General features: G+C 60.0%; 51 protein-coding genes and 1 tRNA gene (1 of these 52 running past the window's edge). 25 read left to right on the top strand and 27 right to left on the bottom strand.

The genetic code is table 11. The features are described 5' to 3' along the window. Positions 1-171 carry the 5' portion of a sigma-70 family RNA polymerase sigma factor gene (locus AKL25_RS10650; protein ID WP_050477640.1) on the bottom strand. It extends 414 nt beyond the left edge of the window, so 171 of the gene's 585 nt are visible here — the first part of the coding sequence; it begins with the start codon at positions 169-171; its stop codon lies off the left edge, out of view. A gap of 161 nt (positions 172-332) precedes the next feature. Here AKL25_RS10650 and AKL25_RS10645 point away from each other — a divergent pair, with 161 nt between their 5' ends. Then, on the top strand, positions 333-917 hold the full coding sequence (locus AKL25_RS10645) for a TetR/AcrR family transcriptional regulator (RefSeq protein WP_050477639.1): 585 nt from the start codon (positions 333-335) through the stop codon (positions 915-917). A 17-nt stretch (positions 918-934) separates the two neighbouring features. Here the strand turns inward: AKL25_RS10645 and AKL25_RS10640 are convergent, their stop codons facing one another. Next, positions 935-1,579 carry a DUF1109 domain-containing protein gene (locus AKL25_RS10640; protein ID WP_050477638.1) on the bottom strand — a complete coding sequence of 215 codons (645 nt, stop codon included), beginning with the start codon at positions 1,577-1,579 and terminating at the stop codon, positions 935-937. A gap of 249 nt (positions 1,580-1,828) precedes the next feature. Here AKL25_RS10640 and AKL25_RS10635 point away from each other — a divergent pair, with 249 nt between their 5' ends. The 5 genes from AKL25_RS10635 to AKL25_RS10615 are packed head-to-tail and all read left to right on the top strand — an operon-like array spanning position 1,829 to position 5,964. Beyond that, a complete protein-coding gene (locus AKL25_RS10635) occupies positions 1,829-2,107 on the top strand; it encodes a BufA1 family periplasmic bufferin-type metallophore (protein WP_050477637.1) in 279 nt (92 codons plus the stop codon). 25 nt (positions 2,108-2,132) lie between these two features. After that, a complete protein-coding gene (gene bufB / locus AKL25_RS10630) occupies positions 2,133-2,975 on the top strand; it encodes an MNIO family bufferin maturase (protein WP_050477636.1) in 843 nt (280 codons plus the stop codon). After that, positions 2,972-3,739: an HvfC/BufC N-terminal domain-containing protein gene (locus tag AKL25_RS10625; protein ID WP_050477635.1), complete on the top strand. Its 768-nt coding sequence runs from the start codon at positions 2,972-2,974 to the stop codon at positions 3,737-3,739. Before bufB ends, AKL25_RS10625 begins: the two co-directional genes overlap by 4 nt. A gap of 31 nt (positions 3,740-3,770) precedes the next feature. Continuing rightward, entirely contained in the window at positions 3,771-4,265 is a 495-nt protein-coding gene (locus AKL25_RS10620; protein ID WP_050477634.1) for a DoxX family protein, read from the top strand. A gap of 34 nt (positions 4,266-4,299) precedes the next feature. Further along, positions 4,300-5,964, top strand: a complete 1,665-nt coding sequence (locus AKL25_RS10615; RefSeq protein ID WP_050477632.1) for a methyl-accepting chemotaxis protein — start codon at positions 4,300-4,302, stop codon at positions 5,962-5,964. Here AKL25_RS10615 and AKL25_RS10610 read toward each other — a convergent pair. Continuing rightward, on the bottom strand, positions 5,961-7,148 hold the full coding sequence (locus AKL25_RS10610) for a winged helix-turn-helix domain-containing protein (protein ID WP_050477631.1): 1,188 nt from the start codon (positions 7,146-7,148) through the stop codon (positions 5,961-5,963). The genes AKL25_RS10615 and AKL25_RS10610 overlap by 4 nt on opposite strands. 233 nt (positions 7,149-7,381) lie before the next feature. On the opposite strand from AKL25_RS10610, the gene AKL25_RS10605 reads away from it, so the two are divergent. Beyond that, entirely contained in the window at positions 7,382-7,918 is a 537-nt protein-coding gene (locus AKL25_RS10605; protein ID WP_240475709.1) for a DoxX family protein, read from the top strand. A gap of 25 nt (positions 7,919-7,943) precedes the next feature. After that, positions 7,944-8,234, top strand: coding sequence for a YciI family protein (locus AKL25_RS10600; protein WP_050477630.1), 291 nt, complete (start codon positions 7,944-7,946; stop codon positions 8,232-8,234). 109 nt (positions 8,235-8,343) lie between these two features. On the opposite strand, the gene AKL25_RS10595 is transcribed toward AKL25_RS10600, so the two are convergent. Next, a complete protein-coding gene (locus tag AKL25_RS10595) occupies positions 8,344-10,005 on the bottom strand; it encodes a methyl-accepting chemotaxis protein (RefSeq protein ID WP_083444645.1) in 1,662 nt (553 codons plus the stop codon). Between the two features lie 337 nt (positions 10,006-10,342). On the opposite strand from AKL25_RS10595, the gene AKL25_RS10590 reads away from it, so the two are divergent. Both AKL25_RS10590 and AKL25_RS10585 read left to right on the top strand, forming a co-directional pair. Continuing rightward, entirely contained in the window at positions 10,343-11,512 is a 1,170-nt protein-coding gene (locus AKL25_RS10590) for an iron-containing alcohol dehydrogenase (protein WP_050477794.1), read from the top strand. A 65-nt stretch (positions 11,513-11,577) separates the two neighbouring features. After that, a complete protein-coding gene (locus AKL25_RS10585; RefSeq protein ID WP_083444644.1) occupies positions 11,578-12,999 on the top strand; it encodes an MmgE/PrpD family protein in 1,422 nt (473 codons plus the stop codon). A 26-nt stretch (positions 13,000-13,025) separates the two neighbouring features. Here AKL25_RS10585 and AKL25_RS10580 read toward each other — a convergent pair whose 3' ends face one another. The 4 genes from AKL25_RS10580 to AKL25_RS10565 form a co-directional block, all read right to left on the bottom strand. Further along, positions 13,026-13,952 carry a LysR family transcriptional regulator gene (locus AKL25_RS10580; RefSeq protein WP_050477629.1) on the bottom strand — a complete coding sequence of 309 codons (927 nt, stop codon included), beginning with the start codon at positions 13,950-13,952 and terminating at the stop codon, positions 13,026-13,028. 158 nt (positions 13,953-14,110) lie between these two features. Further along, positions 14,111-15,589 (bottom strand): aldehyde dehydrogenase, encoded by a 1,479-nt coding sequence (locus AKL25_RS10575; protein WP_050477628.1) that lies wholly within the window; start codon positions 15,587-15,589, stop codon positions 14,111-14,113. Between the two features lie 24 nt (positions 15,590-15,613). After that, a complete protein-coding gene (locus tag AKL25_RS10570; protein ID WP_050477627.1) occupies positions 15,614-16,543 on the bottom strand; it encodes an NAD(P)-dependent oxidoreductase in 930 nt (309 codons plus the stop codon). 73 nt (positions 16,544-16,616) lie between these two features. Beyond that, entirely contained in the window at positions 16,617-18,047 is a 1,431-nt protein-coding gene (locus AKL25_RS10565) for an aldehyde dehydrogenase family protein (RefSeq protein ID WP_050477626.1), read from the bottom strand. A gap of 403 nt (positions 18,048-18,450) precedes the next feature. Here AKL25_RS10565 and AKL25_RS10560 point away from each other — a divergent pair, with 403 nt between their 5' ends. Beyond that, entirely contained in the window at positions 18,451-19,599 is a 1,149-nt protein-coding gene (locus AKL25_RS10560) for an ABC transporter substrate-binding protein (RefSeq protein ID WP_240475708.1), read from the top strand. 130 nt (positions 19,600-19,729) lie between these two features. Here the strand turns inward: AKL25_RS10560 and AKL25_RS10555 are convergent, their stop codons facing one another. The 6 genes from AKL25_RS10555 to AKL25_RS10530 all read right to left on the bottom strand — a co-directional run bounded on the left by AKL25_RS10555 (position 19,730) and on the right by AKL25_RS10530 (position 24,946). After that, positions 19,730-20,326 carry a thiamine pyrophosphate-dependent enzyme gene (locus AKL25_RS10555; protein WP_050477624.1) on the bottom strand — a complete coding sequence of 199 codons (597 nt, stop codon included), beginning with the start codon at positions 20,324-20,326 and terminating at the stop codon, positions 19,730-19,732. Continuing rightward, positions 20,323-20,865, bottom strand: coding sequence for a phosphonopyruvate decarboxylase (locus AKL25_RS10550; protein WP_050477623.1), 543 nt, complete (start codon positions 20,863-20,865; stop codon positions 20,323-20,325). The genes AKL25_RS10555 and AKL25_RS10550 overlap by 4 nt, the downstream gene beginning before the upstream one ends. 131 nt (positions 20,866-20,996) lie before the next feature. Further along, the gene (locus tag AKL25_RS10545) at positions 20,997-21,929 is read right to left on the bottom strand and encodes a LysR family transcriptional regulator (protein WP_050477621.1); all 933 of its coding nucleotides are present in this window, start codon (positions 21,927-21,929) and stop codon (positions 20,997-20,999) included. A 65-nt stretch (positions 21,930-21,994) separates the two neighbouring features. Continuing rightward, positions 21,995-22,849 (bottom strand): Rossmann-like and DUF2520 domain-containing protein, encoded by an 855-nt coding sequence (locus AKL25_RS10540; protein WP_050477620.1) that lies wholly within the window; start codon positions 22,847-22,849, stop codon positions 21,995-21,997. Positions 22,850-22,949: 100 nt separating this feature from the next. Then, complete coding sequence (locus tag AKL25_RS10535) at positions 22,950-23,729, bottom strand: class II aldolase/adducin family protein (protein WP_083444643.1); 780 nt, start codon at positions 23,727-23,729, stop codon at positions 22,950-22,952. 194 nt (positions 23,730-23,923) lie between these two features. Beyond that, positions 23,924-24,946 carry an AraC family transcriptional regulator gene (locus tag AKL25_RS10530; protein WP_050477618.1) on the bottom strand — a complete coding sequence of 341 codons (1,023 nt, stop codon included), beginning with the start codon at positions 24,944-24,946 and terminating at the stop codon, positions 23,924-23,926. 300 nt (positions 24,947-25,246) lie between these two features. On the opposite strand from AKL25_RS10530, the gene kce reads away from it, so the two are divergent. The 4 genes from kce (at position 25,247) to AKL25_RS10510 (ending at position 29,293) form a co-directional block, all read left to right on the top strand. After that, complete coding sequence (kce, locus tag AKL25_RS10525) at positions 25,247-26,185, top strand: 3,5-dioxohexanoate:acetyl-CoA acetone transferase (protein WP_050477617.1); 939 nt, start codon at positions 25,247-25,249, stop codon at positions 26,183-26,185. A gap of 94 nt (positions 26,186-26,279) precedes the next feature. After that, the gene (locus tag AKL25_RS10520; protein ID WP_050477615.1) at positions 26,280-27,635 is read left to right on the top strand and encodes an MFS transporter; all 1,356 of its coding nucleotides are present in this window, start codon (positions 26,280-26,282) and stop codon (positions 27,633-27,635) included. A gap of 38 nt (positions 27,636-27,673) precedes the next feature. Next, positions 27,674-28,402, top strand: a complete 729-nt coding sequence (locus tag AKL25_RS10515; RefSeq protein WP_050477613.1) for a beta-ketoacyl-ACP reductase — start codon at positions 27,674-27,676, stop codon at positions 28,400-28,402. 99 nt (positions 28,403-28,501) lie between these two features. After that, a complete protein-coding gene (locus AKL25_RS10510) occupies positions 28,502-29,293 on the top strand; it encodes an SDR family oxidoreductase (RefSeq protein WP_050477612.1) in 792 nt (263 codons plus the stop codon). Between the two features lie 150 nt (positions 29,294-29,443). Here the strand turns inward: AKL25_RS10510 and AKL25_RS10505 are convergent, their stop codons facing one another. The 3 genes from AKL25_RS10505 to AKL25_RS10495 form a co-directional block, all read right to left on the bottom strand. Continuing rightward, positions 29,444-30,187: a carbonic anhydrase gene (locus tag AKL25_RS10505; protein WP_050477611.1), complete on the bottom strand. Its 744-nt coding sequence runs from the start codon at positions 30,185-30,187 to the stop codon at positions 29,444-29,446. Between the two features lie 652 nt (positions 30,188-30,839). Further along, positions 30,840-30,929, bottom strand: a tRNA-Ser gene (locus tag AKL25_RS10500). A 68-nt stretch (positions 30,930-30,997) separates the two neighbouring features. Further along, a complete protein-coding gene (locus tag AKL25_RS10495; protein ID WP_050477610.1) occupies positions 30,998-31,801 on the bottom strand; it encodes an SDR family oxidoreductase in 804 nt (267 codons plus the stop codon). 353 nt (positions 31,802-32,154) lie between these two features. Between AKL25_RS10495 and AKL25_RS10490 the strand changes: the two genes are divergently transcribed. Next, positions 32,155-32,919: a sulfite exporter TauE/SafE family protein gene (locus AKL25_RS10490; RefSeq protein WP_050477609.1), complete on the top strand. Its 765-nt coding sequence runs from the start codon at positions 32,155-32,157 to the stop codon at positions 32,917-32,919. A gap of 18 nt (positions 32,920-32,937) precedes the next feature. On the opposite strand, the gene AKL25_RS10485 is transcribed toward AKL25_RS10490, so the two are convergent. The 3 genes from AKL25_RS10485 to AKL25_RS10475 all read right to left on the bottom strand — a co-directional run bounded on the left by AKL25_RS10485 (position 32,938) and on the right by AKL25_RS10475 (position 35,941). Next, a complete protein-coding gene (locus AKL25_RS10485; RefSeq protein ID WP_050477608.1) occupies positions 32,938-33,864 on the bottom strand; it encodes a LysR family transcriptional regulator in 927 nt (308 codons plus the stop codon). Between the two features lie 98 nt (positions 33,865-33,962). After that, positions 33,963-35,435: a sensor domain-containing diguanylate cyclase gene (locus AKL25_RS10480; protein ID WP_050477791.1), complete on the bottom strand. Its 1,473-nt coding sequence runs from the start codon at positions 35,433-35,435 to the stop codon at positions 33,963-33,965. 143 nt (positions 35,436-35,578) lie between these two features. Next, the gene (locus tag AKL25_RS10475; protein ID WP_050477607.1) at positions 35,579-35,941 is read right to left on the bottom strand and encodes a VOC family protein; all 363 of its coding nucleotides are present in this window, start codon (positions 35,939-35,941) and stop codon (positions 35,579-35,581) included. Between the two features lie 282 nt (positions 35,942-36,223). Here AKL25_RS10475 and AKL25_RS10470 point away from each other — a divergent pair, with 282 nt between their 5' ends. The 6 genes from AKL25_RS10470 (at position 36,224) to AKL25_RS10445 (ending at position 42,710) form a co-directional block, all read left to right on the top strand. Beyond that, a complete protein-coding gene (locus tag AKL25_RS10470) occupies positions 36,224-37,084 on the top strand; it encodes an HTD2 family dehydratase (protein WP_050477605.1) in 861 nt (286 codons plus the stop codon). 58 nt (positions 37,085-37,142) lie between these two features. Beyond that, a complete protein-coding gene (locus AKL25_RS10465; protein WP_050477604.1) occupies positions 37,143-38,303 on the top strand; it encodes an acyl-CoA dehydrogenase family protein in 1,161 nt (386 codons plus the stop codon). 64 nt (positions 38,304-38,367) lie between these two features. After that, complete coding sequence (locus AKL25_RS10460) at positions 38,368-39,558, top strand: CaiB/BaiF CoA transferase family protein (RefSeq protein ID WP_050477603.1); 1,191 nt, start codon at positions 38,368-38,370, stop codon at positions 39,556-39,558. Then, the gene (locus tag AKL25_RS10455) at positions 39,558-40,421 is read left to right on the top strand and encodes an HpcH/HpaI aldolase/citrate lyase family protein (protein WP_050477601.1); all 864 of its coding nucleotides are present in this window, start codon (positions 39,558-39,560) and stop codon (positions 40,419-40,421) included. Before AKL25_RS10460 ends, AKL25_RS10455 begins: the two co-directional genes overlap by 1 nt. 126 nt (positions 40,422-40,547) lie before the next feature. Continuing rightward, positions 40,548-41,672, top strand: coding sequence for a zinc-dependent alcohol dehydrogenase family protein (locus tag AKL25_RS10450; RefSeq protein ID WP_050477600.1), 1,125 nt, complete (start codon positions 40,548-40,550; stop codon positions 41,670-41,672). Positions 41,673-41,693: 21 nt separating this feature from the next. Beyond that, positions 41,694-42,710 carry a TRAP transporter substrate-binding protein gene (locus tag AKL25_RS10445; protein WP_050477598.1) on the top strand — a complete coding sequence of 339 codons (1,017 nt, stop codon included), beginning with the start codon at positions 41,694-41,696 and terminating at the stop codon, positions 42,708-42,710. 78 nt (positions 42,711-42,788) lie between these two features. On the opposite strand, the gene AKL25_RS10440 is transcribed toward AKL25_RS10445, so the two are convergent. Further along, a complete protein-coding gene (locus tag AKL25_RS10440) occupies positions 42,789-43,838 on the bottom strand; it encodes an NADP(H)-dependent aldo-keto reductase (RefSeq protein ID WP_050477597.1) in 1,050 nt (349 codons plus the stop codon). Between the two features lie 120 nt (positions 43,839-43,958). On the opposite strand from AKL25_RS10440, the gene AKL25_RS10435 reads away from it, so the two are divergent. Then, the gene (locus AKL25_RS10435; protein ID WP_050477596.1) at positions 43,959-45,191 is read left to right on the top strand and encodes an MFS transporter; all 1,233 of its coding nucleotides are present in this window, start codon (positions 43,959-43,961) and stop codon (positions 45,189-45,191) included. 5 nt (positions 45,192-45,196) lie between these two features. On the opposite strand, the gene AKL25_RS10430 is transcribed toward AKL25_RS10435, so the two are convergent. From AKL25_RS10430 to AKL25_RS10420, 3 genes are all read right to left on the bottom strand, one after another. Then, a complete protein-coding gene (locus AKL25_RS10430; protein WP_205627232.1) occupies positions 45,197-45,769 on the bottom strand; it encodes a DUF7482 domain-containing protein in 573 nt (190 codons plus the stop codon). Positions 45,770-45,909: 140 nt separating this feature from the next. Further along, complete coding sequence (locus AKL25_RS10425) at positions 45,910-47,499, bottom strand: ABC transporter substrate-binding protein (RefSeq protein WP_050477595.1); 1,590 nt, start codon at positions 47,497-47,499, stop codon at positions 45,910-45,912. Between the two features lie 185 nt (positions 47,500-47,684). Then, the gene (locus tag AKL25_RS10420; protein ID WP_338034479.1) at positions 47,685-50,690 is read right to left on the bottom strand and encodes an EAL domain-containing protein; all 3,006 of its coding nucleotides are present in this window, start codon (positions 50,688-50,690) and stop codon (positions 47,685-47,687) included. 591 nt (positions 50,691-51,281) lie between these two features. On the opposite strand from AKL25_RS10420, the gene AKL25_RS10410 reads away from it, so the two are divergent. Continuing rightward, positions 51,282-52,388 carry an S-(hydroxymethyl)glutathione dehydrogenase/class III alcohol dehydrogenase gene (locus AKL25_RS10410; protein ID WP_050477591.1) on the top strand — a complete coding sequence of 369 codons (1,107 nt, stop codon included), beginning with the start codon at positions 51,282-51,284 and terminating at the stop codon, positions 52,386-52,388. A 1-nt stretch (position 52,389) separates the two neighbouring features. After that, the gene (gene fghA, locus AKL25_RS10405; protein WP_050477590.1) at positions 52,390-53,241 is read left to right on the top strand and encodes an S-formylglutathione hydrolase; all 852 of its coding nucleotides are present in this window, start codon (positions 52,390-52,392) and stop codon (positions 53,239-53,241) included. A gap of 156 nt (positions 53,242-53,397) precedes the next feature. On the opposite strand, the gene AKL25_RS10400 is transcribed toward fghA, so the two are convergent. From AKL25_RS10400 to AKL25_RS24755, 3 genes are all read right to left on the bottom strand, one after another. After that, positions 53,398-54,837, bottom strand: coding sequence for an HlyD family type I secretion periplasmic adaptor subunit (locus tag AKL25_RS10400; protein ID WP_050477589.1), 1,440 nt, complete (start codon positions 54,835-54,837; stop codon positions 53,398-53,400). A gap of 5 nt (positions 54,838-54,842) precedes the next feature. Further along, complete coding sequence (locus AKL25_RS10395) at positions 54,843-57,050, bottom strand: type I secretion system permease/ATPase (RefSeq protein ID WP_420840710.1); 2,208 nt, start codon at positions 57,048-57,050, stop codon at positions 54,843-54,845. A gap of 94 nt (positions 57,051-57,144) precedes the next feature. Further along, positions 57,145-57,671 (bottom strand): calcium-binding protein (locus tag AKL25_RS24755; RefSeq protein ID WP_276203010.1); only part of this gene is annotated, 527 nt, incomplete at its 5' end.

Here is a 57,671-nt window from a genome sequence, read left to right as displayed (position 1 = left end):
CAGATGGAACAGGCGCTTCCTGACATAGGCGCGCAGGCGGCCGCTGAGTTCGTTGAGGAAGGCGTGATAGGCAGTTTCATTGCCGTCCAGTCCGGCCAGAAGCAACGCCTTCAAGCGCTCCTCGACGGACATCCCCGGATCGGTTTCTGCTGTTGTTGTCAGTCGCTTCATCAGGCGGCCAGGCAATGGCGATGGCTTGGTTTTGGGCTAAAGCAATGATCGGTCGCAGACATCAATGGTGCTGCGGCGTGTTTTAGATCGGTTGTTTTAAAATGATATACTAGCCGCAATAACAGAGCAATCACGGCAATCAAGCCGATACGACACGTCTCATGGCACGACCACGCGAATTCGACGAAGCGGCAGCGCTTGACGCCGCCGTCCAATGTTTCTGGGCCCGCGGCTACGAAGCCACGTCGGTGCGCGACCTGGCCGACAGCATGGGCATCACCGGCGCCAGCCTCTACAACGCCTTCGGCGACAAGCGCGCCCTGTACCGGCGTGCGCTGGACCGTTACGTCGAGCAGAGTTTCCTTGACCGCGTCGGCCGTTTCGAAAACCACATGCCGCCGCGCGCCGCCATCGCCGCCTTCTTCAACGAAATCATCAAACGCTCGCTGGCGGACAAGGACCGCAAGGGTTGCATGCTGGTCAACTCGGCGCTGGAAGTCGCGCCGCACGATCCCGAATTCCAGCGAGTGGTTGCCGACGTGCTGGTGCAGGTGGAATCCTTCTTCCGCCGCTGCGTCGCCGCCGGCCAGCGCGACGGCAGCATTTCTTCCGGTCAATCGGCGGACGACATGGGGCGCGTCTTGCTGAGCACCTTGCTCGGTATCCGCGTGCTGGCGCGCACCCGTCCCGAGCGCGCCTTGCTCGAAGGACTGGTGCGGCCGGTTGCGGCCTTGCTCGATCCCTGAACAGATCACTACACCCTCTACCAGCGCAGCAAGCGCGGACCGAGCAGGGCGCCCACCGCCGTCGGCGCCAGCATGCCGATCACATACCAGACGCCCCAGAAGGGCATCGTCATTTCCGTGCAATATAAGGTGTAGACCACCACGCCCTGTGCGCCGGCCACCAGCCCGATGCTGGCGCCGGTCAGCATCAGCCGCGTCGGCGCCAGGCCGCGCATGGCCCAGAACATCGAAAAGAAAGTCGGCAGCGACAGCAGTGCAATATTCAATGAGCAGACCTGCCAGGTCGAACCCAGCACCAAGGCCAGCCGCAGCGACGGCGGCGCCAGCAGCAGAAAGCCGATACTCGCCAGCCAGATCGCCAGCACCGGCAAGCCCAGCAGGATCAGCCGCTGCAGTCCGAGCAAAGCCCCCGGACGCGCCAGCCGTGCGGTGATGCCCTGCGCCGACATCAGGATCGCCAGCGGAAACGATACCTTGATCCAGAACAAGGGCGTCGCCAGCAGTTCCGGCATGTCGCCGCGTATTCCGTAAGCCGCCACCAGCAGCGCAGACGCGCCGATCAGGCCGATCAGCAAGGCCAGTCCAAGTCGCTTGCCCAATATATCGGGATCGCTGCGTGTTGTTCCTGTAGCAAGCATGGACACCAGGTCAGGTGTTTTCATCAAATTCTCCATCCTCGCGTCTTCTGCCCCTGGACCGCCACCGGTCCGGCAAGACGCCTTGTCTATATGTTCGTTGGCATGACGGATCCGGTTACAGCGTTTGCAAAATAAATATTTTCAAATTTATTTTCAATTTGCTGTAACCGAACGCCATGGTGCGACGAACTAACGTTCAGATCATCTGCAAAAGAACGCTTCCGGCGGATATCTGCTTCTCTCAACAATCCATTCATCTTCAAGGAGTACCTCATGAACACCATCAAACTCGCAACTGCCGCTTTCACCCTGGCTGCTCTGACATCCGGTATCGCCATGGCGCAAAACACACCAGCCGCAGCCAAGACCGCCGTTGAAAAATGCTACGGCGTCTCGCTGGCCGGCCAGAACGATTGCAAGGCAGGCGAAGGCACGACTTGCGCCGGCACCGCCAAGATGGATTACCAGGGCAACGCCTGGAAGAACGTTCCTGCCGGCACCTGCACCAGCATCAAGACCCCGAAGGGCGCCGGTTCCCTGACTGCAATCTGATTGCACACAGGAGCAGGAGCCTGAAATGACAGCGACACTTGGCGCCGGACTGGGATTGAAGCCGCAACATTTCGATGAGGCGTTGCAATGCGCCGAAGCCGGGATGTGGTTCGAAGTCCATCCCGAGAATTACCTGATGGCGGGCGGTCCGCGGCTGGCATGGCTGGACGCCGTCCGCAGCCGCCATCCGGTGTCGCTGCACGGGGTGTCGCTGTCGCTGGCGGGAGAAGCTGCTCCCGACCGGCAACACCTGCAGCGCCTGAAAGAACTGATACGCCGGGTCGAGCCGGCGCTGATATCCGAACATCTGGCCTGGTCGACGTTGGACGGCCGCTATTATCCCGACTTGTTGCCGGTGCCGCGCACCAGCGACATCCTGGTGCGCGTCGCCGCCAACATCCAGCGCACGCAAGAGCAACTGCAACGCCGCATTGCCATTGAAAATCCATCGCACTACCTGCGCATGGACAACCACGACTGGAGCGAAACCGACTTCCTCGACGAGCTGGTGCGCCGCACCGGTTGCGGATTGCTGGTCGACGTCAACAACGTCTATGTCAGCGCGCACAACATCGGTTACGACGCACGCACCTATCTCGACAATCTGCCGGCCGGGGCGATCATGGAAATCCATCTGGCCGGACATAGCGAAGACGGCGACGAGAGTGCCGACACGCCGCTGCTGATCGACTCGCACGACGCCCCGGTGATCGAGCCGGTCTGGCGCTTGTACCGTCATCTGATCGAACGCATCGGCGAACGCCCGACACTGATCGAGCGCGACGACAAGATTCCCGCCTTCGCTGAATTGCTGAGCGAACGCGACAAGGCACAAGAAATTTTGTCCGCACAAGGAGTGCTGAAATGAATCACGCCTCCGACAGTTTTCAACACGAATTCATCCGCGCCATTTACGGCGTCGGCGACAGCGCATCGCCGCTGGCGCAGCTGACCGGCCAGCCGGGTTTCAAGGTATATCGCAACACCGTGCTCAAGGCCAGCGTCGATGCGCTGGCGGCCAATTACCCGACCATCGTGCGTCTGGTCGGCGAAGAATGGTTTCGCTCCGCGGCGCTGATCCATGCCTGCGCCGAGCCGCCCGAAAGCGTGTGCCTGATTGAATACGGCCGCGGTTTCACCGATTTTCTGTCGGCGTTCGGTCCGGCTGCCGAGTTGCCCTACCTGGGCGAGGTTGCGCGCCTGGATCGCTTGTGGACCGAATGCCATATCGCTGCCGACGAGGCGCCGCTGGAAGCAGCGATGCTGGCGGCGTTGGGCGAAGTGGATCTGCTGCAGAGCGCATTGCGGCCGCGCGCCAGCATACGTTGGCGCTGGTGCGCAGACCAGCCTGCTTATTCCATCTGGCAAGCCAATCGCGAGCAACGCGAGCTTGCCGACGAACTCAGCTGGGACGGCGAGGGCGCCTTGCTGAGCCGCATCGACGGCCAGGTCGTCTGGCAGGCGGCAGGTCCCGGCATGTGTGCATTTCTCGACGCCTGCGCCGCCGGCGAGAATTTGCAGACTGCCACGGCAAAGGCAGTCGACGCAGAACCTGCACTCGATGTTGCACGCCTGCTCGGCACGCTGATCCACGCCGAAGCATTTGCTTCGCCTTTCACGCCCACGCGCTGATATCCATTCATCTTTATTCACGGAGACCATCATGTCTGCCCATCCCACATCTGCGACACCAGCTACAACAAGCCCCGCAGCGAAGCCGAACTCCATCGCCGGCTGGTACAACTTCGCCGCCGCGCGCGCCACGCAACTGGTCGGCGATTCCTTGCTGGCGCTGGTGGCGCGGGTGGCCGTCGCGGCCGTGTTCTTTCTCTCCGGCCGCACCAAGGTCACCGGTTTCTTGAGCATCAAGGACAGCACCTACACGCTGTTCGAACAGGAATACAAACTGCCGCTGGTGCCGCCGGAAATCGCTGCGCATCTGGCCGCCTATGCAGAACATTTTTTCCCGCTGCTGCTGGTGTTGGGCTTGTTCACCCGCTCCGCAGCACTGGGCCTGCTGGGCATGACGGCGGTCATCGAAATCTTCGTCTATCCGGACGCCTGGCCGACGCACCTGACCTGGGCCGGTCTGCTGCTGTTCCTGGTCGGTCGCGGCGCCGGCGCCTGGTCGCTGGATCGTCTGTTCGGCATCAAATAATCCTCCTCCATCCGCCATCTACTGTGAGCCTGCCATGTTCGCCAAACTGAAAATCCGCACCAGCCTCTTGTTCGTCCTCGGCATCTTTTCGCTTGCATTGTGGACGGCGGTATTCATTGCCTGGACCGATGCGCGCCAGTCGGCCAGGGCCATGAACGAACTGATAGCGCTGTCGGACAAGCAGATCCAGCCGCTGCATGAAGTCGAGCGCCTGTTTCAGTCCACGCTGATCAACATGGACAACGCCTACATCAACCTGGTGCGCGGCGATCAGGTCAAGGCCAACGACTACACGCGCAAGGCATCGACGGCGTTACAGGAAGCGAAGAAGACGTTTGAAAACTACCGCAAGGGCGACCAGTCGGCATCCGGCCTGGCGGAGCGCTCGCAGCAGGTCGGCCAGGCCTACGACGCCTACACCAAGGTGCTGGAGGGGCGTGAAGTGGCGCTCTACGATGTTTCGCTGGATGCCTATGCTGCAGCAACCACCAGCGCGGAAGAAGCCGATCGCGTGTTCGCGTCGACCTTGCGCACCGTCATCCGTCACGCCGAATCGGTGCGCGATACCCTGAGCGCAGCATCCGAACAGCGCTATATGATCGCCGTCTATCTGGCGGGCGGCCTGTTCGTGTTTTCCCTGCTGCTGGTCGGCCTGTACTGGATGCTGTTCGACCGCGTGCTGCTGCGCCCGCTGGCCACGACCGGCATGCATTTCGACCGCATCGCCGGCGGCGATCTCAGCTCGCCGGTAGAAGGCGCATCCCGCAACGAGATCGGCGTCTTGCTCGGCGCTTTGCAGCGCATGCAGCAAGGCTTGGTGGAAACCGTCTCATCGATTCGCAACGGCACCGAAGACGTCAACCGCAGCGCGCGCGACATCGCCGAGGGCAACATCGATCTGGCGGCGCGCACCGAGCAGCAAGCATCGTCATTGGAAGAAACCGCCGCCACGCTGGAACAACTGTCGGCGGCCGTCAAGCAAAATGCCGAGAACACGCGCCATACCAACCAGCTGGCTGCAACCGCGGCAGGCGACGCCGTCAAAGGCGGCGAGCTGATGACCAGGATCGTCGGCACCATGGGCGAAGTCTCGGTCAGCGCCAACAAGATTTCCGAAATCGTCAGCGTGATCGACGGCATTGCATTCCAGACCAATATCCTGGCCTTGAACGCCGCGGTCGAAGCGGCGCGCGCCGGCACGCAGGGCAGGGGCTTTGCAGTGGTGGCGACGGAAGTGCGTTCGCTGGCCCTGCGCAGCGCCGAGGCGGCCAAGGAGGTCAAGGTATTGATCGGCGAATCCGCCGCCTGCATCGATCTGGCATCGGCCCAGGTGATCGAAACCGGCCGCGCCATGGAGCAGATCGTGACCTCGGTCAACACCGTCATGAACACCATGAATGAAATCTCGATTGCCACGCAAGAACAGGCGGAGGGCCTGGAGCAGGTCAGCCGCGTAGTGGTGGAAATGGACAAGTCCACCCAGGAAAACGCCGCGCTGGTCGATCAGACCGCCGAGGCCGCCAATGCGCTCACACGTCAGGCCGACAGCCTGGTGCAATCGGTGTCGGTGTTCAACATCGCCGCGTCGGAAACGGAGACAACGGCAGAAGCGGAACTGGCCGCGGCGGAAGACCGCAGCACCATGCGTCCGGCAACCGACGTCACGCCGCGCAACATGCTCGGTTACGCCAGTGTTTAGTCTTGGTCCTGAGGAAGAGCTGAGCGCATCGATTGTTTCTGGAATTGTTCGAAGCGGTGCAGTTCTTCCTCGATGAGATTTTTCAGCGGCGCTGATTTCTTCGCAATCCAGCTCCACTTTTGCATGCGCAACTTGCCGGCCTGGCGATCCATCTTGAGGTCGAGCGCTGCGACGATGCGGTCGCCCACCAGCACCGGCAGCGCGAAGTAGCCGAGCACGCGTTTCTCTGCCGGCACATAGGCTTCGAAGCGATGTTCGTAATCGAAGAACAACTCTAGCCGCTTGCGCTGGATCACCAGCGGGTCGAAGGGCGACAGGATGTGGACGCGCTCTCCTGAAACCGGCTCGGTGCTTGCAATGACCGTCTCCAGTTGTTCCGGCGTGATCCAGTGCTGGCTTTTCGGCGCGCCGTCGAGATGCACAGGCAGCAGTTGTTTGCGTCTGACGCCGGCCTCTATCAATTCCCTGACCATTGCCTTCATCGGCGCATTGCCGTAGCAGATCGAATCCAGGCTGACGACGCCCTGCGACTGCAGCGCGCGTTGCAGCAGGTATTGCGCGAATTGCTTTTCCTTTGACGCCGACGGCCGCCGCTGCCAGCCGAAATGGCGTCCTGCCAGCTCATAAGTCTTGATCATCCCGGTGCGTTTGCTGATCACAAGATCGCCGACGAAGAAGCCCCAGCGCAAGGCTTTCTTCGAGGGCTTGCGGCTGCCCCAGGGATGGGTCTTTTCCACCAGTACGTCGTCCTCGATATCGCGGATCGACAAGCCGCCTTCCTTGCGGATGCGCTTGAGCAGGGCGGCGTAGTCGGCTTCATCGACGCCATCAAACGAGCTGTGCGGATTGAGTCGCCGCTGTTCCATCGCCGGGATGAAATGACGAAACGCCGTCGTCGGCACATAGGCCAGCGCGTGAGTCCAGTATTCAAATACCGACTTGTCGACCGACTGCGCCTGTTCCAGGTCGCTCAGTTTGTAGCCGGGGATGCGCGTGTAGAGAATGTGGTGATGGCTGCGTTCGATGACGTTGATGGTGTCGATTTGCACATAGCCGAGATGTTCGGTCGCCAGCCTGACGGCCTCGGCGCCGTCGCCGAAAGGCGCGAGTTCGTCAAGACGTTGCGCGCGCAGCCAGATGGCCCGCGCCTGGGCGGGAGAGAGCGGGATCGAATGGAGGCTCATGATTTTGCGGGTGACGAGGCTGAATGCTTGTCCGTGAATTGATGTGGATGAGATTGTAGAGACTTTGGCAGATTCAGGTGCAGCGTGGGACTGTTTCGGCAGCACTCTTAGTCCATGCCGAATAGTCAATTCGGCTGCCGGCGGTTTATCTGCACGGCGGTAACCGGGATGATGGCGTGCATCGGCTTTCTCTCTGCCGTATGAACGCTTCCAACCCCGATATGGAGTCCATCGTGGACCAATCTCTTCCGCCAGAAAGTACGCCTGCGGGTACCGATGCCGGTCCGGGCCGCCAAGCATCGGCGTCTGCATCCGGGCGTTACGTATTTCCGGCATTGGGTCGTTTTTATGGGTGCATGGAAGGCGTCGGCTACGCGCTGCTCCGGTTCGGCTTCGGCGCCATCATCTTCACGCATGGTTTGCCCAAGGCGCTGGGAATCTCACATGGTTCCATGGCCGATCCGATGGCGGGTTCGATCAACATGATCGGCAAGGTCATGGGGCTGCCGTTTGCGCCGCAACTGGCTGTTCTGGTGATGCTGCTGGAAACCGCCGGCGCCGCGATGCTGGCGCTCGGCTTGCTGACGCGTCTGATTGCCGTATTGATGACGGTGGAGATGATCGCCATCAGTTATGCCATGGGGCCCACCTGGCCCTGGATCGACCGCGGTATCGAATACCCGGTGCTGCTCGGACTGGTCGCGCTGTACTTCGCCCTGCGCGGGGCAGGCGCCTACGCGCTGGACAGAAAACTGAAGCGAGAAATCTGACAACATCAACCAGACAAGGACAGTCATGAAATTCATCAACTACGTCGCCTACACCGACGACAAGGAAAAACTCGCCGCGCATGCGCCCGACCACAAAAACTATATGAAAAGCTTGCTCGACGCCGGCAAGCTGTCGCTGGGCGGCCCGTTTCCGGACGGCAGCGGCGGCCTGATGATTTACGAAGTTGCAACGAAGGAGGACGCCGAAGCCTTGCGCGACCAGGATCCATTCGCGATCAGCGGCGTCTTCGTGCGTTCGGAAATCAAGCCCTGGCTGTTGCTGGCGATCAATCCGGCGCTGGTGGTGCCGGATTGATGTCGGACTGATGGCGATTCAAATCTTGCAATGCGAAAACGGGCCCGTCGAGGCCCGTTTTTCGGTGAGATCCCCTCAGCCTGGTTCTCAATCGCCAGAAATGGCACGCCTATTTATCATTCTGGATCAAGAGGATAGGCGACGACCCTGCCTCAATGATTCTCTCGTCTGAGAGCATGCGTGTCGGTGGGATGGCGGTCGATGAAAAACCGATCTTGTTTCCATTATCGAGCCTGAAGATGCCCACGACCTCAGACAGTCTACTGGCCTGATCCTGCATGGATTGAGCCGCTGCGGCGGCTTCCTCCACCAGCGCGGCATTTTGCTGCGTGACTTCATCCATCTGCGTGATGGCCAGATTGACTTGTTCGATGCCATCGCTTTGTTCCCGGCTGGCGGAAGTGATTTCTCCGACGATATCGGTCACACGTTTGACGCTGTTGACGACATCGGTCATGGTGCTGCCGGCTTCTTCCACCAGCTTGCTGCCAATGTCGACCTGGGCAACGGAACTATCGATAAGTGATTTGATTTCCTTGGCTGCGGCGGCAGAGCGTTGCGCCAGACTGCGGACTTCGGACGCCACCACCGCAAAGCCCCGGCCTTGCTCGCCGGCACGCGCGGCTTCGACGGCAGCATTGAGCGCGAGGATATTGGTCTGGAAAGCAATGCCGTCGATGACGCCGATGATTTCGACAATTTTGCGGGAGGAGTTGTTGATGGACCGCATGGTGTCGACGACCCTGCTGACAACGTCGCCGCCGCTGAGGGCAACTTCAGAGGCAGAGACCGCCAGCTGATTGGCCTGACGCGCATTGTCTGCATTTTGCTTTACCGTCGACGTCAACTCTTCCATCGCAGATGCCGTTTCTTCCAATGAGCCGGCTTGCTGCTCCGTACGTGCAGAGAGATCCAGATTGCCGCTTGCGATCTGGCTCGATGCCGTCACCATGGTGTCGGTGCCGGAACGCACTTCCCTGACGATTCGCAATAAGCTGCCGTTCATCACCTTCAAGGCTTGCAGGAGTTGTCCGGTCTCATCCTTGCCGGTCGGCTGGATGTCGGCAGTCAGATCGCCTCCCGACACGCGTTGCGCTACTTGCACTGCTTCGGTCAGCGGGCGGGAAATCAGCCTGGCGATCCAGACCGCCAGGACGACTGCCGTGACGATGCAAAACAGCAATACGGCAATGATCCACAGGCGGGCACTGGCATAGGTGGTGTCTGAGGTCTGGTTGGCAACTGCTGCACCCGTGTCGTTGACCGTCGTCAATCTGTCCAGATGTTCGCGCAGCCGCGTGTAGGCGACGGTGGATTCTCCCTTGAGTAAGGCGACAGCTTCGTCATTCTTGTCGGCGCGCGATATCACCAGCATTTTTTGATGTTCCGCCAGGAAAGTATTGATCGAGGCGGCGACTTCCGGATAGATGGTTTTCTCTTCCGGTTCGCTGATTTGACCTGCGTAGTCTTTTTGCTGACTTGCCAACTGAGCGATCTGCTTGTTCATCTCTTGTTCAATGCGATCAAACTCGGCGGGCTGCGAGGCCAGGATGTGCTGAAATTCAAGACTGCGGATACGTGCCAGCGACAACTGGATTTGCGACAGTGTGCGGATGCTTGGAAGCCAGTTGGTGGAAATGTCGTTGGAGGCTTGATTGACTTTGTCCAGTTCGTGGATCGCAAAGATGCCCAGTCCCGATACCAGTACGATGAAGAGAGAAAACGTCGAAATCAGTTTTTTGAAGATTTTAAGATTGTAAAACCACTTCATTTTTGTGCTCCTTGGGGGCTGGCATTGGTTGATATTGGTTGAGATGGTATGCGTTATTTGTCTTTTGCGTTTACGGTTGGGCGGCCATTGATTTTTATTGCTTCCATTGCGATAGTCTTTTGGGAATATGACATACAGCGCAGCGCCGCTTTGCTCCGGGTGCGGGGAGATGCTGCAATGCCATAAGAAAATATCACGCTCCCGATGAAGTCGACTTCACCAAAACATAAGATCGTCTTCGGCAAACAAGAATGGTCCACGCTGGTGCGCTTTGGCATACTGCTTCGATACCTCGCGCCTGCATTTCTGGCGCTTCACCTATCGGGAAGCATTCCTCATGACACTGGCCGCCTTCAACTATCACAACCCGGTCGAACTCCAGTTCGGCGCAGGCAGCCTCGCCAGATTGCCGGCGATCGTGCAGTCGCTGGGCGGGCGGCGGGTGCTGGTGGTGGGCGATCCCGGCGTGCTGCAGGCCGGGCTGGTGGGGCGCGTCACGCAGGTGCTGTCGGCTGCGGATATTCCGCATGATGTGTTTACCGATATCAAGAGCGACCCCGAAGTACGTTCGGTGGATCTGGGCGTGGCCATGGCGAAGCAGAAGGGCGCCGACATGGTCGTCGGCATCGGCGGCGGCAGCGCGCTCGATGCGGCCAAGGCGATTGCGCTGATGATCACCAACGAAGGCAATATCCGGGACTTCTTCGGCATCGACAAGGTTAAGCGCGCCGGCGCGCCGGTGATCGCCATTCCGACCACGGGCGGCACCGGCAGCGAGGTGACGGTGTGGTCGGTGCTGTCGGATACCGAGAACGACCTCAAGGTCAATATCGGCAGTCCCTTCAACTACGCGCGCGTGGCGATACTCGATCCGGAACTGACCAGGAGTCTGCCGGCCCATGTGACCGCGGCCACCGGCATGGATGCGCTCACGCACGCCGTTGAATCCTACGTCAACAAGTCCTGCCATCCGATGGCTGAAGCCGTGGCGGAAAAAGCGATCCGGCTCATCGCCGACAACCTGCGGGTGGCGGTGGCGCAAGGCGACCACATGGAGGCGCGCGGCAACATGCTGATCGCCAGCTCGCTGGCCGGCATGTCCTTCAATCGCATCCGTCTCGGGCTGGTCCATGCTTTTGCGCTGCCGCTGGGCAATAAATTTCACATTCCGCACGGCCTGGTCAACGGCATCATGCTGCCGGCGGTGATGCGTTTCAACCTGCCGGGCAACCTGCAGAAATACGCCAAGATCGCCGAGCTGTTCGGCGAGCGCATCGAGGGACTGAGTCTGCGCGAAGCGGCCGAGCGCTCGGTGCATGCGGTGCAGCAGCTCAAGTTCGACATCGGGCTGACCCAGACGCTGGCCGACTTTGGCGTGACCGAAGCGGCGTTCGAAGCCGTCATCGATGAGACCCTGACCTCGGGCAACATCGCCATCAATCCGCGTCTGCCGACGCGCAACGATCTGGCCCACATGCTGCAATGTGGCATGCGCGGCACGGTGTAATCAGGTTGCCTGCGTACGCCGACAAACTGATCGAGACAAAACAGATTTATCGACAAGGAGCCCCCATGAGCAACGCACTCGCCCGCGCCCCGGAAAACAAGCCGGTTTCCGAGGCCCCATCGATCTCCGCAGTCGCTCCGTCGGCCAGCCGGCAGCTTGCCGATTTTGCGGCAAACCTGCGCTTCGCCGATATCCCGGCAGCGGTCATCCGAAAGACCGAAGACCTGTACCTTGACTGGCTGGGTTCGGCACTGGCGGGCAAGGGCTCGCGTCCGGTGGAATCGCTCACACGCTTTTCGATGATGATGGGCGCTGCAGACGGTCCCTCCGAAATCCTGATCAATCGCAAGCACAGCAGCCCGCTGGTGGCGGCCATGAGCAATGCGGCGGCATCGCATGTGGCGGAGCAGGACGACGTGCACAACGGCTCCGTATTTCATCCGGCGACGGTGGTGTTTTCACCGGCGTTGGCAGTGGCGCAGGCGCTCGGCAGCAGCGGCCGCGAATTCCTGGTGGCGTCGGTGGTTGGTTACGAAGTGGGCATCCGCATCGGCGAATATCTGGGGCGTTCGCATTACAAGATCTTTCACACCACCGGCACTGCCGGCACAATCGCCGCTGCAGTGGCGGTTGGGTCGCTGCTCAAACTCACGCCGGAACAGATGCTCAACGCCATCGGCTCGGCCGGTACGCAAGCAACCGGCTTGTGGGAATTTTTGCGCGATGCGGCCGATTCCAAACAGTTGCACACTGCGCACGCAGCGGGCGCTGGATTGACGGCGGCTTACCTGGCCAAGGACGGCTTCACCGGCGCGCGCCAGATATTGGAAGGCAAGCAGGGCATGGCCGCCGGCATGTCCACCGACGCCGATCTGCGCAAGCTCACCGATCGCCTGGGCACACGCTGGGCGTTGCCGGAGACTTCGTTCAAGTTCCATGCATCCTGCCGCCACACGCATCCAGCGGCGGACGCCTTGCAGCAGGTGCTGCGTCGCGACAAGCTGAAGCTTGCCGATATCTCCAGCGTGGTTGCGCTGGTGCATCAGGGCGCCATCGACGTGCTGGGACCAGTTACCGATCCGCAGACCGTGCATCAGTCGAAATTCTCCATGGGCACGGTGCTCGGCCTGATCGCGAACTACGACAGCGCCAGCCTGACCGAATTCGACAACAGCTATGTCGATCCGGCGGTGGTGGCGTTTCGCAACAAGGTCAGCATGCAGCTCGACGCCGAAGTCGACGCCGCGTATCCGGCGCGCTGGATAGGCAAGGTGAAAGTGCGCACCGCCGACGGAAAGACCTATGAAGGACGCGTCGATGAACCGAAAGGCGATCCCGGCAATACGCTCAGCCGTCCGGAAATCGAGAAGAAAGCAATTGTGCTGGCCAGCTATCGCGACGGCGCCAGCCCGGCGGAAATGCAGAAGGTGATTGCACAGGCGTGGAATCTGGAGCACGTCGAGCGCATCGGCGACATCCTGGGTTAAAAGGACAGGGGCGGAAAGGGCGGGGTTTAGTTGGCGCCCGTACTTCCGTCCTCGGCTCCGGCTTTTTCCGCATCGGCTGCCAGCAGCACGATGAGCGCCTTGGCGAAGGCCGGCAATTCCTCAAGATTGCGTACACAGATTTTCATCGCGCGCACCGCCCATTTGTCGTTGAGCGGCACGATGGCGATGTCGGTGTTTTGCGCATAGCGGCGCGCAGCGGATTCGGGAAGGATGCCGACGCCGATGTCGGCAGCGATCATGCGGCAGGCCGCTTCAAAGTTGCCGACCTGGATGCGGATCTGCAAGCTGCGATGCAAGGCGTCGCTGGCTTCGTGCAGGAAGGTGTGCAGGGCGCTGGCCTCGTGCAGGCTCACGTGGTCGTATTCCAGGGTGTCGGCAAAATCCACCGCGCCTGCCTGGGCCAGTGCATGGCCGGGCGGCGTGACCAGCACCAGCCGGTCGCTGCGGTAAGGAATGACTTCCAGGTCGCGCGTGCTGACATTGCCGGCGACGATGCCGATATCGGTCTGGCCGTCGGCGACGGCGCGCACGATGTCGCGGCTCGGTTTCTCATGCAGGTCGATGTTCACGTCAGGATGCGAGGCCAGGTAGGCCTGCAGGATGGGCGGCAGGAATTCCACCAGTGCCGTCGTGTTGGCGAACACGCGCAGGTGTCCTTTTACGCCTTTGGCGTATTCCTGCAGATCGCCGCGCAGATGCTGGATCTGCCGCAGCACCAGGCGCGCGTGCATGGCGAAGGTCAGGCCGGTCGGCGTCAGGGCCACGCCTTGTCCGGTGCGGTAAATCAGTTGTATGCCGATGCTGTCTTCCAGCTTCTTGACCCGGGTGCTCACCGCCGACAGCGACATGTGCGTTGCGTCCGCGGTGCGCGTGAGGCTGTTGAAATCAGCGATGTTGACCAGCAGGCGTAAATCGACAAGATCAAAGTGCATAGGGAAGAGGCTGGACACGGGACGAAGGGAGCGGTATCGAAGGAGTGTAGCGCAAAAGCGCAAAGGGGACTGGCGCAGGAAAAGTCCGGGCGCCAACGAAAAACGCCTGTCGCAGTGCAACAGGCGTGAGGTGACGCAGGTGACGCTTGCTGTGTCGGTCAACGCATGGTGAACGGATTGCCGGTGGCGGCGCCGGTATTGATCCAGACGCTCTTGACCTGCAGGTACTCGTGGATCGCATCCATGCCGTTCTCGCGACCGGTGCCGGAGTCCTTGTAGCCGCCGAAGGGCGACATGTAACTCACCGCACGATAGGTGTTGACCCACACCGTGCCGGCCTGGATGCGCGACGACATGCGAAATGCGCGGCCGATGTCGGCGGTCCATACGCCCGCGCCCAGGCCGTAGGCCGAGTCGTTGGCGATGGCAACGGCTTCTTCCTCATCCTTGAAGCGGATGACCGAGAGAATCGGGCCGAACACTTCTTCCTGGGCGATGCGCATGCGATTGCTGACGCCCGAGAAAATGGTCGGTTCGATGAACCAGCCGTTGCCGCATTCGGCACGCGTGGCCGGCGCGCCGCCCATGATCAGTTTGGCGCCGTCCTGTTTGGCGATGTCGATGTAACCCAGCACCTTGTCGTATTGCTGGCGCGTGGTGATCGGCCCGACCTGGGTGCCGGCGTCGAGCGGATCGCCCATGCGCGCAGTGGACGCCAGCGCCGTCAGTTTCTCCAGGAAGGCGTCGTGGATGTCGTCCTGCAACAGCAGGCGCGAGCCGGCGATGCAGGTTTGGCCGGTGGCGGCAAAAATGCCGGATACGGCGCCGTTGACGGCATCTTCCAGATTGGCGTCGTTGAAGACGATGTTGGGCGACTTGCCGCCCAGTTCCAGGCTCACGCGCTTGAACTGTTTGGCGGCGCTCTGGTTGATCATGCGGCCGGTGGCGTCGGAGCCGGTGAAGGTGATCTTGCGCACCAGAGGATGCTCGACCAGCGGCGTGCCGACGTCCTTGCCGTAGCCGGTGACGACATTGACCACGCCCGGCGGAAAGCCGGCTTCCTCGAACAGCTTGACGAATTCCAGCGACGACACGGAGGTGAACTCGGACGGCTTGAGCACCACCGTGCATCCTGCGGCCAGCGCCGGCGCGATCTTCCATGCGGTAAGCAGCAGCGGCGAATTCCACGGCGTGATGGCGGCCACCACGCCCAGCGGTTCGTGCCGGGTGAAGTTGAAATAATCCTTCTTGTCCAGTGGGATGACTGCGCCCTGGATCTTGTCGGCGAGGCCGCCGAAGTAATAGAACCACTGCGGAATGTAATTGAGCTGGCCGCGCATCTCGGCGATGAGCTTGCCGTTGTCGCGCACTTCGATTTGCGCCAGCTTGTCGGCATCGCGGGCGATCAGGTCGCCGAGGCGGCGCAGCAGCGCGCCGCGCTGGCTTGCCGTCAATGCCGGCCAGACGCCGGTGGTGAAGGCGCGATGTGCGGCCTGCACCGCACGCTCGACATCGGCGGCGCCGCCGGCGGCCACCTGGGACCATACCTTGCCGGTAAATGGATTATAGGTATCGAACCAGGCGCCCGATGCGGCGTCCGAAAATTTGCCGTCGATGAAGAGCTGATGACGTTGCACGGTGATGTTCCTCTGCGAAATTATTTATGCGGGCTTTTTCTTGAGACGGGCTTTTTCCGTGCCGGACAGATCGCACAAGACATCGACCATCGCAGAGAAATCGTTGCCGCCGAAGCCGCGTGCGCGCGCCGTGCTGAACGCTTCACGTGCAGCAGCGCCGATCGGCATCGGCGACTTCACCGTATTGGCGGCGTCGACGATAAGCGTCAGATCCTTGTGCGCCAGGTCGATGGTGAAGCCGGGACCGATGTCGCCGGCCAGCACCTTGTCCGGCCATGCAATCTTGAGCTGGCCGTTGGTGGCGGTGGTGCCGTAGATGACGTCGAGGGTTTTTTCCAGCGACAGGCCGAAGCGTTGCGACAGCGTCAATGCTTCGGCGTTGAGCTGACAGGACACTACCGCCAGATAATTGTTGACCAGCTTGGTGCGGGTGCCGGCGCCGGTGCCGCCGCAATGATGGATCGTCGTGCCCATGGCTTGCAACAACGGCGTCACCGTGGCGTAGTCGGCATCCGTGGCGCCGACCATGAACAGCGACTCGCCGCGGTCGGCATGGCTCGCCAGCCGGCCGACGGGAGCGTCGACGAAGGACTTGCCTTGCGCCAGCGCAGCGGCTGCCAGGCGGTCGGTGACGTCGGGTTCGACGGTGCTCATGTCCATGACGATGGCGCCGCGGCGCGCATGTTGCAGCACGCCGTCGGCGCCGCCCACGGCAGTCTGCACGATGGCTGAATTAGGCAGCATGGTGATGATCACGTCCATGTCGCGCGAGGCATCGGCAATGCCGGGAGCGGCGCGCGCGCCCAGCTTGACCAGGGCATCGACGGCGGCCTGGTTGATGTCGTAGACGGTCAGCCGGAAGCCCTTGCGCTGCAGGTTGGACGCCATGCCCAATCCCATGCGGCCGAGGCCGATGAAGCCGACGTTGAGGCCGGATTGTTTGTTCTCGCTCATTGCTTTGTCTCCTGATTATTGTTGACGCCGCCGTTGGCGGGTGGCGTCTTTGGGATGATAGTGACTGAGATGCTCAGACGCTCAGATAAGAGGTCTTGACGATAGTGTAAAACTCGATCGCATAAGTACCTTGCTCGCGCGGACCGTAGCTCGATGCCTTGCGGCCGCCGAACGGCACGTGGTAATCCAGCCCGGCGGTAGCGAGGTTGAGCATGGTCAGGCCGGCTTGCGCATTGGCCTGGAAATGCCGCGCATGCTTTTGCGAGGTGGTGCAGATGCCGGCGGACAGGCCGAACGGCGTGTCGTTGGCGATGCTGAGCGCTTCTTCGTAATTCTTCGCGCGGATCACGGCGGCCACCGGCCCGAAGATTTCTTCGCGGTTGATCTGCATCTGGTTGGTGGTTTCCGTGAACAGCGTCGGCGACAGGTAATGTCCCTTGGTCGCGCGTTGCAGCAGTTCGCCCTTGACGGTCGCCTTGGCGCCTTCGGCGATGCCGATGTCGATGTAGCGCAGATCCTGATCGAGCTGGCGCTGATCCACGACGGGACCGACTTGCGTGCCGGCCTTGAGCGCGTTGTCGATGACGATCTTGCCCAGGCGTTCGGCCACGGCGCTGACGAAGCGATCATGGATGCCTTCGGTGACGATCAGGCGGCTCGATGCCGTGCAGCGTTGGCCGGTCTGGAAGAAGGAGCCGTCCACTGCGCAATTGACTGCGGTGTCGAAGTCGGCGTCGTCGAGCACGATGAGCGGATTCTTGCCGCCCATTTCGGCCTGTACCCGGATCATGCGCTTGGTGGCTTTTTCCACGATCTGACGCCCGGTCTTGACCGAACCGGTAAAGGTGATCGCGTCCACGCCCGCCAGCATGGCTTCACCGACCACCGGGCCGCTGCCGTGCAGCATATTGAATACGCCGGGCGGCACGCCGGCGCGCGCGATGATTTCCGCCAGCGCGGTTGCCGTGCCGGGCGTGGCTTCCGAGGGCTTGAAGACGACCGTGTTGCCGAAGGCCAGCGCCGGGGCGATCTTCCATGCCGGGATGCCGATCGGGAAGTTCCATGGGGTGATGATGCCGATCACGCCGACCGGGTCGCGCGTGACTTCGACGTCGACGCCGGGGCGCACCGAGGCCAGTTTTTCACCGCGCATGCGCAGCACTTCGCTGGCAAAGAAGCGAAAGATGTTGGCGGCGCGACCGACTTCGCCGATGGCTTCGGCGCGTGTCTTGCCTTCTTCGCGGGCCAGCAGTTCACCCAGTTCTTCCTTGCGTGCAAACAGTTCGTTGGCGACGGTGCTCAGGATGTCGGCGCGCAGCTGCGAGGTGCCGGTGGCCCATTTCGCCAGTGCCTGTTGCGCTGCAGCGATGGCTTCGGCAACTTGCTGGGCGCTGGCGTGCGCGGCGCTGCCGATGATGTCGGCGGTGTCGGAAGGATTGATGTTGTCGACGTTGGCGGCGCCGGAGACCCATTCGCCGGCGATCAGATTTTTGTATTCAGTCATTGCTTGCCTTTTGCACACAGTGAGGTGAGGCAGGAAGGGTTTCCTGCGCTCCCGATTTGATTGCTGGAGGGAATCAAGCATCGCATGGCGGGCGGCGAGCGTCCAATGACCGATTTTGATTGGGTCATCACGTTTCTGCATGCTAGCCGGCGATGCCTGTTCTGAGCATAGCGCGAAACAAATGAGGATGCAGATGGAGGCTGCATGAACGCGTATAGCAATTGGGAATGCGTCGATCAGAATCCGTCATTGGACAGTACCGGGTCGCTACGATAAGTTTTTGGTCGCAGCGCTGAGCTTGTAAAAACAAAGAAGCCGGTGTGCGGAAATTCTTATAACAATGGAGAAGACAATGAATGCGAAATTGAAGGGGTTGACCGCTGCAATAGCTGCCGGTCTTGCCATGAGTTACGGTAGTGCATCGGCTGCGGGAGATACCATCAGGATCGGTTTTATTACGGATATCTCGGGCGTCTATGCCGACCTGGACGGCGCCGGCGGCGTCGAGGCGATCAAGATGGCGATCGCCGATGCCGGCGGCAGCATCAACGGCAAGAAGATCGAGCTGACCGTCATCGATCACCAGAACAAGGCCGACATCGCCGCCAGCCGTGCGCGCGAGTGGTACGACTCCGGTTACGACGTGGTGGTCGGCGGCACCAATTCGTCGGCCAGCCTGGCGATCGCCAAGGTCGCGTCAGAAAAGAAACGCGTGTTCCTCTCTCCCGGCAGCGGCACCACGCGCCTGACTAACGAAGAGTGCAATCCTTATACCGTGCAATACACCTACGACACGATCTCGGTTGCGCGCGGCACCGGTACGGCGATGGTCAAGCAGGGCGGCAAGACTTGGTATTTCCTGACGGCGGACGTGGCCTTCGGCAACTCGCTGGAGAAAGACACCGGCGATACGGTCAAGGCCAACGGCGGCACGGTATTGGGCGCGGTCAAGCATCCGCTGGCGGCATCGGATTTCTCTTCCTTCCTGTTGCAGGCGCAATCCTCCAAGGCGCAGGTGCTGGGCCTGGCGACCGGCGGCAACGATCTGGTCAACGCCATCAAGGGCGCCGCCGAATTCGGCATTCCAAAGACCATGAAGCTGGCCGGCATCCTGATGTTCATCAGCGATATCCACGCACTGGGATTGCAGCAGAGCCAGGGCTTGTATTTCACCGACGGCTTTTACTGGGACCGCACCGAAGAGTCGCGCGCCTGGTCGCGCCGCTTTTTCCTGAAGACCAAGCGCATGCCGACGTCGCTGCAAGCCGGCGATGCGTCGGCGGTGGCAACCTATCTGCGCGCGGTCAAGGCAGTCGGCACCGATGCCGACAAGGTGATGGACTACATGCGTTCGCACAAGATCGACGACTTCTTCGCCAGCGGCGGCGTGATCCGTCCGGACGGCCGCATGGTGCATGACATGTACCTGATGCAGGTCAAGACGCCGGCCGAATCCAAGTATCCATGGGACTACGCCAAGATCGTGCAGACCATTCCCGGCGATCAGGCTTACATGAGCAAGGCTGAATCGAAGTGTACTTATTGGAAGTAAAGATGTAGTTCGTCGTCGCTGAAACTGCCCGGAAGTCGCGGGCAGTTTTTTTGTTTACCGATCGTGACGAAAAACCATAAAAAAGGCCCGCCGGGCAGGGCGGGCCGTGAAGATACAACGAGTCGGACGATTACATCGGGGCCAATCCCAACGCCGCCCGGAAACGGTTCTTGACGTAGACGCCGTCGCGCGGCGGCAAGGCGCGCGGCAGTTCGTCGGCGTGGACGAAGACCTGGGCCAGCAAGGTGTTGGCGCGTTTGTTGATGGTCGAGGCCAGCGCTTCGATCTGATGCAGGTCGTTGACGGTGACGACTTCAGCGATGCCGCAGCCACGCGCCACCACGGCGAGGTCGGTGCCGAGGCTGGTGTGGCTGCGCTGCATGCCGGTTTCGCCGAAATGGCCGTTATCGATGACGACGACGTTCAGATTCTTCGGTTGCTGTGCGCCGATGGTGGCCAGTGCGCCGATGCCCATCAGTTGCTCGCCGTCGCCGGTGATCACGATCACGGTGCGTTCGGGTTGGGCCAGTGCGATGCCCAGGCCAACCGCTGCAGCGCCGCCCATCGCGCCCCACAGGTAAAAATTCTCGGGACGATCGCCGGCGGCATACACGTCATAAGAAGCAGAACCCAGGCCGGTGACCACAAGCGCATCCGGGCAGTCGGCGATCAGCTTGCTGACGAAGACGCGGCGGTCGATGCTGGCGGTGTTGGTGCGCTGGTTCATTTTGCCTCCCATTTCTTTTTGCCGATCAGGCGTTGGCCGAGCAACACGCAGACCGATTCGCCGCCTTCAAACGCAGCGTCGAAGCCTGCGCTGACGGTGTCCGCCACTTCTTCCGGACGATCGGCGCGCAGCACCGTGATGCCCATCAGTTCGATGGCGGCCTGGGTCGCTTTGCCCATCGGCGATTGCCATTGATTGAATTCGGCCCATTCGCCGCGCATGGTGATGATGGAGAAAAACGGAAAGCGGCAGTTGGCCACCAGCGAGAACATGTTGATGCAATTGCCCACGCCGCTGCTCTGCATCAGCAAGGCTGCGCGCTGGCCGCCAAGCCAGGCGCCGCAGACGGTGGCGACGCCTTCTTCTTCTGTGGTCAGCACCACGCCGCGCATTTCCGGATCGGCATGCACGCGCTGGATGACGTGAGAGTGGCCGGCATCCGGCACGTAGGCGACCTGTTTGACGCCGCCGTTCTTCAGGATGGAAAAAATCTCTTCGCGCCAGGCTGGCTGCGGAGCTGTGCTGCTAGAGCTGTTCATAAAATCCCCGATCAATGTTCTTGAGCTGGGATCATAGAATGCGTGGAAAGCATGCGTCCAATACTGATATTTTGTCGCCCAATCAGTTTTCGGCATAGCTCTGAAAAGTCGCCTGCAGGCTGCTTGTAAATTTACTCCGCGAGCCAGGTCGCACCGGGCCAGGCGCCCTGGTCGACACGGTCCTTGATCAGGGTGCGCAGCTCGCTGACGGCGCAGCGCACGCCGATCGACGAGCGCCGTGTCAGCGGCAGGGCCAGCACGATCTTGCGCAGCAGCGGGGGATTGGTGATGGCCGCGGCGCTCAGTCGGCCGGCCGCGACATCGTCGAACACCGCCACGCCGGGCAGGATGGTGTAGCCGAGGCCGCTGAAGACGAGATTCTTTTGCACGTTCATGGCGTTGGTCTCGGCGACCACCGACAGATGCACGTCGGCCTGGGCGCAGGCGCGGTCCACCAGATGGCGCAGGCCGTGCGGCTGGCTGGGCAGGATCAGCGGCAGCTCGGCGATATCTTGCAAGGGCGCTTCGACGCCGGCGGTCGGTTTGTTTTCCGGCAGGCCGACCAGATAGAGAATCTCGTTGAGCAGCGGTTGCACTTCGAGTACTGCGGAAGGCTTGGGATCGTAGAGCAGGGCAACGTCGACCTCGCCGTCTTCCAGCCATTGCTGCAGATAGCCGGCATAGCCGACGGAGATGTTGACGGTCAGTTGCGGATACTGGCGCTTGAGGCTGCTCACCAGCGCCGCCGCCAGCAGATCGGTGGTGCTGGGCAGCAGGCCGACGGTGACCGTGCCGGTGACGGTGCCGGGTGCGGGGACGATTTCGGCCTTGGCGGCATCGAGTTCATGCAGGGCGCGGCGGGCGTGACTGGCCAAGATGCGTCCGGCGTCGGTCAGCTCCATGCCGCGCCGGCCGCGGGCAAACAGCATGGCGCCCATGTCTTCTTCCAGCAAACGCAGCTGGCGGGATACCGCCGGCTGGACAATGTGCAGCAATTCGGCGGCACGGGTCACGCTGCCGGTTTCGGCAATCGCAAGCAGGGCGCGCAACTGTTTGACGTCCAAATGATCTCCTGGGGATGGAAGGCGGCAACGCATATTCTATGCAAAGTTTGCGTTGCCCCGGCTGATTAGCCTGGTCCGATGGCTTCCTGCAGCGCATCAAGTTGATGCTGCTGCAATTTGCCATTCCGGCGCGCCAATTGTAGCTGCCTTACGGCCAGCTGGCGGTAGAAGGATGCCTGTTCGTCGCTGAGTTGTTCCAGCGCGCGCAAATGCCGCTGCACCACCTTGACGTCGCCGCGCGAAATGGGGCCGGCCAGCGAGGCGGCGACGCCTTTGACGGCGGCGGTTTCCAGGGTGCCGCGCGCCACCGGCAGCAGGGCGCGCAAGGTTTGCTCTTCGCTGATGCCGAAGGCGCTCCAAGCGCGCGCCGCTTCGTTGAGCATGGACAGCAGGAAGGTCCCGACAAACAGGCTGCCGCCGTGATACAGCGCGCGCGAGCCGGGCGGCAGCAGCATCGGCACCATGCCCAGCTTTTCGGCCAACTGGCGCAGGATCTGCTCCAGCGCAGGCGGGCCTTCGATACCGGCAGTGGCGCCGGGCAGCAGCGCCAGCGTACGTTGCGGGTCGGAGAAGATTTGCATCGGATGGTAGCCGCCGGTGATGGCGCCGGCTTGCGCCGCCGCATCCAATACCGCGACTTCGGTGGCTCCGCTGCAATGCACGACGTACTGGCCTTTGCGCCACGGCAGGCTGGCGGCCAGCGGACCGATGTCGTCGTCCGGCACTGTCAGAAACACCAGGTCGGCCTGCACCGCTTGTTCAGGCGTCACGGCGGCGCAGCCTTCTAGCCCGGCGGCGGCTTTGCGGGCCGACTCCGGATTGCGGCTGGCGATCATGGCGACCGGCATGCCGGCGCGGTGCCAGGCGATTGCCAGCGTGGTGCCGAGACGGCCGGCGCCGATGAAGCTGATGGATTGCATGGGGAAGACTCCCGGAAATGGCAGATAAGGGATGCGAAGAGAAGCAGGCCGCCGCGCTCAAATCATGGCGGCGCCCGATGCTGCAAAGAATCAATCGCGCTTAGTCGCGATAAGACGTGTCGCGCCGGTCGAGGTAGCGCAGCATGGCGGGCCATTCCATCTCGCCGTAAGGGCGGCGCGTTTCTGGGCGATACAGATGATAGGTCTTGGCGGCGATCTCCGGCGACGGCATGTGCAGCGGCGTGGAGCAGGACATGGCGTCGACCTGCGACTTGCAGGCCATCTCCAGCCAGTACATGGTGTTGAACGCCTGCGCGATGCTGGCGCCGACCGCGAGCAGGCCGTGATTGCGCAGCACCATGGTGTCGAGCTTGCCGAGGTCGCGCACGAGGCGTTGGCGTTCGTCGAGTTCCAGCGCCACGCTCTCGTAATCGTGATAGCCGATTTCAGAAAACCGCATTGCGGTCTGCGTCAGCGGCAGCAGGCCGCATTCCATCGCGGAGACCGCCATCCCGGCGCGGGTATGGGTATGGATGACGCAGGATACGTCCCTGCGCGCGGCATGCACCGCGCTGTGGATGACGTAGCCCGCAGCGTTGATGCCGAGGTCCTTGTTCGGATTGTGCAGGACGTTGCCGTCGATATCGATGCGGACGAGGCTGGAGGCAGTGATCTCCTCATACATGAAGCCGTAGGGATTGATCAGCAGATCTTCGGTGCCTGGGATGCGCGCCGTGATGTGGTTGTAGATCAGGTCGCTCATCCCGAAACACGCCATGAGCCGGTAACAGGCGGCCAGGTTGACGCGGGTTTCCCATTCGGCCTGGCTGAAAGCGGCCGATGCCGGCGATTGCAATTGCATTGCTTGCGTGCTTGCCATCTCTTGTGTCTCCTGTCTGGACGTCCGGATAGGCTTCCGGTTCGCTCTCCATTGTCTTCCTTCGATGGCGGCATCGCAATGCGCGAATATCGAAGGGAGGGTTCTGCGCAGCAGAAGTCGCTTCCGAATCTTCAAAAACAAGAACGCCCGAAAACGGGCGGTTTCCTGTGAGAGGCGAAGAAGGGTAGCCGCAATTATTTCCGGAGTTCGCTCGGCGCTTTGCCGGTCCAGCGCTTCAAGGCTCTTCTGAAGTTGGCGCCGTCGCTAAACCCCAGCAGCATCGCAATGTCATCCGTGCTCATCTGTGTGGTGCGCAGGTATTCGAGGGCCAGGGAGCAGCGCACGTCGTCGGTGATGGCGATGAACGAGGTTCCCTCGGCTTCGAGCCGCCGGCGCAAGGTCCTGCTGGTCATCTTCAAGGCATCGGCAACACCCTCCATGTCCGGGAAGACGCCAGGTTTGCTCATCAGCACCTGATAGACCTCGCCGGCCACGCCGACCGACACTTTCGATTGCCCGATCAGGCGATCGCACATGTTCTGGAGCAACTTCGCCGTCAGCTTGTGGGCCAACTGGGGTTGCTGCTCAAGAATGGCGCTGTCGTAAATGAGTTCGCACGCCGGCTGCTCGAAATGGCAGGGACAGCCGATGTAGTCGCTATAGATGTCCGCATGCGCAGGAGCCGGGTAGGAGAAGCATGCCTTGAGCGGCGGGCTGCGATGGCCGGCGACATCCTGCAGATGGGTCACGTGCTGGGTGAACTGTTGCTCGACGATGAATTCCCGCAATTCCCGTGACGGGCTGGAAATGAACGCATCGGGAAACGACCAGACCGCGCGGTCTGGGTATTCGTGCCATTCGATTTTCAGGGTAGGGGTTGCCAGGCTATGGTATTTCACGCCCAGCTTGAAATAGTCGCGCAATGACAGGCAGGACATGAGCGCGTAGCCGTACATGCCGTAAGCCGACAAATGCAGGCGTCCGCCGACCTTGAACGGGGTGGCGGGATCGCTGGAGAGCGCGATGGCGTTCTTGCAGACCGTTGCGTATTGACGGACCGAGGTCAGTAGCGATGCGTCATAGATCTGGTCCGGATGGACGCCGCTTCCTTCCAGGCTTTCTTCCGCAGAAATGCCTTGTTCCGCCAGCACCTCGACCAGCGCCGCGATCTTGTAGGGGGCGTAAAGACGTTCGTTAAGCAAGGAAATCGACGACAAGACAGCTCCTTAATATGAAATGAATCCGTGTCCTATTATGACTCCGCAGTGTCCGGTAAAGACCTTACTTTTGCCAGCTTAACTGATTATCATCGGTCTCACAATGAAGGCGATCCGTGCGCGGCGCTTTCTTAAAACATACCGGAGACCGGTTGGCGATGATCGCTTTTTCATTCCTGCTTTACTGAATGAAGGGCTTCCCATCGGCGGCCAGTTGTTTATCAATCCCGCTTCGAAGGCGCATATGCCTTGCTTGCCGAGAGCGGTGCGAATGAGCGAACGGCCAACAAAGAATTTCAAATGAGCAAAACCAGCAGAAAAGTCATCATCTCGTGCGCCGTCACCGGCGCCACCCATGTTCCTTCCATGTCGGCGTATTTGCCGATCACGCCGGCGCAGATCAGAGATCAGGCGATCGAAGCGGCCGAGGCCGGCGCCGCCATCATTCACTTGCATGCGCGCAATCCTGAAGACGGCCGCCCGACGCCGGATCCCGCCGTGTTCAGGCAATTCGTTCCCGATATCGTCAAGGCCACGGATGCGGTCATCAACATCACCACGGGCGGAAGCACCCGGATGACGCTTGAAGAACGCCTGGCGTATCCGCGCATGATCAAGCCCGAAATGTGCTCGCTGAACATGGGGTCGATGAATTTCTCGATTCATCCCGTGGCAGCGAAAATTTCATCCTGGCGCCATGACTGGGAAAAAGATTACGTCGAAGGCATGGAAGACATGGTCTTCAAGAACACCTTCGACGACATCAAGAAAATCATGCTCGAGTTAGGCGCCCAGGGGACACGGTTTGAGTTTGAGTGCTACGACGTCGGCCATCTGTACAACCTGGCGCATTTCGTCGAAAAGGGATTGGTAAAGGGTCCGCTCTTTATCCAGGCAGCGTTCGGCATTCTCGGCGGCATAGGCGCAGATCCCGAGAACATGACCGTCATGCGCACCACGGCGGATCGTTTGTTCGGACGCGAGAATTACCATTTTTCCGTACTGGGGGCAGGGCGGCACCAGATGTCCCTGGTGACCATGGCGGCGATCCTGGGCGGAAATGTGCGCGTCGGCCTGGAAGACAGCGTGTACATCGCCAAAGGCGTGAAGGCGGAAAGCAATGCGCAGCAAGTGCGCAAGATCCGGCACATTCTCGAAGAGCTTTCCTTCGAGATTGCAACACCGGCCGAAGCGCGCGCAATGCTGGGACTGAAAGGCGCCGAACACATCTCACCGTAAGCAGGACACGGCGTCGGACGTCGATCTGATGCAGGAACCGACACCGTGATTTGCACTTGTCCATAACAAGAACTGAATATTGTCAGGAGACCGCATGAATACTACCGTTACAGGCGATGCCGATTTGCATCGGCTGGCCACGCACAAGGCTTATCTGAAGCTGATTCCCTTGATGTGCGCGATTTACTTTATGTCCTTCCTCGACCGGACCAACGTGGCGCTGGCCAAGATCCATCTGGCGGCGGATGTCGGCATCAGCGCCGCCGCGTACGGGCTTGGATCGGGGATTTTCTTCATCGGCTACGCCTTGCTGGAAGTCCCCAGCAATCTGGCGGCGCATCGCTTCGGGCCGCGCCGCTGGATATCGCGCATCGCGGTGACGTGGGGCATCCTGTCAACCGCCATGGTCTTTGTTTCGGGCGAGTGGTCGTTTTATATCCTGCGGGTCTTGCTCGGCATTGCCGAGGCGGGCTTGTTTCCGGCGCTGATGTACATGGTGACGCTGTGGTTTGCGGGCAAAGACCGTCCGGTGGCAATCGGCTGGATTTATACCGCGCCGGCGCTGGCCCTGATGCTGGGCAATCCCATCGGCGGCGCGCTCATGCAGCTGGACGGCATCGCGGGCATGCACGGCTGGCAGTGGATGTTCGTGATTGAAGGGCTGCCTAGCGTGTTCCTGGGAATCTTGTTGTACTTCAAGCTGCCGGACCGTCCCAGCGATGCCAAATGGCTCAACCCGGATGAGGCGAAATCGCTGGAGAAACACGCGGTGATCGATGCGCAGCAACACGGGCAATATTCTTCCAAAGACTGGATGGCGGCATTGAAGCGACCGACCACCATTCTGATCGGCCTGATTTATTTCCTCAATCAGGTTGCCTTTGTGGGCTTGTATTTCTTCACTCCGGCCATGGTCAGCCAGATGCATATCAGTTCGCCGCTGATCGTCGGATTGCTGTCGGCCAGCGTGGGCATGGGATTCTTGATCGGCGTGCTGGTGTTGCCCCGCATTCACCGGCGCGTTGACAGCGACGCCGTCTACCTGGGCGTATTGACCGCCGGGCTGGTCGTCTGCGCCATTGCTTTCATCGCCACCGCGAGCTTCGGCGGAAAGATCGCGCTGTTTGTGGTGACCGCCTTCTTTGCCGGCGGCGTCCTCCCGTCTTACTGGTCCATCGCCATGAAAAGAATGCAGGGAGTCCAGGCGGCTGCCGGGCTGGCGTTCATCAATACGATCGGATTGCTGGGCGGCTTTGTCGGTCCCTATCTGTTCGGCATGGCGGAAACCGCAACCGGTCGCAGCGATGCCGGTTTCAGCATCATCCTGGGCGCAGCGGTGCTCGGTCTGCTGATGGTGCCGCTGCTGGCAAGATCGATCAGGAATGAATCGCGTCGGAATCTGTCGCCGCATCGTGCCAATCTGAACGGCGTATCAAGGACCGACACATGAGTGACGGCGGGTCTGGAATGAACATAGAAAGAAATGCAATGAGATTATCTGGAAATGTAGCGATTGTGACTGGCGCTGCGCAAGGCATCGGCAAGGCCACCGCATTGAAGTTTGCGCGTGAAGGCGCCTCCGTTGCGGTGTGCGACCTGGACGGCGAAGCGGTCAGGTCGACCGTGGCGGAATGCCGTGCGGCGGGAGGTTTCTGTCTCGACGTGACCTCCCGCGCGAGTCTCGACGAGATGGTTGCCGCAGTGCGTGAAAAATACGGACGCATCGACACCCTGGTCAACAACGCAGGCATTACCCGCGACGCCCGTCTGCAGAAGATGACCGCCCGCCAGTTCGACGAAGTCATCGATGTGAATTTGCGGGCGGTGTTTCACGCCTCGCAGGCGGTCGTCGACATCATGATCGAGGGCGGAGGCGGCGCCATTTTGAACGCCAGCTCCGTCGTCGGCATTTATGGCAACTATGGGCAGACGAACTACGCGGCAAGCAAGTTCGGTGTGATCGGCTTCACCAAAACCTGGAGCCGCGAACTGGGGCCGAAGGGCATTCGCGTCAATGCCGTTGCGCCCGGCTTTATTGATACCCCCATACTCTCCACGGTGCCGGAAGAGGTGCTGCAAAAAATGCGCGATCAGGTGCCGTTGCGGCGCCTGGGCAAGCCTGAAGAAATCGCGAACATCTACGCCTTCCTGGCCAGCAATGAAGCGAGCTACATTAACGGCGCGGTGATTGAAGTATCGGGCGGTATGACGCTTTAAGGAAGGTACAGGCGGATATCCGCCTGATATGTCATCCTTGTTCTTTTTTCGATCGCCACGCCTTGCCTCCGGCGGCGTGGCTCCTATGCAGGAATTTTCATGAAAACACTCGATCTTCTCAAACCGGACGCCGGACTTCGCGTCTTCATCTCCGGAGCAGCTACCGGCATCGGCGCCGCGATGGCCGAAGCATTTCTTGAGGCCGGCGCCGCGGTCTACGTGTGCGACATCAATCCCGTTGCAGTCGACGCAATGAAACAGAAGCATCCGCAGATCCATGCCGGCGTTGCCGACGTCGGCAAGTGGGAAGACGTGGACGCCGTCATGCTGGATGCACAGGAAAAATTGGGCGGACTCGATATCCTGATCAACAATGCAGGCATCGCAGGACCGACCGCCGCAGTGGAAGACATCGCCCCTGATGCCTGGGAAAAAACCATCAACACCAATCTGAACAGCCAGTTCTACTTTCTCAAGCGCGCGGTTCCCTTGCTGAAACAGAGTTCTACCAATCCGAGCATCATCACCGTCTCTTCGGTGGCCGGACGCCTGGGCTATCAGTTCCGCACGCCGTACGCATCGACCAAGTGGGCCATCGTCGGCCTGATGAAATCGCTGGCGATCGAACTTGGGCCAAGCAATATCCGCGTCAATGCCATTCTTCCCGGCGTCGTGGAAGGCGAGCGCATGGATGGCGTCATCGCCGCCCGGGCCCAGGCGCTCGGACTGACGGTTGAGGAGATGCGCGAAGACTACGTCAAAAAGATATCACTGCGACGCCTGGTCACAACGCAAGACGTGGCGGCCATGGCGCTGTTTCTTTCTTCCCCGGCAGGAAGGAACATCTCGGGGCAGGCGATCAGTGTGGACGGCAATCTCGAGTATTTGTGATCTGTCCGGTTTTTTGGTTTCTGAATGCAGGGAGCCGGATCTGAATTTGACCTGGTCCGAAGTAATCAGTCCAGCCAATGTGAGCGGATTTCACAAGCCGATGACGTCGACGGCATTGTTGCAGGCGTCGCCTGCAACGCCTGGAGCAGGCTAGATCAGTTTAACTTTGCCGGTGGCCAGTTCATAGATACCGCCCACGATCATCAGTTTTCTGCTGCTGACCGCCTCGCTGAGAATAAGCGACGAGTTTTTCAGTTTGTCGACGGTATCGATCACATTCTGGCGTATGGCGTTGTCCAGCAGGTCGCCCTTCTCAGCCAGCACCTTTTGCACGGAAGGCGTGAGCGATCTGGCGATTTCCTGGATTTTTCCCGGATAGCTCGCCTTGTCTTTCTGCATCTTGACAGCCGCGCTGACCGCACCGCAGCCGTCATGCCCAAGTACCATCACCAACGGTGTCTTCAGCACCGCTACCGCGTACTCAAGGCTGCCAAGGCCTTCGTTGCTGACAAAATTGCCGGCAACCCGTACCGCGAAGATATCCCCGCGCGCACTATCGAAAGCGTATTCCGGTGCGATCCGCGAATCGGAGCAGCTCAGCACGGCCGCATACGGATTTTGGCCGGCTGTCAGCGCATCACGATCATGACGAAAATCGTGCCTGCGCGCGACGCCGTCCACATAACGGGCATTGCCCTGCATCAGGTGATCCAGTGCTTCCTTGGGCGTCAGGACATTTTGAGGTTTGGGAGGAGCTTTGTCGTCTTTCGATGCAGCGTGTACATTGGTCGATAACAATTGGCTCGACAAGACTGCCGCACCGACTACGGAGGCGCCGGTCAATTGAAAAAATTTACGGCGAGTGGGATGAGAGTGGTTTTCTGAATTACACATGTATTGGCCTTGCCTGATGGATGGTGATGAGGCTGGTAATGATGTAAAAATTATTTCAATTCCTGATGTTTCCAGAGATGTGTCTGACGTTCGTCATCTTGGAGGGCGGCCCTTGGAATGTATGTAGGAAGTCTCTATTTTCATGCGAGAAATTTCCGAGAGATCACTTAAGCGTCCGTTCTGGGCTATTTATCGTTGATGGCCGGCACAATTGAGGAAATATATTGATGCACTCATGATCAGTTTTCGACGCGACTCAACATAAGTCCATGTTGACTGGCATTGGGGAGATTAATCTGGCTATGGCTCCAGGCAAATTCATTTCTTGTCTCAAATGAAGCTTGAGGTTCTCTACATCAGGGATAGTCTTTTCAGAATAGAAAAGCAGGAGACGCAGATCCGTACCGGCTCACAGATGCAATGACATGCCCAAAGCAGCGGGAAATTATTTGTGGGTGAATGTGTGGGTAGGGGGAGTTTTCTGAAAGCCTTGCTGGTAAAGGCTTTTTGACGGGAGGTGCGAGATTCGCCTGCATTCTGCAGGCCGCTGAATCGCTAGCAAGCGATTCCCTTCGAATCTTACCCGCAAGCCGCGCAGGGGGCTTGCTCCCTTCCAAAAACAAAAACGACCTAACGGTCGTTTTGTATTAAATGGCGGAAGGTGTGAGATTCGAACTCACGAAGGGCTTGCGCCCTCGCCAGTTTTCAAGACTGGTGCATTCAACCGCTCTGCCAACCTTCCTGCGCAAGCCGGGCATTATACATGAGTTGCCCGGCTGCCAGCTGTTTTGCTTGTTGAACGATCCCGGCTTAGAAAATGCCCGGGTAAGCGCCGCCGTCCATCAGCACGTTCTGGCCGTTGATGTAGCCGGCGTGCTTGCTGCACAGGAAAGCGCAGGTGGCGCCGAATTCATCCGGATCGCCGAAGCGGCCGGCCGGGGTTTCGGCCATGCGTTGCACGCGGACTTCTTCCGGTGTTTCGCCGGTCAGTTTGGCGGAGCCGACGAAGCTGCTGCGCAGGCGATCGGTTTCGAAGCTGCCGGGCAGCAGGTTGTTGATGGTCACGCCGCTCTTGGCGATGTGGCGCGAGACGCCGGCCACGAAGCCGGTCAGGCCGGAGCGGGCGCCGTTGGACAGGCCGAGGTCGTAGCGCGGGGCCTTGACCGAGCTGCTGGTGATGTTGACGATGCGGCCCCAGCCGCGCGCGATCATCTGATCGACGGTGGCTTTGATCAGTTCGATCGGCGTCAGCATGTTGGCGTCGATGGCCTTGAGCCAGACATCGCGGTCCCAGTCGCGGAAGTCGCCCAGCGGCGGGCCGCCGGCGTTGTTGACGAGGATGTCGGGGCCGCGGCCTTGTTCACCGGCGATTTCGTCGACGGCGGCGAGGGCTTTGGCGCGGCCTTCGGCGGTCGCGATGTCGGTGGCGACGGCGATGACTTTGATATTGCCGAGTGCGCGCAGTTTGGCGGCAGCCTGGTCGAGCGCTTCCTGGCCGCGCGCGACGATGACGACGTGCGCGCCTTCACGCGCCAGATGTTCGGCGCTGGCGTAGCCGAGGCCCTTGCTTGCGCCGCAGACGAGGGCGATTTTTCCTTGTAGTCCGAGATCCATGGTTCTTGATTCCTTAGTGTTGGGTCACATTGTTGCGTGGTCGATACTTGCTTCGCCGGATTAAAAATTTTCATCCGACGCTTCCGAGCAGATCGCGTGCTTCGCTTGTGACGGCGAGGTCTGGCTGATAAACTGGCTCACAGCTTGGGGAGGGCGCGGTTACGATCCGTTTTATTTTTTGCGGATCAGGTAAATCGCCAGCGCAATAATGATGACAACGCCAGCTTCAAGTACAACAACCAGAACGCCGCTGCTTCCATTATTCACGCCTGTCTCCTTTTTGGTTCGCCGGTTCGGCAAGTCTTCTCGGTCTTTCGACGGGACTTGTCCAGCCAAGTGCGTACTTTACACCTATGATGCATTCCTTGTATTTCACCGTAATAGTAAACTTTCTCCTTGGCGGCGTGCTCGGTGCACTAGGCGGTCTGTTCGGCATCGGCGGCGGCCTGATTGCGATTCCCATCCTCGGATTTTTGTACGGCATGGATCAGCAGCTCGCGCAAGGCACCGCGCTGGTGATGATCGTGCCGAACGTGGTGATCGGTTTCTGGCGCTACAAGCAGCGCAACAACATCGTGTTGAGCTCGACATTGCAGATGGCGATTCCGGCGGTGTTCATGACCTACTTTGCGGCGCGCTTCGCGACGTCCATCGATGCGCGTTCCCTGCATCTGGCGTTTGCGATGTTCATGGTGGTGCTCGCCGTGTACTACCTGTGGACCTTGATGCGCAAGCAGAAGGAAATGATTCCGCGCGCGCGTCTGCCGCAGAAGTATATTTTCCTGATGGGGATCGCGGCGGGCGCTTCGGCGGGTTTTTTTAGCGTCGGCGGCGCGATTGTGGCGGTGCCGGGGCTGGTCGGCTTGTTCGGCTTGACGCAGACCGCAGCCCAAGGGCTGGGTCTGGCGATGGTGACGCCGGGGACGCTGGTGGCGCTATGGACTTATGCCAGCGCCGGACATGTCGACTGGAGTGTCGGGATTCCGTTGGCGCTGGGCGGGATGCTGAGCATTTCCTGGGGCGTGGCGCTGGCGCATCATTTGCCGGAGCGGCGTTTACGGATGCTGTTTTGCGGCGCCCTGATCGCCATCGCCCTGTGGATGATGACCCACGGTTAGACGTATCGCATAACTAAACTAGGCCGCTTCCTTCTCCACCGGCACCGGCGGCACTTGCGCCGTCTGCTGCCGGATGAATTCCACCAGATCGCGCGCATACAGGGGCAGGGCGTCGAGGCTCTGGACCACCATGCTGCGCTCGCGCACGCTCCACGGATCGCTCAGTTCGATCAGGCTCAGCTGCATGGTCTGTTTGTGACGCAGCGCCGCCGAGTGCGGCATGATGCCGATGCCGACATTGGTTTCCACCATGCGGCACATGGCTTCGAAGCTGCGCACCTGAATCCGCAATTTGAGACGCTGGCCGCTTTCCGACACGATGCGGTTGAGGAAGTGGTGCAGCGTGCTGCCCTCGTGCAGGCCGACGTGTTCGTATTCCAGCGTTTCGGCGAAGCTCACCTTGCCGCTGTCGGCCAGCGGATGTTCCAGCGCGGTCGCGAGCACCAGCCGGTCGGTGGAAAAATTCAGAATCTCCAATCCTTCTCCCTGCACCGGGCCGGCGACGATGCCGATGTCGGCGGTGCCTTCCTGAATGCCGCGCATGATGTCGTGATTCAGACGTTCTTCCAGCGCCACGTTGACTTGTGGATGCAAGGTGAGAAATTTGCCCAGGATCTCGGGCATGAATTCCGTCACCGCCGTGGTGTTGGCGAAGATGCGGATGTAGCCCTTGATGCCGTTGTTGTACTGCTGCATGTCGCCCTTGAGGCGCTCGACCTGCTGCATGAACTGCTGCGCATGGCTGAGGAAGGTCTGGCCGGCCGGCGTCAGCTGCACGCCCTTGCTTTCGCGGTAAAGCAGGCGCATGCCGAAGCGGGTTTCCAGTTCCTTGATGCGATTGCTGGTCGCCGCCAGCGACATGTTCATGCGCTCGGCGCTGCGCGTGAGGCTGTTGAGTTCGGCAATCAGGATGAACAGGCGCAGGTCGGTCAGGTCGAATAGCATGATGTGGGAGTCTCTCTGAAATGGTCGCCGGCTCGATGGCGCCGGTCTGGTTTGGCCTGACTTATATTACGCCTAAAAAGCCGGCGTTGTGGCTGCAGTCATGCGTCGTCGGCAATCACGACGCGATTGCGTCCCTGTTGTTTGGCCTGGTAGAGCGCAGCGTCGGCCAGCTGGAACAGGCTTTGCGGTGTCGCGGCCTGACCGGGAACGACGACGGCCACGCCGATGCTGGCCGTGACGATACGGAACGGCGAAGCGATGTGCGGCAAGGCCAGCTGTTCCAGCGCGTTGCGGACGGCTTCAGCGATCTGGTATGCGCTGTCGCGATCGGTCATCGGCGCGACGAACGCAAATTCTTCGCCGCCGTAACGCGCCGCGAGATCGCTGGTGCGGCGGACCTTGTCATTGAGCAACGCCGCGACGGCGCGCAGGCAGTCGTCGCCGGCCTGGTGTCCATAGCTGTCGTTGTAGGCCTTGAAGTAATCGACATCGAGGATGGCCAGCGCCAGCGGCTGCACGCTGCGTCCGGCGCGGCTCCATTCTGCCGCCAGCACTTCGTCGAAGCGGCGGCGATTGGCGATGCCGGTCAGGCCGTCGGTCTGGCTCAATGTCGCCAGCTTGCTGTTGGATTCTTCCAGTTCGCGTGTGCGTTGACGGACGCGTTCTTCCAGACTGCGCTCACGTACGCGCAATTCGTTGATGAGGATGGAAAAGCCGATGCCGACCAGGCATAAGGTCAGAATGAATTCCTGCGCGCGGACGATCTCCATATGCACGGAGACGTTGCCGAAGGGTTTCTGGCCGCCGGTCAGCATCATCGAAATGGCGAGCGAGATCAGCGCCACCGTCAGCGTGGTCCAGCGGGTGCCGAAGCGCACAGCGATGTACAGCACCATCGGCAGCAGCAGCGTCGGCGTCAGCGAGATGCCGTCGATGGCGCCTTCATAGGTGGAAAAGATCGCGCCGGCCAGCACGATGATCAGCAGCACCGCCAGGCCGTCGGCCTTGCGCAGCCTGACGATGTCGCGGCCGCTTTGCGTCAGCGCCAGCAGCAGGGGCGTGTAGATCATCATGCCGAGCGCATCGCCGAACCACCACAGGCGCGTGAGCGTGAGATAGGGCGTGTCGGTGGCTATCTGGCTCTTGAGTACTGCCGCGGCCATCAGGCTGGCGATCAGCGTGCCGATCAGCGGGCCGGCAACGGTGAACTTGCGCAAGTCTTCAACGCGTTTCAGATCCGACACCCCTCCGGTGCGGCGCATGAGCAGATAAGTGATGAGGACTTCGATCAGGTTGATGCCGCTGAGCTGCACCGCGACTGCCGGCGTGAACACGGCGAGATTAGCTCCGGTGTCGGAGCAGAACGCCAGCGCCGCCATGAGCCAGGCGCGCTGGCCGCGAAAGCGCATGAGGGCGGCCAGCAACACGGCGTTGGGCAGCCAGACGACGACTTCGTTTTCGGGAGTGACGGCACAGAAAAAGGTCAGCTTGACGCTGGCGAAATGCACCAGCGGCAGCAGGAGGTAGAACCACCATCTGGGGCGTTCCCATGCCCGGCTTGTATTGTTCATCGCTTCGTTGTGATCGGGGCGCACCGGAGCGGTACTACTGCGATTGTAACGTCAGACAACCCACGGAAGCATGACGGGCGGCAGTGTTTATGTTGCTATTTTTCGCGTGTTTCCACGGAGTATTTTTCCCGAGACGTCAGGACTCATTCTTTGACGTCCCGATGCGCCAGCACATTGACCAGTTTGCCGAAGGGATCGCGGATGTAAAAGCGGCGCACGCCCCAGGGTTCGTCGGCCGGGCCGTATTCGAGCGGGATGTTCATCTTTTGGACGCGCGACAAGGCGGTCCCGATGTCATCCACTTCGATCGACAAGTCCGGCGTCGGCGTGCCGGAGCCGCCTTCCGAAGCAAAGCTGATCTGTACGCTCATCTGTTCGGCGGAGCCATAGGTGGCGATCCAGCCGTGGTCCATAAGCACATCGAGTCCGAAAAGATCGCGGTAAAACGCTCCGGCCCGATCGACGGTCTCGGTATGAACATTGGCGACGATGCGCTTGACCTTCATGGTGTGCTCCTGTCGAAAAATGGAAATACGGAAAGCATGGCGTGGCGGGCACTATAGCAGCAGATTTTCGCACAGTGAATGCGTCATGCGGCGCGGTGCAGCCGGCTTCATTTCATGACGAACATTGTTGCAACCGCACATGAGTGACTTCAGCAAAGCCGATGCCCCCCTTCAGAAAATACAGATTGTTTTGACAAGCTCCGGCGCTCAGACTCTGTTGCGTTCCCGGATCATCCGGCTAAAAAAGAATGACAGAGGCAGGCCAGGCACATGAGCACGCATATGAGCACGCACGATATCGACCTGACGCTGTTGCGCCAGTGGATAGGCAAGACAGAGTCGCACAGCGACACCATCAATCCGGCTTTCGCCGCGGCGCTGGCGGCGACGCTGGATCATCCGCAGCCGCCGGTCGCGGGCGAGGCCTTGCCGCCGCTGTGGCACTGGATCTATTTCTGGACGGCCTGCCGCCAGTCCGAAGTCGGCGACGACGGCCATCCGCGCCGCGGCGGATTCTTGCCGCCGGTGCCGCTGCCGCGCCGAATGTGGGCGGGCGGGCGCTTGCGTTTCGCCGCGCCGCTGCCGATCGGTGCGAGCGCCGTCAAGACCTCGCGCATCGCCAGCGTCGATGTCAAAAAGGGCAAGACCGGCGAGCTGGCCTTTGTCACCGTTGCGCATGAGATTACGCACAACGGCAAAGTCGCCGTCTACGAAGAACACGACATCGTTTATCGCGACATGCCGCAACCGGGCGCTGCGCCGGTCGCACCGAAAGTCGCTCCGACCGAAGCCGACTGGCGCCGCCGCATCGAGCCGGATCCGGTGCTGCTGTTCCGCTATTCCGCGCTGACCTTCAACGGCCACCGCATCCATTACGACCGCAGCTATGTCACCGGCGTCGAAGGCTATCCCGGTCTGATCGTGCACGGCCCGCTGATTGCCACCTTGCTGGTCGACCTGCTGGGACGCAGCCTGCCGTTGGCGCGCCTGGTGGAGTTCAACTTCCGCGCAGTCGGCAGTCTGTTCGACACCGAGGCCTTCGAAGTCTGCGGCAAGCTGGCGGCCGACGGCAAGAGCGCCGAGCTATGGGCGCAGAACCTGCGCGGCGAACTGGCGATGCAGGCGCAGGCCGTGCTGGCGTGAACCAGTCATCCAATACTCCATCAGTTAAATAAGCAAACCATCAACAGAGGAATCATCCATGTCTCATCAGTCGGACGCTTACCAGGACCTGCGCGACGCCGTGCGCGATCTTTGCAATACCTTTCCGCCGGAATACTGGCGCAAGGTCGATGAAGCACGCGGCTATCCGGAAGAATTCGTCGATGCGCTGACCAAGGCCGGCTGGCTGGCGGCGCTGATTCCCGCCGAGTACGGCGGCTCCGGCCTGGGCCTGACGGAAGCGTCGGTGATCATGGAAGAGATCAATCGCACCGGCGGCAACTCCGGCGCCTGCCATGGCCAGATGTACAACATGGGCACCTTGCTGCGCCACGGTTCCGAGCAGCAGAAGCAGCTCTATCTGCCGAAGATCGCCAGCGGCGAATTGCGCCTGCAGTCGATGGGCGTGACCGAACCGACCACCGGCACCGACACCACCAAGATCAAGACAACCGCCGTCAAAAAGGGCGACCGTTACGTCGTCAACGGCCAGAAAGTGTGGATCTCGCGCATCCAGCATTCCGACCTGATGATCCTGCTGGCGCGCACCACGCCGCTCGATCAGGTGAAGAAAAAATCGGAAGGCATGTCGATCTTCCTGGTCGACCTCAAGCACGCCGTCGCCAACGGCATGTCGGTGCGGCCCATCCTCAACATGGTCAATCACGAGACCAACGAACTGTTCTTCGATAACCTGGAAATCCCGGTTGAAAACCTGATCGGCGAAGAAGGCAAAGGCTTCAAATACATCCTCGACGGCCTCAACGCCGAGCGCACGCTGATCGCTGCCGAGTGCATCGGCGACGGCTACTGGTTCATCGACAAGGCGGCGCAATATGCGAAGGAACGCATCGTCTTCGATCGCCCCATCGGCATGAACCAGGGCGTGCAGTTCCCGATTGCGGACAGCTATATCGAGCTGGAAGCCGCCAACCTGATGCGCTTCAAGGCCTGCGAATTGTTCGACGCCCATCAGCCCTGCGGCGCACAAGCCAACATGGCGAAATTCCTCGCCGCGAAGGCGTCGTGGGAAGCGGCCAACGTCTGCCTGCAAACGCACGGCGGTTTCGGTTTCGCCTGCGAATACGATGTCGAGCGCAAGTTCCGTGAAACGCGTCTGTACCAGGTCGCGCCGATCTCGACCAATCTGATTTATTCCTACGTGGCTGAGCATATTCTCGGGTTGCCGCGCTCGTTCTGATGCGCCGGGGTTCCTTTTCGCTGAGGCATTCGTCCCTATCAACTTTTCAGGCAAGAGAAAAATCATGATGCAATCCTTACGTCCTCTCGAAGGCATCACCGTCGTCAGTCTCGAACACGCCATCGCCGCGCCGTTTTGCACGCGCCAGCTGGCCGACATGGGGGCACGGGTGATCAAGGTCGAGCGGCCCGGCGTCGGCGACTTCGCGCGCGGCTACGACGAGCGCGTCAACGGACTGTCCTCGCATTTCGTCTGGACCAACCGCTCCAAGGAAAGCCTCACGCTGAATCTGAAAGACGAAGATGGCAAGATCATCATCGACAAGCTGCTGTCCGAAGCCGACGTGCTGGTGCAGAACCTGGCGCCGGGAGCGGCGGCGGGGCTGGGCCTGTCGGCAGCGGTGCTGCACAAGAAGAATCCGCGCCTGATCGTCTGCGATATCTCAGGCTATGGCGAGAACGGCCCTTATCGCGACAAGAAGGCCTACGACTTGCTGATCCAGAGCGAAGCCGGCTTCCTGTCGGTGACGGGGACTGCCGGCGAGCAAGCCAAGGCAGGTTGTTCCATCGCCGATATCGCCGCCGGCATGTACGCCTACTCGCACATCCTGGCGGCGTTGATCAAACGCGGCCGCGACGGCGTCGGCAGCCACATCGATCTGTCGATGCTGGAGTCGCTGACGGAGTGGATGAGTTTCCCGATGTATTACGCCTACCAGGGTGCGTCGGCGCCGGTGCGTTCCGGTGCGGAACACGCGACGATTTATCCCTACGGCCCGTTCACGGCCGGCGACGGCAAGGTGGTGATGCTGGGCTTGCAGAACGAGCGCGAGTGGAAAGTGTTTTGCGAATCGGTGCTGCAAGACCCGGCCCTGACGCTGGATGCGCGCTTCTCGAGCAATTCGCGCCGGCATGAGAATCGCGCGGAATTGCGCCAACTGATCCTCGACATGTTCGCGCCGCTGACGGCGGAGCAGGTGGTGGCTCGGCTGGACGAAGCGCAGATCGCCAACGCTCACGTCAACACCATGCAAGACTTGTGGCAGCACCCGCAGCTGGCGGCGCGCGAACGCTGGGCCGAGGTCGGCTCGCCGGCCGGCACGCTGCCGGCATTGCTGCCGCCGGGCGTCAATAATACTTACGACTTCCGCATGGATCCGATCCCTGCGCTGGGCCAGCATACCGACGCCATTCTCGGCAAGCTCGGTTATGCGCAGACGCAGATCGATCAGATGCGCGAGCGCGGAGCAATCTGATGTCAGCCGCAGCGTCAGCCCGCTCCTATCTGTTCGTTCCTGCCAACCGGCCGGATCGTTACATCAAGGCCTTGAGCAGCGGCGCAGATGCAGTGATCGTGGATTTGGAGGACGCGGTCGCACCGTCGCTCAAGACACAGGCAAGGGACACCCTGGCGGACTGGCTTGCGCAGCAGGTACAGCCGCCCGCCAATCTGTGGATACGCATCAATGCCGCCGATACGCCATGGCATGCGGATGACGTTCGCTGTTTCGCCGCCGCGTCTGCAGGAAGCATCGCCGGCATCGTCCTGCCCAAGGCGGAAGACTGCGACGCGATTCGCGCTATCGGCCGGCACTTCACCGGACCGCGCAGCCAGTCGCGCGTGCTGGCGTTGATTGAAACCGCAGCGGGCATCGCGCGGATGCGTCAGATTGCGCAAGCCGAAAACGTCGGGCGGCTGGTATTCGGATCGATCGACCTGCAAGTCGATCTCGGCATCCAGTGCGAACCGCTGGAGAGCGAACTGTCGCATTTGCGGATCGAGATGGTGATCGCTTCAAGGCTGGCGAACATCGCGCAGCCGGTCGATGGTGTGACAACGAGTTTTGACGATGTGCCGTTTCTGGCGGCGGCGGTCAGCCGCGCGCGGCGCACCGGTTTCGGTGCGAAATTGTGCATTCATCCGCTTCAGGTGGAGGTCGTCAATCAGGGCTTCCTGCCGAGCGAGGAAGAGATCGCCTGGGCGCGCGCCGTCATGGATGCGGTGGCAAAGAGCGACGGCGGTGCGATCTCGCTGAACGGCAAGATGATCGACAAACCGGTGATCATGCAGGCGGAGCGCTTCCTGCAGCAGAACAGGCAGACGTCCGATGAAGAGTGAAGTGCGGCAATAGTCGAATTGCGGGCGGAAATAGGGTAAAACGGAGATCTAAATCAAAACGTATTATCCAATTTCCAAGCGGACGCCATTCGACCATCAACGCATCATCTGAAACGGGAGACAGACATGAAGATCCAGGCTGCAGTATTACGAGAAATGACCACGGTCGAACCTTTCGCCAGCAGCCGGCCGCTGCGGATTGAAGAGCTGGATCTCGATGCGCCGGGACCGGGGGAGGTGCTGATCAAAATGCGCGCCGCCGGCCTGTGCCATTCCGACCTGTCGGTGATTACCGGCGCGCGTCCGCGTCCGGTGCCGATGGCGCTGGGGCATGAGGCTTCCGGCGAGGTGGTGGAAGTCGGCGCCGGCGTCCACGATCTGCGTCCCGGCGATCTGGTCGTGCTGGTGTTTGTACCGAGCTGCGGGCATTGCATGCCCTGCATGGAGGGCCGTCCGGCATTGTGCGAACCGGGCGCGGAGGCCAACACCAAGGGCCAGTTGCTGTCGGGCGCCATGCGCCTGCGCGGGCAGAACAAAGTCATCAACCATCATCTCGGCGTGTCGGCGTTTGCCGATCACGCGGTGGTGTCGCGCCGCTCCTGCGTCAAGATCGAGGCGGACATCGATCCGGTGGAAGCTGCCTTGTTCGGTTGTGCCGTATTGACCGGCGTCGGCGCCGCAGTCAACACCGCCGAAGTGAAAGCCGGCACCACCGCTGCCGTGCTCGGCCTGGGCGGCGTCGGTCTGTGCGCCATGCTGGGCGCGCTGGCCTCCGGCGCGCGCGAGGTGATCGCCATTGACCTGCACGACAGCAAGCTGGAACTGGCGAGGTCGCTCGGCGCGACCGCCACGGTCAACGCACGCGATCCCGATGCGGTGGAGAAGGTCAAGGCGCTGACGAAAGGCGGCGTCGACTACGCCTTCGAGATGGCCGGTTCGGTGCAAGCCATGGAAGCGGCCTACCGGATGACGCGCCGCGGCGGCATGACCGTGACAGCCGGCTTGCCCGCGCCGGATCAGAAATGGGCCTTGCAGCAGGTTAGCCTGGTGGCCGAGGAGCGCACGGTCAAAGGCAGCTATATCGGCTCTTGCGTGCCGGTGCGCGATATCCCGCGTTATATCGGCCTGTATCAGAGCGGACGGCTGCCGGTCGACAAATTGATGGGACAGCGTCTGGCCCTGTCTGATATCAACAGCGGCTTTGACCGTCTGGCTTCGGGGGAAGGGTTGCGCGATCTGATTGTTTTTTGAGGTACAACGAGGAGACTGAGAATGATGAAAAAAATATTGACCGCTGCAACGACGGCGGTTGTTCTGGCATTAGCAGTGCAGGCAGTTCCTGCACTGGCGCAGCAGCCTATCGTGATCAAGTTCAGCCACGTCGTGGCGAACAACACGCCCAAGGGCAAGGGAGCGGAACGCTTCAAGCAGCTGGCGGAAGAGCGCACCAAAGGCCGCGTGAAGGTGGAGGTGTATCCCAACAGCCAGCTTTACAAGGACAAGGAAGAGCTGGAAGCGCTGCAGCTCGGCGCGGTGCAAATGCTGGCGCCGTCGCTGGCCAAGTTCGGTCCGCTCGGCGTGAAGGAATACGAAGTATTCGACTTGCCTTACATCTTCCCGAACCGCGCGGTGCTGGCGCGCATCACCGAAGGCCCGATCGGGCAAGGCCTGTTCAAGAAACTGGAAAGCAAGGGCATCAAGGGATTGGCCTATTGGGACAACGGCATGAAGGTGATGACCGCCAACAAGCCCTTGCACAAGGTTGACGACTTCCGCGGCCTGAAGATGCGTATCCAATCATCCAAGGTGCTGGACGAACAGTTCCGCGCCCTGAAGGCCAATCCGCAGGTGCTGGCGTTCTCCGAGGTGTACCAGGCCATGCAGACCGGCGTGGTCGACGGCAGCGAGAATACGCCTTCCAATATCTACACGCAGAAAGTGTATGAAGTGCAGTCGCAGCTGACGGTGTCCGATCACGGCTACATCGGCTATGCGGTGATCGTGAACAAGAAGTTCTGGGACAACCTGCCGCCTGACATTCGCGCGCAACTCGAGTCGGCAATGAAAGATGCGACGCGCTACGCCAACGCGATTGCCCAGCAAGAGAATGAAGATGCGCTGGCGGCGATCAAGGCTTCCGGCAAGACCAAGGTTTACTATCTGACCGATGCTGAAAAAGCGGAATGGCGCAAAGCGATGCTGCCGGTACACAAGTCGATGGAGGCGCGTGTAGGCAAGGATCTGATCCAGGAAATTTACAAGGAAACCGCGAATCTGGGCGTGAAATAAATCAACGCATTTTCGATCTTGGCAATAAAAAAGCCCGCCGGCGCAAACCGGTGGGCTTTTTGTCTTGCTCGCAGCGGATCAGGGGGCGGGATTGGGCTGCGTCTTGTGGATCGCATCGATCTGCTCGATGATCTCCGCCGGCAGTTGGACCGACAGGCTGTCGATGTTGCTGCGCAACTGCTCCATGGTGGTGGCGCCGATGATGTTGGAGGTGACGAACGGTCGGCTGTTGACATAGGCCAGCGCCATTTGCGCCGGATCGATGCCGTGCTTGCGGGCGAGGGCGACGTAGGCCTTGGTCGCGGCTTCGGCTTGCGGGTTGGTGTAGCGCGTGAAACGTTCAAACAGGGTCAGGCGGCCGGCGGCAGGACGCGCGCCGTTTTCGTATTTGCCGGACAGCATGCCGAAGGCCAGCGGCGAGTATGCCAGCAGACCGACTTGTTCGCGATGAGCGAATTCGGCGAGGTTGATTTCGAACCCGCGATTGAGCAGGTTGTAGGGATTCTGGATCGTGACGATGCGTTCCAGATCAAATTTTTCTGCAGCACGCAGGAATTGCGCAACACCCCACGAGGTTTCGTTGGACAGGCCGATGTGGCGGATTTTGCCGGCTTTGACGAACTCGGACAGGATGCGCAGCGTTTCATCAATGGCGACCGTATCCTCGTCGGCGATGTGTGCATAGTTGAGCTGGCCGAAGCTGTTGACGCTGCGATCCGGCCAGTGCAATTGATACAGATCGACGTGATCGAGTTGCAGGCGTTCGAGGCTGCCGTTGAGCGCTTCCGTCAGACCCTTGCGGTCGAAGTTGTTGATGCCGCCGCGGATGTGGCGCGGATTGTGCGGCTTGCGCGCCGGGCCGGTGGCCTTGGTGGCGATCAGCAGTTGGTCGCGCTTGCCGGATTTCTTGAGCCAGGTGCCGAGATAGCGTTCGCTCAGGCCCTGGGTTTCCGCTTTGGGCGGCACCGGATACATTTCGGCGACATCGATCAGGTTGATGCCGCGCTCGGTGGCGTAGTCAAGCTGGGAGTGCGCTTCGGCCTCGGAGTTTTGTTCGCCCCAGGTCATGGTGCCGAGCGTGATCAGGCTGACATTGATGTTGGTGCGGCCAAGAGGGCGGTATTGCATGGGTGAATCCTTTCGGAAAGCTGACAGAACACGGACAGACGGCGTGCGGGAAATGAAGTAGTATATCCGCGCGTGAAACTTCGCGCAGCGTCCCTCACCGCATAAGAATATTTCCCTCCAATGACTTCCTCAATCGCTCCGGAACAACTGTTGCACCATCGCTCTTTTTGTTTGTTCTGGCTGGCAAGCGTGGCCTCGACGATTGCACTGCAAATGCAGATCGTCGCCGTGGGCTGGCAAGTCTATCAATTGACGCACAGCGCCTTCGACCTCGGCATTGTCGGGCTGGTGCAATTCATTCCTTCGCTGTTCCTGGTGTTCATTGTCGGCCACGTTGCCGACCGCCACGACCGCCGTCAGGTGGCCCGTTTCAGTATCCTGGTGGAAGCGATTGCCGCCGGTCTTCTTGCTGCGGGCAGCATCGGCGGCTGGCTGAACAAGGAGGCGATTTTTGCGATCGTGTTCGTGATCGGCGCGGGCCGGGCGTTCAGCAAACCGACCATGTCGGCGATGTTGCCGACCCTGATGCCGCCGTCGTTGTTGCCGCGCGCCGTTGCCGGATCCGCATCGGCCACGCAGGTAGCGATCATCGTCGGCCCGGCGATGGGCGGCTTTCTGTATGTGGCGGGACCGTCGGTGGTGTATGTCACCAGTTGCGCCATGTTCATCTTGTGCAGCGTGCTGGTGTCGCTGATCAAAGTCGAGACGCCGCCGTCCAAGCGTGAGAACGCCACGCTCAAATCGGTGTTTGCCGGTATCGCCTACATCCGCAGCAAGCCGGCGATCTTCGGCGCGATTTCCCTCGATCTGTTTGCCGTGCTGCTGGGCGGCGCGACGGCCTTGCTGCCGGTGTATGCGCACGACATTCTGCATACCAATTCGGTCGGCCTCGGCCTGTTGCGTTCGGCGCCGGCGGTGGGCGCCTTGTCGGTTGCCTTGTTCCTGGCGCGCAATCCGCTGAGAGGCCGCATCGGCCGCACCATGTTCATTGCGGTCGCCATCTTCGGCTGCGCGACGATCGTGTTCGGGCTGTCGCAGTCCTTTGTGGTGTCGCTGCTGGCGCTGGTGGTGCTGGGGGCATCCGATATGATCAGCGTGGTGGTGCGCTCAACCTTCGTGCAACTGGAAACGCCGGATGCAATGCGCGGCCGCGTGAGCGCCGTCAATTCGGTATTCATCGGCACCTCGAATCAGTTGGGCGAATTTGAATCCGGGCTTACCGCCGCGTGGTTCGGCGCCGTGCCGGCGGTGCTGATCGGCGGTATCGGCACGCTGGTGGTGGTGGTGCTGTGGATACGCCTGTTTCCGCAATTGTTCCAGGTCGACCGGTTGGCGCCGGTCGACAAGAAATAGGGCGCTCAGGGTTCCGGATCCTGGTTGGCGAGATGGATGCGGATGTTCGGCAGCGCGTCGCCTTCCGCTGAAAACACCACCGGGCAATTGACGATCAGGTTGGTCTTTTCAATGCTGACCAGGCCGGCTTCTTCGGCGGCCAGCACTTCTTCTTCCGACTTCAATACGCGCGGCTGTTTCCCCGGCAGCCAGCTCACCTTGTGCACTTGCCACAGCGGTGAATAGTTGACGTTTTCGCTGGCGGCGCCGGTCGGCTGCGGCAGCGAAGGCAGCACGCCGCCTTGCCTGAAATTCACAAACGAATAGATGCGCTCGACAGCGCCGGGTTGCCCCGGCTGGCGCTGCTGGCTGATGGCGTTGGCCAGCCGCGGCACATAGTTGGCGCCCATGTCGGCGGCCGCCTTTTTATCGGACACATCGGTGGTGATATAGCGCACCACCTTGCCGTCGTACCAGCCGGAGATCAGCGGCAGTTCAACCACGTCGCCGGTCTGCTGCGCGTGTGCGGCGCCGGGCGCCGACCAGCCGGTGCAGAGGAGGAGCGAGGAGAGCGCCATGGGCAGGAGGTTTTTTTTCATGTTGGTTACCTTCGGTTAAGTCTGCAAGTCGGCAAATACCGATTAGTCGCGATGCTGCATCGGATATTACAGCGAGCAAGAAAAAAGGCCTGCGGCAAACATGCCGGCAGGCCTTTCGACGTCATGCGACGCGTGCTGCGTTATTGCGGATGGAACTGATGCGCGAAGGTGAATTCGTCGATGCGCGGGGTGTACTTGATGCCCTTGCGCACGGCCCAGGTCGCGTACTGGTGATGCAGCGGAATCACCGCGTAATCGGTCAGGGCCACGGTTGCCGCCTGCCTGGCGAATTCCTGGCGCTGCTTTTCATCGACGGAGGCCAGCGAGGATTGCACCAGCTTGTCGACTTGCGGATTGCTGTATTTGCCCCAGTTCCACGAACCCCAGCCGGTGCTCGCATCGGTAGTGCCGACCAGCGTGCGCAGGCCGAAGTCGCCTGCCAGCGTGCCCCAGCCCAGCAGGGCGACGCTGAAGTCGCCGTTGCGCGCTTTGCCGAAGTAGACCGACAGCGGGAAGGTTTCGACCTTGGTCTGGATGCCGACGCGGCTCAGGAATTGGGCGACGGTTTGCACCACGCGCTCATCGTTGATGTAGCGGTTGTTAGGGCCGTGCAGCGTCAATGCAAAACCGTTCGGATAGCCGGCAGCCGCCAGCAGCTTCTTGGCGCCTTCAGGATCGTACTTCTCGACCTTCAGGTTGTCGGCATAACCGAGGATGCCCGGGGCGACGATGTTCGATGCCGGCGTGCCGAGGCCTTCCAGCGTGCGCTCGGTCAAGGCCTGGCGATTGATCGCCTTGGAGATCGCCTGACGGACGCGGATGTCCTTCAGCGGGTTCTTGTCCAATGGCTTGCCGGATTTGTCGGTGATATCAGGCGTCTTGTCGCGCGACTGATCCAGCGTCCAGAAAATCGTGCGCCACGAAGTGCGTTGCACCAGCTCGAATTTCGGATTGGTCTTCAGCTTCGGCACGTCGGCCGGCGGCACGCTGTCGATGGCGTCGACTTCGCCGGCCAGCAGGGCCGCCAGGCGCGCACCGTCGGAAGTCAGGATACGGAAGGTGACCTTATCCCAGTCGGCCTTGCCGCCCCAGTAGCTGTCGTTGCGCACCAGCTCGATGCTGTCGCCGCGCTTGAAGCTGCCGAACTTGAACGGACCGGTGCCGATCAACGCCTTGCCGCTGTTGAAGTCTTCGGTGGTGGCGTTTTGCGCCGCCTTCTTGGAAACGATGAAGATGGTGCTCACGTCCAGCGCCAGCGGGCCGTATGGCGTCGCGGTCTTCAGGCGCACGGTATAGGGATCGACGATCTCTTTGGCGACGATCTGCTTGGTGTAGCTGGTGAACGGGCCGGGGCTGTTGGTCAGCGTGGCAGGGCGATCCAGCGAGAACACCACGTCTTCGGCCGTGAAGTCGGAGCCGTCATGGAACTTGACGCCGCGGCGCAGCTTGAATTCCCAGGTGGTCGGATCGACGGCTTTCCACGATACCGCGAGGCCGGGGATCAGCTTGCCGGTGGCGTCGACGTTGACCAGCGCATCGAACAGATGCGACGACAGCGAGATGTTCGGGGCAATGTTGTTGAAGTGCGGATCCAGCGTGGAGACGTCGGCGAACAGACCGATCTTGAGTTCGGCCGCTGCGACGGAATGCGCAGTCAGAGGCAGCGCTACCGTGGCGGCGATGCTGCTGAACGCCAGGCTGAGCAGTTTTTTCTTGAAAGACAATGCCATCACAACTCCCTGTAAAAATGATGTAAATCAGGCTGCTTATTCTAAGAGTACTTGTTGATTCCGGTGCAACAATATTCCTATTTGCTTATGCGAGGAATACATAACATTCGCAATGTACATGCAATAAGAGTTTTATGCAGAAGGCGGCCAGTCTGCCGTCGCCAGCGCAGAAAGCCTGATTGAAATCAGATCTTCGGTTGCGCGTGCAGTTGCAGCATCTGCACGAAGGCCGCATGCGGTATCGGCCGGCTGAAGTAGTAGCCCTGGTATTCGTCCGAACCGAAGACTTGTAAAGCCTGCAATTGCACTTCGGTTTCGACGCCCTCGGTGACGACCTTGAGATTGAGCGCGTGCGCCATGGCGATGATGGCCTGCACGATGGCGCTGCCGTTGGCGTCGTGCGGGATGTCGGTGATGAAGGAGCGGTCGATCTTGACGTTGTCGACCGGGAAGCGTTTCAGGTAGGCGAGGGAGGAATAGCCGGTGCCGAAGTCGTCGATGGAAATCGTGAAGCCCAGCGCGCGGATGCCGTCCATGATGGCGATGGCTTGCTCGCGGTTGTGCATCACCATGCTTTCGGTGATCTCGAACTCGAGGCTGGAGGACGACACGCCGCGCGCCTGCACCACGCGCTGGATGTCGGCCAGCAGATTGTCGTCGTTGAACTGGCTGCCGGCCAGGTTGATGGCGATGCGGCCGAAGGCCAACCCCAATTTGTTGAGCAGGTCGATGTCGGCACAGGCGCGGTCCAGCACTTGCAAGCCGATTTGGTCGATCAGGCCGGCTTCTTCCGCCAATCCGATGAATTCGCCCGGCGGCAGCAGGCCGCGCACCGGATGCTGCCAGCGCACCAGCGCTTCGGCGCCGACGATGCGCGAGCTCTTGAGGTCGACCTTGGGCTGGTAATGGACGATGAATTCCTGGCGTTCGATGGCGCGGCGCAATTCCGTTTCGAGCGCGATGCGTTCGATGGTATGGGTGTTGACCTCATCCGAATAGAAGCGGTAGTCGTCCTTGCCTTTGTGCTTGGCACGGTACATGGCGATGTCGGCGTGCTTGATCAGCGTCTGGGCATTGCCGCCGTCGGTCGGGTAAGTGGCGATGCCGATACTGGTGCTGAGCTGGCATTCGTGGCCGCTGATATCGAAGGGCTTGCGCGCTTCCATCAGAAGCTTTTGCGCGATCTCGCCGAGCTGCAGCGGATCTTCGTAATCGTCGATCAGGACGATGAATTCATCGCCGCCGACACGGGCCAGGATGTCGAGTTCGCGCAGGCAATTGCGGAAGCGGATGGCGATTTCGCGCAGCAAGGCTTCGCCGGTTTCGTGGCCGAAGGTGTCGTTGATGTTCTTGAAACGATCCAGGTCCATCAGGAATACGGCCACCTGGCCGTCGCGGTGTTCCGCATGCGCGATCGCATTGCTGATGTGCTGCGTGCAAAGGAAGCGGTTGGGCAGGCCGGTCAGTTCGTCGTAGTGCGCCAGATGGCGGATGCGTTCTTCGGCCTTGCGGCTTTCGATGGCGACGCTGGCAAGATCGGCGACGACGCCGGCCAGGTGCAGGTATTCGCTGCTGGGCAGGCCGTGTTCCTTGAGCAGCGACGAGAACACGCCCATGACCTGGCCTTCCTTGCCGATGATGGGCCAGGAACCGCAGGATGGAAACTCTTCGGTGTTGATGAACTTGCGCGCGTTCTCCATGGTCGGGTCGGTCAGGATATCGCCCACGACGTGCGGCTTGCGGGTGATGACCGCTTCGCTGCTGGCGCCATTGCCGCGTGCAATCGGCATGCTGAGATAACCTTCATGCGTGCGCTCGGACAGGCGCGAGGTGTAAATGGCGGCGAGGTGCGTGGAGTCGTCGTTGAGCATCAGGATGGAACAGACGCTTTGCGGAATCTGCGAGTCGGCGAATTGCACGATCTCTTTGAGGATGTCTTCCAGGTCGGCATCGGTCATGACCAGATGCAGGATGCGGTTCTGCGTCGTTTGCAGCAGCTCGGCGCGTTTGCGCGCGCTGATGTCGCGCAGGATGGCGAAGATGGCGTAGCCCTTGTCGAGCTCGGTGCGATTGATGGTGACGTCGGTATAAATGATTTTGTGGCGTCGTACGGTGATCCATTCAAACTGTTGCGGTTCGCCGGCGATGGCTTTCTCGATGAGCGCGGTGATGTCCGGTTGTTGCAGTTGCTGGGCGCTCTGGCGCGAGAACAGGCCGACTTTCTTGCCGATGATGCGTTGCTTGTCCGACACGCCGAAGAACCTGAGGGCGGCGGCGTTGCAGTCGATGTACAGCATGTCCTGGCTGATCAGGACGATGGGGTCGTTGCCCTCGTCGTAAAGCTGCCGGTAGCGGTGTTCGCTTTCGGTCAGCGCGTCGTCGCGCTTTTGCTTGTAGTTGTAATAGATCAGGAAAGCGACCAGCGCCAGAATGATGAAGCCGCAGATGCCGACCGACAGCAGGATGCGGTTGAGCGTGCGGCTCTTCCATGGGGCCAGCACGTCGTCCATGCGGCGCGAATAAACCGCCACCATCGCCGAATCGGGGATCTTCTTGTAAGTGAAGAGCAGGTATTCGCCGCTCAGTATGGAGTGTTCCGCGAAGGCGCCTTCGTCGGCGCCGTTGCGGATGTTGATCATACTCTTGGCGTCGCGCAGGCTCTTGTCGATCCAGGTGGGTTCGAAAGGCGAACGGATCATCAGCGAACCGTCGAGCTTGCGCAATGAGACGATCGCCCGATAATTGGTGATGCGCTTGTAGAAATCGAAGAAATAGCTGACCTTGAGTTCAGCGACGATCATGCCGACATGCTGGCCGCGCATATACAGATTGCGGGCGATCGGCAGGATCAGTTCCTGGGTGGCAGGGCTTTTGATCAGTTGGCCGACGAAGTAGGCCGGTTTGGCCGGATTGGCGTCGACCTGGCGCAGCTGCAGGTCGCTGAGTTCGATTTCGGTGGCGCCCACGCGCATCGAGCTGGCGCGGCTGACGCCGGTCAGGTCGACGAAACGCAGCGCCTGCACGGGCGGCAGGATTTGCTTTTCATGCTCGAGCAATTGATACAGGGCAACGTCGTCTTCGAGGATGTGCTGGTCGGCGATCTGGATCGACATCGCCGCGGAGTTCAGCATGCGATCGACGTCGACAAGTATCCTCTCAGCGTGTTCTTCGACGCTGCGAACGGCAACCATCGAACTGTTTATTTCCGAGTCGATGGTTAACTGACGATCCTGCCGGACTTCCCACCATGTCTGGGCACTGATGACAGCAATAACGAATGCGACAAAGAAAAACAACGTCCGCAGCGTGCTGGTTGCTCTTCCTGGCTTTTTCCCTTTTCCCATGTGGCGAGTATTAAATTTTGTTGCGTCGGCCAACCATTCAGAACATCCGATCCCTGCGCGCTGTTTTTTTTGCCTTGCGAGGGGGCGCTTGCAAATCCGTCACAAATTTTGTTTCTTCTATGAATTGCTCGCTATGGTTCAACCATACCGTATGCAATGATCTTTGTCATCCATCTAACAATTAGGATTCCATTCGCGGCGGGAAAGTTCGTTTCTGTCCACAACCGGATTCACGCTGCGGATGAGAGTGTTTCTCTTTTGCGCCTGTCAATTCTTGGCGGCAATGCGATAATACGGGCCTTCAAGCAGCTGTCGCTACAGGTCCGACCAGTTGACCGCGCAGCCCGGCTGAATCCAGGCGCGAAAGACGGGTAGTTTCGGACGCAGGCATGCATACACAATCTCGGTAATTTTCCATCAACAGATCAAAGGACAGAAATGAAAACCAAAGCAGCAGTCGCCTGGCAGGCAGGCAAGCCGTTGACCATTGAGGAAGTCGAACTGGGCGGCCCCAAGGCCGGTGAAGTCCTGGTCGAAATCAAGGCAACCGGGATTTGCCATACCGATTACTACACGCTGTCGGGCGCTGATCCGGAAGGCATCTTCCCGGCCATTCTGGGCCATGAAGGCGCGGGCGTAGTGGTCGACGTCGGCCCCGGCGTCAAGAGCCTGAAGAAAGACGATCACGTCATCCCGCTGTACACGCCGGAATGCCGCGAGTGCAAATTCTGCCTCTCGCAAAAAACCAACCTGTGCCAGGCCATCCGCTCGACGCAAGGCCGCGGCCTGATGCCGGACGCGACCAGCCGCTTCTCGCTGGACGGCAAGCCGCTGTTCCATTACATGGGCACGTCGACGTTTTCCAACTACATCGTGGTGCCGGAAATCGCACTGGCGAAGATCCGTGAAGATGCGCCGTTCGACAAGGTTTGCTATATCGGTTGCGGCGTGACCACCGGCGTCGGCGCGGTGTTGTTTACCGCCAAGGTGGAGGCGGGCGCCAACGTGGTCGTGTTTGGTTTGGGCGGCATCGGCCTGAACGTGATCCAGGCCGCCAAGATGGTCGGCGCCAACAAGATCATCGGCGTCGATCTGAACCCCGGCCGCGAAGCCATGGCGCGCAAGTTCGGCATGACCGACTTCATCAACCCGAAGGACGTCGCCAACGTGGTCGACGCCATCATCGGCCTGACCGACGGCGGCGCCGACTACAGCTTCGAGTGCATCGGCAACACCACCACCATGCGCCAGTCGCTGGAATGCTGCCACAAGGGCTGGGGCCAGTCGATCATCATCGGCGTGGCGGCGGCCGGGCAGGAGATCAGCACCCGTCCGTTCCAGCTGGTGACCGGGCGCGTCTGGAAGGGTTCGGCCTTCGGCGGCGCACGCGGCCGCACCGACGTGCCGAAGATCGTCGACTGGTACATGGAAGGCAAGCTCAACATCGACGACCTGATCACGCACAAGCTGCCGCTGGAGCGTATCAACGAAGGCTTCGACCTGATGAAGAGCGGCGAGTCGATCCGTTCCGTCGTCGAGTTCTGAGATGGCGCTGGAACTGTTGAGCGAGCACGGCTGCTTCGGCGGCGTGCAGGGTTTTTACAAGCATGAATCGCAAGAGATCGGCCTGCCGATGCGCTTCTCGGTGTTTGTGCCGCCGCAGGCAAAACAAGGGCCGGTGCCCGTCTTGTTTTATCTGGCCGGCCTGACCTGTACCGAAGAAACCTTCATGATCAAGGGTGGCGCGCAGCGTATCGCGGCCGAACTCGGCGTGATGCTGGTGGCGTCGGACACCAGCCCGCGCGGCGCGAATATCCCAGGCGAAAACGATGCATGGGATTTCGGCGTGGGAGCCGGTTTCTATCTGGATGCCACGCAGGAACCGTGGCGCAAGCATTACCGCATGGGTTCGTATGTTGCGCAAGAGTTGCTGCAATTGGTGCTGGCGGAGTTTCCTGCAAATGCGGACCGGGTCGGCATCTTCGGCCATTCAATGGGCGGACACGGCGCCTTGACGCTAGCCTTGCGCCATCGCGATGTTTATCGTTCAGTGTCGGCCTTTGCGCCGATCGCTGCGCCGTCGCAATGTCCGTGGGGGCAAAAGGCTTTCAGCAACTATCTCGGCAGCGACCGGGCCGCGTGGCTGCAATACGATGCAAGTGCGCTGATGCAGCAGTTGCAGACGCCATTTCCGCAGGGCATCCTGATCGATCAGGGGCTGAGCGACAAATTCCTGGAGCAGCAGTTGTTGCCGCAGGCATTTGAAGCTGCCTGCGCCCAGGCGAAGCAGCCGTTGACCTTGCGCCGGCATGAAGGCTATGACCACGGTTATTACTTCATCTCGACGTTCATGGAAGATCACTTGCGGTTTCATCACCGCATTTTTTTGCATGGATAGCAACAGACTACCTAATTCGCATAGAGTCGAAAGCTCGTGCTAACCCCCAAGTTTTGGGCGAGTTTTTGATAGTGCCGGAAGATCGTTGAATAGTGCGTTAGTGATGAAACACAGAATCAAACGGGCAGTTGCGAATGCCTGCGCGCCTCTCACGGTTCAACGCTCCCGCAAACTCTCGCTTGTATGCTGCAACAGCGGCGATAGGAAATATTCGATCACTCGCCTCTTGCTTGTTTTGATTTCTACCGATACGGCCATACCGGGACTCAAGGATACTGAGGTGCCGTTTACGTTGATGCTAGCTTTGTCCATTTTGACTCGGGTCGAGTAAATCAGACCTCGCTTTTCATCGTTGATCGCGTCATGAGATATCGACATCACCTTGGCATGGATGGTACCGTACTTGGTATATTGGAAGGTTTCGATCTTGATTTCGGCATCCTGGTTTGGTTTAACGAAACCGATGTCTTTGTTCTCCAGGAAGGCTTCGATCTCTAAGGGGGTGTCGCGTGGTACGATCACCATTACTGGCTGGGCGGGCGTCACCACTCCTCCGACCGTATGAACTACCAACTGTTGTACAGTGCCATTCACTGGTGACGTTAGCTTCATTAGCTTGCTGCGTGAATCAGCCTTGAGTAAGTCCTGTTCTAGTGCCGTAACCTTTTGTTGTCCATCGGTGATGCTATCCAGGCTGACACGTCGGGTTTCGGCCATCAGTTCAGCGCGCTGACCACGGGCCTCGCGCAGAGCTGCTTCTATCTCCTTGAGTCGGCTGCGCAGATTGGCCAGATCGGCTTCTTGCTCAATTCGAGTTTGTTCGCGCTCCAGATATCCATGTTTAGACACAAAATTCTGATCGAGCAGATTTTTGAAGTCTTGTGCCCGTTGCTTGGCAATCGGCACGGTCTGCTCCAGCTTGCGTACCAATTCTTGGGTCGAGCGCAACTCGGCCTCGCGTTTTGTGGTTTCAGCCTCGATCCGACTTTGCTTTGCGTTGAACTCGGCCAGCTGACTCGCTAGCAAGCGTTGCGCTTCGTTGAACTTGGCATCATCAACTTCGGCAGGGCGTTCGAGCTTCAGGGTATGGCCGTTGTCTAGCGCGGTCAGCATGGCTTGCTCGCGTTCGACTTGCAGCCGGGCTACGCCCAAATCGCTCTGTATCCGATCTAGGTCGGCTTGTGCGATGGTAGCATCCAGTTCGATCAGAGCATCGCCGACTTTGACCTGCTGCCCATCCGTGACATGGATCGCCTTGATAGTGGAGATCTCAAAGGGCTGGATAGTCTTGGTGCGGTCGTTCGGCACCACCTTACCCTGCGCTGTGGCAACAACATCGATATAGCCGAAACTTGCCCAGAGCAAAGCCAGGAAAGCGAAGCCAATCAGCATCCATATTGCGGCATGCGGCGCGGCCGATACCGGTGTTTCTTGCAGAGATAATGCCGCTGGCAAAAACTGCGCCTCGTGAGCAAGCCGCTCGACAGGTTGCATATCGGAGCGGTGTCGCCAAGCATTGCTCAACGCAGCACTGTAGCGTTTGAGCAAATCGGTAAAGGCTTGTAATCGCGGGGACGTAGCAAAGTTAATAGGCATCGAGTTCAGCCTTGTTGAAGGCGGTGCAATCGTGAGTAATGACCAGCTGCGTGAAGAAGTAACTCGGCATGCGTTCCTATCTCTACAATCTGACCACGCTCCATCACAATGATGCGATTGGAATCCCGTACCGCTGACAGTCGATGCGCGATGATGATTACCGTGCGATCTTTACAGATAGCCTTCATGTTGTCTTGGATAATGCGCTCGCTTTCGTAGTCCAGCGCGCTGGTGGCTTCGTCAAAAATCAGCACTCGTGGGTTGGTCATTAGAGCTCGGGCAATCGCAATGCGTTGGCGTTGCCCACCCGAGAGCGTGGAGCCATGTTCGCCGACCAACGTATCGTAAGCTTCGGGCAGCTCCAGAATGAACTCATGTGCTCCGGCGAGTTTAGCTACCTGGATCACCGTCTCCAGCGGTGCACCCGGGTCGGCCAGGGCGATGTTGTCGCGGATGCTGCGCGCGAACAATACGTTTTCTTGCAGCACCACGCCAATCTGGCGGCGCAGTGACGTTGAATCGACCAGTGCCAAGTCCATGCCGTCTACCAGCACTCGGCCACGCTCGGGCACATACAGGCGCTGCACCAGCTTGGTCAAAGTGCTCTTACCCGAACCGGAACGTCCAACGATTCCGATCACTTCACCCGCAGCGATGGCCACTGACACGCTCTTGAGTACTTCGGGGCCGTCAGGACGATAGCGAAACACTACTTCGTCGAGCGTGATACACCCAGTCAGTGCTGGTAACGTACTCTTGTTGCTTGCCATCTCGGTACGTGTATTCAGAATGTCGCCCAAGCGTTGTATCGAAATGCCTGTTTGTTGAAAATCCGTCCATAACTGCGCCAACCGCATCACCGGCTGCGCTACCTGACCTGCCAGCATGTTGAAGGCAATCAATTGGCCGACGGTAAGCTGATTGTCGATTACTAGTCTTGCGCCCAAGTACATGGTGGCAACTGTTACTAGTTTTGAGATCAAGGTCACGCCACTGTTGGCAAAAGTGCCAGCCATGGCGGCTTTGAAGCTCGACGACACATAAGCGGCTAATTGGTTATCCCATTTGCGCGTCCAGTGTGGCTCTACCGCCATCGCCTTGACAGTGTCGATGCCGCTGATGGTTTCTACCAGAAAGGCTTGGTTCTCAGCTCCGCGATTGAACTTCTCGTGTAAACGTGCGCGCAGGAGTGGTGTGAGTAAGGTCGAAAGGATTACATAACATGGTAGCGAGATCGCCACGATCAAGGTTAACCAGCCGCTATAGTGCAGCATCACGGCAATGAACACTGCTGAAAACAACAAGTCCAGTACCAGGGTGATAGCGTTGCCGGTCAAGAAGGATCGGATGTTTTCCAGCTCACGTACCCGTGCCACGGAATCGCCGACTCTTCGCGCTTGAAAATACGCTAGCGGCAAAGTCAATAAGTGTCGGAACAACCTTGCGCCCAGCTCCACATCGATGCGACTGGTGGTGTGTGCGAACACAAAGCTGCGCAAGGCGGTAAGCGAAACCTCGAACAGCACTACCACTGTTAGTCCCGCGCCGATAACATCCAGCGTGGTGAAACCACGATGCACCAACACTTTGTCCATCACTACCTGAAAGAAGAGCGGTGTGATGAGGGAAAAAAACTGCAACACGAAGCTGACCAGCAAGACTTCCAGCAGCAGCTTGCGGTACTTGATAATGGCAGGGATGAACCACGTAAAATCGAATTTAGTCAGATCACCTGCTACTGAAGCGCGGTAGGTGAACAAGATCAGCTCGCCCTTCCAGCGGGCTTGCAGTTCGGCCAACGACAACGTTTCGGGACGGCCAACTGCGGGGGATTGAATCAGGACTCGGTCGCCATTCGCGCGCGCCACAATGAAGAAGTCGGGCGATCCGTCATCGCAATGTCCAACGGCTACGGCGGGAAGTGGCGTCTTTGCCAGCCGAGTTACATCCACCTTAAGAGCTTTGGCGTGAAGTTCCAAGCGCTTAGCGGCGAGAAGCAGGTCAGTAGTATTCATACCGCCATCAGTTACTGCTGACTCATGTGCAAGTTGATCCGCATCGGCGGCCACGCCATGCAGACGTGCAATTAGGACTAAACAGGCTAGCCCAGTGTCGATCTTGGCCTGTGGGGGCGGGGTGAGGGGCGGTTCTGCTATTGAGTCGATGATCATCAACCCTTTATAGGATAGGTCGTCATAGGGTTCGTGCGTCATTAAATACTATTCTATTCATTCGCATACCACCCCAAAGTCCATAGCAGAAGCGCAGGTTGTAGAAGGGGCAAAGCTGCAGCCTCAGCACGGTGGCTTACTTCCAGTTTACGGCAATCACCGGATTCAGGGCCGTTTGGTAGTTTGCCGGGAGGGTAGTTTGGCCAGCGGCCGGCGGTGCGAAGGCAGCCATTGCAGAGACAAGAGTATCAACCTGACTTTCCAGAAGATGCTTGCCGTTGCCAAGATCGAACCCGTCTACATGGTAGGCAGACCCACTGTACCAGTTGCGGAGCGTCAACTTGTCGTTTGTTTCGATAAGAGTCAGTTGGAGATCGTTGCCGGTACGTTGCAGCCAAATTTGGTTCTCTGACACGCCGGTCCCAATTGCAACACGATCATTTTCTGTTCCAGTGAAATCGTAGTTGTTGATGGCATCGCTGTTTGAGCCCTTGCCAAACAAATAAGTGTCATTTCCTGTGCCGCCCTCAAGCGTATCGTCGCCAGCGCCGCCATCCAGAATGTCATTACCCGCCTCGCCGTTTAAGCGGTCATCTCCATCCTGGCCTTGAAGGACATCATTGCCATACTCGCCATATATGGTGTCATTGCCATTGCCGCCGT

Source organism: Herbaspirillum rhizosphaerae (genome assembly GCF_001189965.1).
Lineage (GTDB): Bacteria > Pseudomonadota > Gammaproteobacteria > Burkholderiales > Burkholderiaceae_D > Herbaspirillum > Herbaspirillum rhizosphaerae.
This window is presented reverse-complemented; position numbering and strand designations above follow the sequence as displayed.

Coding starts and splice junctions, on each gene's coding strand:
- AKL25_RS10640 (WP_050477638.1), bottom strand. CDS start 1,579: ATGAAAACACCTGACCTGGTGTCCATGCTTGCTACAGGAACAACACGC.
- kce (WP_050477617.1), top strand. CDS start 25,247: ATGAGCAAAACCAGCAGAAAAGTCATCATCTCGTGCGCCGTCACCGGC.
- AKL25_RS10635 (WP_050477637.1), top strand. CDS start 1,829: ATGAACACCATCAAACTCGCAACTGCCGCTTTCACCCTGGCTGCTCTG.
- AKL25_RS10440 (WP_050477597.1), bottom strand. CDS start 43,838: ATGCAATACCGCCCTCTTGGCCGCACCAACATCAATGTCAGCCTGATC.
- AKL25_RS10505 (WP_050477611.1), bottom strand. CDS start 30,187: ATGTGTAATTCAGAAAACCACTCTCATCCCACTCGCCGTAAATTTTTT.
- AKL25_RS10570 (WP_050477627.1), bottom strand. CDS start 16,543: ATGAGCGAGAACAAACAATCCGGCCTCAACGTCGGCTTCATCGGCCTC.
- AKL25_RS10425 (WP_050477595.1), bottom strand. CDS start 47,499: ATGGCATTGTCTTTCAAGAAAAAACTGCTCAGCCTGGCGTTCAGCAGC.
- AKL25_RS10465 (WP_050477604.1), top strand. CDS start 37,143: ATGTCTCATCAGTCGGACGCTTACCAGGACCTGCGCGACGCCGTGCGC.
- AKL25_RS10565 (WP_050477626.1), bottom strand. CDS start 18,047: ATGACTGAATACAAAAATCTGATCGCCGGCGAATGGGTCTCCGGCGCC.
- AKL25_RS10450 (WP_050477600.1), top strand. CDS start 40,548: ATGAAGATCCAGGCTGCAGTATTACGAGAAATGACCACGGTCGAACCT.
- AKL25_RS10520 (WP_050477615.1), top strand. CDS start 26,280: ATGAATACTACCGTTACAGGCGATGCCGATTTGCATCGGCTGGCCACG.
- AKL25_RS10585 (WP_083444644.1), top strand. CDS start 11,578: ATGAGCAACGCACTCGCCCGCGCCCCGGAAAACAAGCCGGTTTCCGAG.
- AKL25_RS10510 (WP_050477612.1), top strand. CDS start 28,502: ATGAAAACACTCGATCTTCTCAAACCGGACGCCGGACTTCGCGTCTTC.
- bufB (WP_050477636.1), top strand. CDS start 2,133: ATGACAGCGACACTTGGCGCCGGACTGGGATTGAAGCCGCAACATTTC.
- AKL25_RS10620 (WP_050477634.1), top strand. CDS start 3,771: ATGTCTGCCCATCCCACATCTGCGACACCAGCTACAACAAGCCCCGCA.
- AKL25_RS10625 (WP_050477635.1), top strand. CDS start 2,972: ATGAATCACGCCTCCGACAGTTTTCAACACGAATTCATCCGCGCCATT.
- AKL25_RS10560 (WP_240475708.1), top strand. CDS start 18,451: ATGAGTTACGGTAGTGCATCGGCTGCGGGAGATACCATCAGGATCGGT.
- AKL25_RS10435 (WP_050477596.1), top strand. CDS start 43,959: ATGACTTCCTCAATCGCTCCGGAACAACTGTTGCACCATCGCTCTTTT.
- AKL25_RS10645 (WP_050477639.1), top strand. CDS start 333: ATGGCACGACCACGCGAATTCGACGAAGCGGCAGCGCTTGACGCCGCC.
- AKL25_RS10490 (WP_050477609.1), top strand. CDS start 32,155: ATGATGCATTCCTTGTATTTCACCGTAATAGTAAACTTTCTCCTTGGC.
- fghA (WP_050477590.1), top strand. CDS start 52,390: ATGGCGCTGGAACTGTTGAGCGAGCACGGCTGCTTCGGCGGCGTGCAG.
- AKL25_RS10475 (WP_050477607.1), bottom strand. CDS start 35,941: ATGAAGGTCAAGCGCATCGTCGCCAATGTTCATACCGAGACCGTCGAT.
- AKL25_RS10395 (WP_420840710.1), bottom strand. CDS start 57,050: ATGACGCACGAACCCTATGACGACCTATCCTATAAAGGGTTGATGATC.
- AKL25_RS10515 (WP_050477613.1), top strand. CDS start 27,674: ATGAGATTATCTGGAAATGTAGCGATTGTGACTGGCGCTGCGCAAGGC.
- AKL25_RS10580 (WP_050477629.1), bottom strand. CDS start 13,952: ATGCACTTTGATCTTGTCGATTTACGCCTGCTGGTCAACATCGCTGAT.
- AKL25_RS10420 (WP_338034479.1), bottom strand. CDS start 50,690: ATGGTTGCCGTTCGCAGCGTCGAAGAACACGCTGAGAGGATACTTGTC.
- AKL25_RS10480 (WP_050477791.1), bottom strand. CDS start 35,435: ATGAACAATACAAGCCGGGCATGGGAACGCCCCAGATGGTGGTTCTAC.
- AKL25_RS10600 (WP_050477630.1), top strand. CDS start 7,944: ATGAAATTCATCAACTACGTCGCCTACACCGACGACAAGGAAAAACTC.
- AKL25_RS10430 (WP_205627232.1), bottom strand. CDS start 45,769: ATGAAAAAAAACCTCCTGCCCATGGCGCTCTCCTCGCTCCTCCTCTGC.
- AKL25_RS10615 (WP_050477632.1), top strand. CDS start 4,300: ATGTTCGCCAAACTGAAAATCCGCACCAGCCTCTTGTTCGTCCTCGGC.
- AKL25_RS10610 (WP_050477631.1), bottom strand. CDS start 7,148: ATGAGCCTCCATTCGATCCCGCTCTCTCCCGCCCAGGCGCGGGCCATC.
- AKL25_RS10410 (WP_050477591.1), top strand. CDS start 51,282: ATGAAAACCAAAGCAGCAGTCGCCTGGCAGGCAGGCAAGCCGTTGACC.
- AKL25_RS10540 (WP_050477620.1), bottom strand. CDS start 22,849: ATGCAATCCATCAGCTTCATCGGCGCCGGCCGTCTCGGCACCACGCTG.
- AKL25_RS10495 (WP_050477610.1), bottom strand. CDS start 31,801: ATGGATCTCGGACTACAAGGAAAAATCGCCCTCGTCTGCGGCGCAAGC.
- AKL25_RS10400 (WP_050477589.1), bottom strand. CDS start 54,837: ATGCCTATTAACTTTGCTACGTCCCCGCGATTACAAGCCTTTACCGAT.
- AKL25_RS10590 (WP_050477794.1), top strand. CDS start 10,343: ATGACACTGGCCGCCTTCAACTATCACAACCCGGTCGAACTCCAGTTC.
- AKL25_RS10595 (WP_083444645.1), bottom strand. CDS start 10,005: ATGAAGTGGTTTTACAATCTTAAAATCTTCAAAAAACTGATTTCGACG.
- AKL25_RS10470 (WP_050477605.1), top strand. CDS start 36,224: ATGAGCACGCACGATATCGACCTGACGCTGTTGCGCCAGTGGATAGGC.
- AKL25_RS10485 (WP_050477608.1), bottom strand. CDS start 33,864: ATGCTATTCGACCTGACCGACCTGCGCCTGTTCATCCTGATTGCCGAA.
- AKL25_RS10535 (WP_083444643.1), bottom strand. CDS start 23,729: ATGGCAAGCACGCAAGCAATGCAATTGCAATCGCCGGCATCGGCCGCT.
- AKL25_RS10555 (WP_050477624.1), bottom strand. CDS start 20,326: ATGAACCAGCGCACCAACACCGCCAGCATCGACCGCCGCGTCTTCGTC.
- AKL25_RS10460 (WP_050477603.1), top strand. CDS start 38,368: ATGATGCAATCCTTACGTCCTCTCGAAGGCATCACCGTCGTCAGTCTC.
- AKL25_RS10445 (WP_050477598.1), top strand. CDS start 41,694: ATGATGAAAAAAATATTGACCGCTGCAACGACGGCGGTTGTTCTGGCA.
- AKL25_RS10455 (WP_050477601.1), top strand. CDS start 39,558: ATGTCAGCCGCAGCGTCAGCCCGCTCCTATCTGTTCGTTCCTGCCAAC.
- AKL25_RS10550 (WP_050477623.1), bottom strand. CDS start 20,865: ATGAACAGCTCTAGCAGCACAGCTCCGCAGCCAGCCTGGCGCGAAGAG.